At 61.0% G+C, this 57,403-nt stretch carries 50 protein-coding genes (2 of these 50 running past the window's edge); 17 read left to right on the top strand and 33 right to left on the bottom strand.

From position 1 onward, the window contains the following. The 3 genes from speD to rsgA all read left to right on the top strand — a co-directional run. A protein-coding gene (speD, locus tag O3300_RS17690) for an adenosylmethionine decarboxylase (protein ID WP_305053679.1) crosses the window boundary here: on the top strand, window positions 1–29 show its end. 343 nt of this gene lie to the left of the window's left edge; 29 of the gene's 372 nt are visible here — the last part of the coding sequence; the start codon falls outside the window, past its left edge; it ends in the stop codon at window positions 27–29. Between the two features lie 63 nt (window positions 30–92). Next, window positions 93–647: a hypothetical protein gene (locus O3300_RS17685; protein WP_305053678.1), complete on the top strand. Its 555-nt coding sequence runs from the start codon at window positions 93–95 to the stop codon at window positions 645–647. 275 nt (window positions 648–922) lie between these two features. Beyond that, window positions 923–1,990 carry a ribosome small subunit-dependent GTPase A gene (gene rsgA, locus O3300_RS17680; protein ID WP_305053677.1) on the top strand — a complete coding sequence of 356 codons (1,068 nt, stop codon included), beginning with the start codon at window positions 923–925 and terminating at the stop codon, window positions 1,988–1,990. Between the two features lie 59 nt (window positions 1,991–2,049). Here the strand turns inward: rsgA and O3300_RS17675 are convergent, their stop codons facing one another. The 13 genes from O3300_RS17675 to mnmG form a co-directional block, all read right to left on the bottom strand. Beyond that, the gene (locus O3300_RS17675) at window positions 2,050–2,469 is read right to left on the bottom strand and encodes a F0F1 ATP synthase subunit epsilon (RefSeq protein WP_077398374.1); all 420 of its coding nucleotides are present in this window, start codon (window positions 2,467–2,469) and stop codon (window positions 2,050–2,052) included. Between the two features lie 62 nt (window positions 2,470–2,531). Then, window positions 2,532–3,932: a F0F1 ATP synthase subunit beta gene (atpD, locus tag O3300_RS17670; RefSeq protein ID WP_034752705.1), complete on the bottom strand. Its 1,401-nt coding sequence runs from the start codon at window positions 3,930–3,932 to the stop codon at window positions 2,532–2,534. A gap of 29 nt (window positions 3,933–3,961) precedes the next feature. After that, window positions 3,962–4,837 carry a F0F1 ATP synthase subunit gamma gene (gene atpG, locus O3300_RS17665; protein WP_034783836.1) on the bottom strand — a complete coding sequence of 292 codons (876 nt, stop codon included), beginning with the start codon at window positions 4,835–4,837 and terminating at the stop codon, window positions 3,962–3,964. A gap of 63 nt (window positions 4,838–4,900) precedes the next feature. Continuing rightward, window positions 4,901–6,442 (bottom strand): F0F1 ATP synthase subunit alpha, encoded by a 1,542-nt coding sequence (gene atpA, locus O3300_RS17660; RefSeq protein ID WP_034752701.1) that lies wholly within the window; start codon window positions 6,440–6,442, stop codon window positions 4,901–4,903. 78 nt (window positions 6,443–6,520) lie between these two features. Next, window positions 6,521–7,066 (bottom strand): F0F1 ATP synthase subunit delta, encoded by a 546-nt coding sequence (locus O3300_RS17655; protein ID WP_034752699.1) that lies wholly within the window; start codon window positions 7,064–7,066, stop codon window positions 6,521–6,523. A 2-nt stretch (window positions 7,067–7,068) separates the two neighbouring features. Beyond that, complete coding sequence (locus O3300_RS17650) at window positions 7,069–7,539, bottom strand: F0F1 ATP synthase subunit B (RefSeq protein WP_034752697.1); 471 nt, start codon at window positions 7,537–7,539, stop codon at window positions 7,069–7,071. 43 nt (window positions 7,540–7,582) lie between these two features. Beyond that, window positions 7,583–7,861 (bottom strand): F0F1 ATP synthase subunit C, encoded by a 279-nt coding sequence (gene atpE, locus O3300_RS17645; RefSeq protein WP_034752695.1) that lies wholly within the window; start codon window positions 7,859–7,861, stop codon window positions 7,583–7,585. A 59-nt stretch (window positions 7,862–7,920) separates the two neighbouring features. Next, window positions 7,921–8,730: a F0F1 ATP synthase subunit A gene (gene atpB / locus O3300_RS17640; protein ID WP_046681851.1), complete on the bottom strand. Its 810-nt coding sequence runs from the start codon at window positions 8,728–8,730 to the stop codon at window positions 7,921–7,923. Window positions 8,731–8,781: 51 nt separating this feature from the next. Further along, the gene (locus O3300_RS17635) at window positions 8,782–9,150 is read right to left on the bottom strand and encodes an ATP synthase subunit I (RefSeq protein WP_035823464.1); all 369 of its coding nucleotides are present in this window, start codon (window positions 9,148–9,150) and stop codon (window positions 8,782–8,784) included. 270 nt (window positions 9,151–9,420) lie between these two features. Beyond that, window positions 9,421–10,305, bottom strand: a complete 885-nt coding sequence (locus tag O3300_RS17630; protein WP_305053676.1) for a ParB/RepB/Spo0J family partition protein — start codon at window positions 10,303–10,305, stop codon at window positions 9,421–9,423. A gap of 64 nt (window positions 10,306–10,369) precedes the next feature. Further along, window positions 10,370–11,140 (bottom strand): ParA family protein, encoded by a 771-nt coding sequence (locus O3300_RS17625; protein ID WP_034752687.1) that lies wholly within the window; start codon window positions 11,138–11,140, stop codon window positions 10,370–10,372. A gap of 167 nt (window positions 11,141–11,307) precedes the next feature. After that, window positions 11,308–11,952 (bottom strand): 16S rRNA (guanine(527)-N(7))-methyltransferase RsmG, encoded by a 645-nt coding sequence (gene rsmG / locus O3300_RS17620; protein WP_305053675.1) that lies wholly within the window; start codon window positions 11,950–11,952, stop codon window positions 11,308–11,310. Continuing rightward, window positions 11,949–13,886, bottom strand: a complete 1,938-nt coding sequence (gene mnmG, locus O3300_RS17615) for a tRNA uridine-5-carboxymethylaminomethyl(34) synthesis enzyme MnmG (RefSeq protein WP_251349586.1) — start codon at window positions 13,884–13,886, stop codon at window positions 11,949–11,951. Before mnmG ends, rsmG begins: the two co-directional genes overlap by 4 nt. 317 nt (window positions 13,887–14,203) lie before the next feature. On the opposite strand from mnmG, the gene sugE reads away from it, so the two are divergent. The 4 genes from sugE (at window position 14,204) to O3300_RS17595 (ending at window position 16,287) form a co-directional block, all read left to right on the top strand. After that, window positions 14,204–14,524 carry a quaternary ammonium compound efflux SMR transporter SugE gene (sugE, locus tag O3300_RS17610; protein WP_305053674.1) on the top strand — a complete coding sequence of 107 codons (321 nt, stop codon included), beginning with the start codon at window positions 14,204–14,206 and terminating at the stop codon, window positions 14,522–14,524. Window positions 14,525–14,535: 11 nt separating this feature from the next. After that, on the top strand, window positions 14,536–14,895 hold the full coding sequence (locus O3300_RS17605; protein WP_099665948.1) for an NADH-quinone oxidoreductase subunit A: 360 nt from the start codon (window positions 14,536–14,538) through the stop codon (window positions 14,893–14,895). Continuing rightward, entirely contained in the window at window positions 14,892–15,053 is a 162-nt protein-coding gene (locus tag O3300_RS17600; protein ID WP_305053673.1) for a hypothetical protein, read from the top strand. Before O3300_RS17605 ends, O3300_RS17600 begins: the two co-directional genes overlap by 4 nt. Before the next feature lie 76 nt (window positions 15,054–15,129). Next, entirely contained in the window at window positions 15,130–16,287 is a 1,158-nt protein-coding gene (locus O3300_RS17595) for an iron-containing alcohol dehydrogenase (RefSeq protein ID WP_251349592.1), read from the top strand. Window positions 16,288–16,358: 71 nt separating this feature from the next. Here O3300_RS17595 and O3300_RS17590 read toward each other — a convergent pair whose 3' ends face one another. The 7 genes from O3300_RS17590 to O3300_RS17560 all read right to left on the bottom strand — a co-directional run bounded on the left by O3300_RS17590 (window position 16,359) and on the right by O3300_RS17560 (window position 25,094). Next, window positions 16,359–18,419, bottom strand: coding sequence for a 3-hydroxybutyrate oligomer hydrolase family protein (locus O3300_RS17590; RefSeq protein WP_305053672.1), 2,061 nt, complete (start codon window positions 18,417–18,419; stop codon window positions 16,359–16,361). A gap of 76 nt (window positions 18,420–18,495) precedes the next feature. Further along, window positions 18,496–19,476 (bottom strand): branched-chain amino acid ABC transporter permease, encoded by a 981-nt coding sequence (locus O3300_RS17585; RefSeq protein ID WP_035823444.1) that lies wholly within the window; start codon window positions 19,474–19,476, stop codon window positions 18,496–18,498. A gap of 31 nt (window positions 19,477–19,507) precedes the next feature. After that, entirely contained in the window at window positions 19,508–20,392 is an 885-nt protein-coding gene (locus tag O3300_RS17580) for a branched-chain amino acid ABC transporter permease (protein ID WP_034752662.1), read from the bottom strand. A 159-nt stretch (window positions 20,393–20,551) separates the two neighbouring features. Further along, entirely contained in the window at window positions 20,552–21,760 is a 1,209-nt protein-coding gene (locus tag O3300_RS17575; RefSeq protein WP_099665952.1) for an ABC transporter substrate-binding protein, read from the bottom strand. A gap of 76 nt (window positions 21,761–21,836) precedes the next feature. Beyond that, the gene (locus O3300_RS17570; protein WP_077398364.1) at window positions 21,837–22,565 is read right to left on the bottom strand and encodes an ABC transporter ATP-binding protein; all 729 of its coding nucleotides are present in this window, start codon (window positions 22,563–22,565) and stop codon (window positions 21,837–21,839) included. Continuing rightward, window positions 22,565–23,335: an ABC transporter ATP-binding protein gene (locus O3300_RS17565; RefSeq protein ID WP_034752653.1), complete on the bottom strand. Its 771-nt coding sequence runs from the start codon at window positions 23,333–23,335 to the stop codon at window positions 22,565–22,567. Before O3300_RS17565 ends, O3300_RS17570 begins: the two co-directional genes overlap by 1 nt. Window positions 23,336–23,468: 133 nt before the next feature. Continuing rightward, window positions 23,469–25,094 carry a GMC family oxidoreductase gene (locus O3300_RS17560; RefSeq protein ID WP_305053671.1) on the bottom strand — a complete coding sequence of 542 codons (1,626 nt, stop codon included), beginning with the start codon at window positions 25,092–25,094 and terminating at the stop codon, window positions 23,469–23,471. Window positions 25,095–26,567: 1,473 nt separating this feature from the next. On the opposite strand from O3300_RS17560, the gene O3300_RS17555 reads away from it, so the two are divergent. After that, window positions 26,568–27,326 (top strand): 5'-methylthioadenosine/adenosylhomocysteine nucleosidase, encoded by a 759-nt coding sequence (locus tag O3300_RS17555; protein WP_305053670.1) that lies wholly within the window; start codon window positions 26,568–26,570, stop codon window positions 27,324–27,326. Window positions 27,327–27,490: 164 nt separating this feature from the next. Here the strand turns inward: O3300_RS17555 and putA are convergent, their stop codons facing one another. Continuing rightward, window positions 27,491–31,144, bottom strand: coding sequence for a trifunctional transcriptional regulator/proline dehydrogenase/L-glutamate gamma-semialdehyde dehydrogenase (gene putA, locus O3300_RS17550; protein ID WP_305053669.1), 3,654 nt, complete (start codon window positions 31,142–31,144; stop codon window positions 27,491–27,493). A gap of 206 nt (window positions 31,145–31,350) precedes the next feature. Here putA and O3300_RS17545 point away from each other — a divergent pair, with 206 nt between their 5' ends. Together O3300_RS17545 and O3300_RS17540 are read left to right on the top strand one after the other, a co-directional pair. Beyond that, the gene (locus tag O3300_RS17545) at window positions 31,351–31,806 is read left to right on the top strand and encodes an Lrp/AsnC ligand binding domain-containing protein (RefSeq protein ID WP_010393827.1); all 456 of its coding nucleotides are present in this window, start codon (window positions 31,351–31,353) and stop codon (window positions 31,804–31,806) included. Window positions 31,807–32,010: 204 nt separating this feature from the next. Continuing rightward, window positions 32,011–33,570 (top strand): methyl-accepting chemotaxis protein, encoded by a 1,560-nt coding sequence (locus O3300_RS17540; protein ID WP_305053668.1) that lies wholly within the window; start codon window positions 32,011–32,013, stop codon window positions 33,568–33,570. A 139-nt stretch (window positions 33,571–33,709) separates the two neighbouring features. Here O3300_RS17540 and O3300_RS17535 read toward each other — a convergent pair whose 3' ends face one another. Next, window positions 33,710–34,690: a LysR family transcriptional regulator gene (locus O3300_RS17535; RefSeq protein ID WP_034783859.1), complete on the bottom strand. Its 981-nt coding sequence runs from the start codon at window positions 34,688–34,690 to the stop codon at window positions 33,710–33,712. Between the two features lie 192 nt (window positions 34,691–34,882). On the opposite strand from O3300_RS17535, the gene O3300_RS17530 reads away from it, so the two are divergent. Next, window positions 34,883–35,188, top strand: coding sequence for a hypothetical protein (locus O3300_RS17530; RefSeq protein WP_034752641.1), 306 nt, complete (start codon window positions 34,883–34,885; stop codon window positions 35,186–35,188). Window positions 35,189–35,254: 66 nt separating this feature from the next. Here the strand turns inward: O3300_RS17530 and O3300_RS17525 are convergent, their stop codons facing one another. From O3300_RS17525 to O3300_RS17505, 5 genes are all read right to left on the bottom strand, one after another. After that, window positions 35,255–35,863: a chalcone isomerase family protein gene (locus O3300_RS17525; protein WP_305053667.1), complete on the bottom strand. Its 609-nt coding sequence runs from the start codon at window positions 35,861–35,863 to the stop codon at window positions 35,255–35,257. 112 nt (window positions 35,864–35,975) lie between these two features. After that, window positions 35,976–36,242 (bottom strand): YfhL family 4Fe-4S dicluster ferredoxin, encoded by a 267-nt coding sequence (locus O3300_RS17520; protein ID WP_305053666.1) that lies wholly within the window; start codon window positions 36,240–36,242, stop codon window positions 35,976–35,978. A gap of 14 nt (window positions 36,243–36,256) precedes the next feature. After that, window positions 36,257–36,754, bottom strand: coding sequence for a pantetheine-phosphate adenylyltransferase (coaD, locus tag O3300_RS17515; RefSeq protein WP_034752633.1), 498 nt, complete (start codon window positions 36,752–36,754; stop codon window positions 36,257–36,259). Between the two features lie 112 nt (window positions 36,755–36,866). After that, a complete protein-coding gene (rsmD, locus tag O3300_RS17510; protein WP_289899693.1) occupies window positions 36,867–37,526 on the bottom strand; it encodes a 16S rRNA (guanine(966)-N(2))-methyltransferase RsmD in 660 nt (219 codons plus the stop codon). A gap of 197 nt (window positions 37,527–37,723) precedes the next feature. Next, window positions 37,724–38,629 carry a DUF6279 family lipoprotein gene (locus tag O3300_RS17505; RefSeq protein ID WP_305053665.1) on the bottom strand — a complete coding sequence of 302 codons (906 nt, stop codon included), beginning with the start codon at window positions 38,627–38,629 and terminating at the stop codon, window positions 37,724–37,726. Between the two features lie 25 nt (window positions 38,630–38,654). On the opposite strand from O3300_RS17505, the gene glmU reads away from it, so the two are divergent. Next, on the top strand, window positions 38,655–40,031 hold the full coding sequence (gene glmU / locus O3300_RS17500) for a bifunctional UDP-N-acetylglucosamine diphosphorylase/glucosamine-1-phosphate N-acetyltransferase GlmU (protein ID WP_305053664.1): 1,377 nt from the start codon (window positions 38,655–38,657) through the stop codon (window positions 40,029–40,031). Window positions 40,032–40,464: 433 nt separating this feature from the next. Here glmU and O3300_RS17495 read toward each other — a convergent pair whose 3' ends face one another. The 3 genes from O3300_RS17495 to O3300_RS17485 form a co-directional block, all read right to left on the bottom strand. Further along, window positions 40,465–42,135: a ShlB/FhaC/HecB family hemolysin secretion/activation protein gene (locus O3300_RS17495; protein WP_305053663.1), complete on the bottom strand. Its 1,671-nt coding sequence runs from the start codon at window positions 42,133–42,135 to the stop codon at window positions 40,465–40,467. 34 nt (window positions 42,136–42,169) lie between these two features. Further along, window positions 42,170–47,413, bottom strand: coding sequence for a YDG domain-containing protein (locus O3300_RS17490; RefSeq protein ID WP_305053662.1), 5,244 nt, complete (start codon window positions 47,411–47,413; stop codon window positions 42,170–42,172). A gap of 329 nt (window positions 47,414–47,742) precedes the next feature. Continuing rightward, window positions 47,743–49,749 carry a sensor histidine kinase gene (locus tag O3300_RS17485; RefSeq protein WP_305053661.1) on the bottom strand — a complete coding sequence of 669 codons (2,007 nt, stop codon included), beginning with the start codon at window positions 49,747–49,749 and terminating at the stop codon, window positions 47,743–47,745. 80 nt (window positions 49,750–49,829) lie between these two features. Between O3300_RS17485 and O3300_RS17480 the strand changes: the two genes are divergently transcribed. After that, window positions 49,830–50,528, top strand: a complete 699-nt coding sequence (locus O3300_RS17480; RefSeq protein ID WP_305053660.1) for a response regulator transcription factor — start codon at window positions 49,830–49,832, stop codon at window positions 50,526–50,528. Between the two features lie 314 nt (window positions 50,529–50,842). Here O3300_RS17480 and O3300_RS17475 read toward each other — a convergent pair whose 3' ends face one another. Further along, window positions 50,843–51,316 (bottom strand): Lrp/AsnC family transcriptional regulator, encoded by a 474-nt coding sequence (locus O3300_RS17475; RefSeq protein ID WP_077408907.1) that lies wholly within the window; start codon window positions 51,314–51,316, stop codon window positions 50,843–50,845. A 161-nt stretch (window positions 51,317–51,477) separates the two neighbouring features. Here O3300_RS17475 and glmS point away from each other — a divergent pair, with 161 nt between their 5' ends. Continuing rightward, window positions 51,478–53,307, top strand: a complete 1,830-nt coding sequence (gene glmS / locus O3300_RS17470; RefSeq protein ID WP_099665965.1) for a glutamine--fructose-6-phosphate transaminase (isomerizing) — start codon at window positions 51,478–51,480, stop codon at window positions 53,305–53,307. A 54-nt stretch (window positions 53,308–53,361) separates the two neighbouring features. Here the strand turns inward: glmS and O3300_RS17465 are convergent, their stop codons facing one another. Beyond that, window positions 53,362–54,246 carry a methylenetetrahydrofolate reductase gene (locus O3300_RS17465; protein WP_305053659.1) on the bottom strand — a complete coding sequence of 295 codons (885 nt, stop codon included), beginning with the start codon at window positions 54,244–54,246 and terminating at the stop codon, window positions 53,362–53,364. Window positions 54,247–54,262: 16 nt separating this feature from the next. Continuing rightward, complete coding sequence (locus O3300_RS17460) at window positions 54,263–55,153, bottom strand: LysR family transcriptional regulator (RefSeq protein WP_305053658.1); 891 nt, start codon at window positions 55,151–55,153, stop codon at window positions 54,263–54,265. A gap of 129 nt (window positions 55,154–55,282) precedes the next feature. Here O3300_RS17460 and msuE point away from each other — a divergent pair, with 129 nt between their 5' ends. The 3 genes from msuE to O3300_RS17445 form a co-directional block, all read left to right on the top strand. Then, entirely contained in the window at window positions 55,283–55,864 is a 582-nt protein-coding gene (gene msuE, locus O3300_RS17455; protein WP_305053657.1) for an FMN reductase, read from the top strand. Between the two features lie 70 nt (window positions 55,865–55,934). Next, entirely contained in the window at window positions 55,935–56,912 is a 978-nt protein-coding gene (locus O3300_RS17450) for a DUF1852 domain-containing protein (protein WP_289906017.1), read from the top strand. Window positions 56,913–56,939: 27 nt separating this feature from the next. Beyond that, window positions 56,940–57,403, top strand: partial view of a methionine synthase gene (locus tag O3300_RS17445; protein ID WP_305053656.1) — the beginning only. 565 nt of this gene lie beyond the right edge of the window; 464 of the gene's 1,029 nt are visible here — the first part of the coding sequence; it begins with the start codon at window positions 56,940–56,942; its stop codon lies beyond the right edge, outside the window.

Raw genomic sequence — 57,403 nt, 5'->3', positions numbered from 1 at the left:
TGCGGCGCGCGCCGCCTGGGCATTCCTAGCGCCGCTGGTGGATCGCGGGGGGATCGCTTACACTGTCGGCTCATATCCCAACCGTGACTCCCATGCGCCGTTCCGCCCTCCTTGCCCTGCCCCTGCTGCTGCTGGTTTCAGCCTGCAACGACTACACGGCGCCCAGCCTGTACCAGGCCACCACGCCCGAGTGCAAGACGTGGACGGAGGGTTCACGCTTCGAGCTGCCGCGCGGTATCAGCGTGTATGCCACACCGCCTGTCACCCTGAAGGATGGCGGCACGGAGCTGGCGCTGATTTTTACTCTTCCCATCGGCACACAAGCCAGTTTTACGCGCCTGTCTTTCCTGCTGGAAGAACCGAAACAGCAGCCCTTCGCCGAAGCCAAGGTGCTGACCATCTACCAGCGCGGCATGAACCGCAAGGCGGAAATCGTCGATGTCATCGAGCAGCTGCCCATCATGTTTTCCGCCGTCGGTTCCAGCGCCGAAACCCAGTGGCGATTGCGGCTGCAACTGCCGCACCAGCTGCCGCAGCGCTTTGATCTGTCCATGCCCGACATGCTCGTCGGCGGCAAGCGCTACCCCGTGCGCACCTTTACCTACCGCTATTTCCCCGAGCGCAGCGCCTACGGCATGTGCAGCTGAACCACGCCATCCATTGACGGCGGCGCGTGCCGCTGGCACACTGGCGTTTTCCCTCACACAACAGGAGTAGACAACATGCGCCATTCGGATACTGCCGTGCTGTCGGCTGCCTGATCACGGTCTTTCCCCGCTAAGACCCTTAGCCCGCCATTGCCCCTACGCGTGATCGCGTAGCCGACTTCCCTTTCTTTCGTGCCAGTCATCGCGACTGGCGGTGCCTGCACGCGCAGGCTTCACGTCCGTACGCGGACGACAGAATTTGGAATCACGCTACCATGATCGCATTCGATTTTGCGCAACTACGCCTTATCGGGCTGCAGCAGGCCATCGCCGGCGCAGCCACCCAACTCGACTTATCTTCCCCTGCCGCACAACTGCTGCGCGTCAGCGCTGTCCACCGCGACAGCCTTCTCGTGCACGACGGCACCCGGGAACACCCGGCACAGGTCCTGCCGCGCCTGTTGCACGAGCTGCTGGCGCAAGACACCGTCCTCACGGTCGGCGACTGGGTCACCGCCGAACACGATGCTCACGGCGCGCTGTGGATAACAGCGCACTTATCCCCAGTCACGCAAATCGCCCGGCGCGGCAACGACGGCCGGCGCCAGGTACTGGCCAGCAATGTCGATACGGCCCTGCTGGTGATGGGACTGGACGGGGATTTTAATCCGCGCCGCCTGGAACGCTATCTGGCCATCGTGCTGGCGGCCCAGGTCAGCCCCGTGGTGGTGCTGAGCAAGGCCGACGTGGCCGACGACGTGCCGGGCAAGCTGGCGCAGCTCAAACAGCGCCTGCCGCCCCACGTGCCCCTGTTTGCCATCGACACGCGCCATGCGTATGACGTGGCCATCCTGGAACCCTGGCTGGGTACTGGCCAGACCCTGGTGCTGCTCGGTTCATCGGGCGCCGGCAAGTCCAGCCTGACCAATACCCTGTCTGCGGCGCAACAGGCCACCAACGGCGTGCGCCATGGCGATGGGCGCGGACGGCATACGACGACGGCGCGCTCGCTGCACCTGTGCGCCAACGGCGCCTGCATCATCGATACGCCGGGCTTGCGCAGCTGGCAGGCCGACGCCGATGCGCAGACCCTGGCGGCCACCTTCGACGACATCGCGGCGCTGGCGGCGACGTGCCAGTTCCGCGACTGCCAGCACGCCAGCGAACCAGGCTGCCAGGTGCGCGGCGCCGTCGATGCAGATCGCCTGCGCAATTATCACAAGCTGCTGCGCGACGCCCGGCGCGGCGAGGAAACGCCGCTCGAGCGCATCGCCGCGCGCGCCAAGTGGAAGACGATATTGAAGGCGGGGCAGGAAAGGAGCAGGCAGAAGCGCCAGGAATAACCGTCAAAGCATAAAAAAAGGCAGCCCGAAGGCTGCCTTTCTTGTTGCTGGCTCGCTGATTACAGCTTGCGCAGCTTCTGGATCGCTGCCAGCTGCGCAATCGCGCTGGCCAGCTCGGCTTGCGCTTGCGCGTAGTCGATGCCCGAATCCTTGTTGTGGATATTTTCTTCCGCCAACTTCTTCGCTTCCAGCGCTTTCGCTTCGTCGAGGTCGTGACCGCGGATGGCGGTATCGGCCAGGACGGTCACGGTATCCGGTTGCACTTCCAGCAGGCCGCCGGCAACGAAGACGAACTCTTCTTCAGCCTGGCCGACTACCTTGATGCGGACCGCGCCCGGACGGATGCGGGTAATCAAAGGCGTGTGGCGTGGGTAGATACCCAGCTCGCCCTGTTCACCCGGCAACGCGACGAATTCTGCTTCGCCTGAAAAAATCAGTTCTTCAGCGGAAACCACGTCAACGTGAATTGTGTGTGCCATGTGTGTCCTATCGGGTTGAAGAACCCCGCCGTGTAACGGGCGGGGTTAGGCCCAGACTTAACTTAGTTAAGTTTCTTGGCTTTTTCGATTGCTTCTTCGATCGTGCCGACCATGTAGAACGCTTGTTCCGGCAGGTGATCGAGTTCGCCCGAAGCGATCATTTTGAAGCCCTTGATCGTGTCTTTGAGCGAAACGTATTTACCCGGCGCGCCGGTAAAGACTTCAGCGACGTGGAAAGGCTGCGACAGGAAACGCTGCATCTTACGTGCGCGGGCGACCAGCAGTTTGTCTTCCGGTGCCAGCTCGTCCATACCCAGAATCGCGATAATGTCGCGCAATTCCTTGTAGCGTTGCAGGGTCGTTTGCACGGCACGCGCGGTGTCATAGTGCTCTTGACCAACGATCAACGGATCCAGCTGACGCGAGGTCGAATCCAGTGGGTCCACGGCTGGGTAGATACCCAGGGAAGCGATGTCACGCGACAGCGCAACGGTCGAATCCAAGTGAGCAAACGTGGTAGCAGGCGACGGATCGGTGTAATCATCGGCTGGAACGTAGACGGCCTGGATCGAGGTGATCGAACCGGTCTTGGTCGACGTGATACGCTCTTGCAGACGGCCCATTTCTTCCGCCAGGGTCGGTTGGTAACCCACAGCCGACGGCATACGGCCCAGCAGTGCCGATACTTCGGTACCAGCCAGCGTGAAGCGGTAGATGTTGTCGACGAAGAACAGAACGTCCTTACCTTCATCACGGAACGATTCAGCGATCGTCAGGCCGGTCAGCGCGACGCGCAGACGGTTACCTGGCGGTTCATTCATCTGACCGTAGACCATCGCCACTTTGGAGTTCTCCGGGTTTTCCAGATCGACCACTTTCGCGTCAGCCATCTCGTGGTAGAAGTCGTTACCTTCACGGGTACGCTCACCCACGCCGGCAAACACGGACACGCCGCTGTGCGCCTTGGCGATGTTGTTAATCAGTTCCATCATGTTCACGGTCTTGCCTACGCCAGCGCCGCCGAACAAACCAACTTTACCGCCTTTTGCAAACGGGCACACCAGGTCGATCACCTTGATGCCGGTTTCCAGCAGTTCTTGCGATGGCGACAGTTCGTCGTATGCAGGAGCGGTGCGGTGGATCGACGCGATCTGCTCGTGCGACACAGGGCCGCATTCGTCGATCGGGTTGCCCAGCACGTCCATGATGCGACCCAGGGTTGCTTTACCGACTGGCACCATGATAGGTTTGCCGGTGTTCTGGATCATCATGCCGCGACGCAGGCCATCGGACGAGCCGAGTGCAATGGTACGGACAATGCCGTCGCCCAACTGCTGTTGTACTTCCAGGGTCAGTTCCGAGCCTGCCATCTTCAAGGCATCAAATACCTTAGGCATCGCGTTGCGGGGAAACTCAACGTCCACCACAGCGCCGATACACTGAACGATTTTGCCATCAGCCATGTTCGTTCCTTCAATATAGTTAAATTCGTTTAAACCGCAGCCGCACCGGCGACGATTTCGGAGAGTTCTTTGGTAATCGCAGCTTGGCGGGTCTTGTTGTAGATCAGCTTCAATTCGCCGATCACACTACCCGCGTTGTCGCTTGCAGCTTTCATCGCGACCATCCGTGCCGATTGCTCGGACGCCAGATTCTCCGCGACTGCCTGGTACACCAGCGCTTCTACATAGCGCTCCAGCAATTCGTCGATCACGCTTTGCGCATCCGGCTCGTAGATGTAATCCCACGAGTGGGCACCCTTGTCGGCGACCATCTTGTCGGCCGTCAGGGGCAGCAATTGCTCCACGACTGGTTCCTGTTTCATCGTGTTGATGAATTTGGTGTAGCACAGGTACACTGCATCGATCTTGCCTGCCTGGAACTCTTCGAGCATGACCTTGACGGGTCCGATCAATTTGTCCAGGTGGGGCGTATCACCGGTTTGAATGGCGTGCGCAATGATCTTGACGCCGATGCGATTCAAAAAACCCAAACCCTTGTTACCGATGGCAACTGCTTCAACCCGGTTGCCAGCTGCTTCCAGCTCGCGCGACTTCGACGTCACCTGGCGCAGGATGTTGGTGTTCATGCCGCCGCACAGACCCTTGTCGGTCGTGACAACGATGAAACCCACTGCCTTCGCTTGCGTACCCTGGGCAGCTGCCAGGAACGGGTGCGTGTATTCCGGATTGGCGGTCGCCAGATTGGCGGCGATATTCCGAATCTTGTCACTGTAGGGACGGGCGGCCCGCATCCGGTCTTGCGCCTTGCGCATTTTGGACGCGGCGACCATTTCCATCGCCTTGGTGATCTTCTTCGTATTCTCTACGCTCTTGATCTTGCCTCGTATCTCTTTGCTTGATGCCATGAGTCCTTACTCCTTCTGCGCGTAGGGCGGCGCCTCACTCAAAGGTGGGCGCCGCCTGGCCGCTTAATATGCGCCGGATTTCTTGAAATCAGCAATGGCCGCCGACAGAGTTGCTTCGCTGTCTTTGTCGAGTTGCTTGGTTTCTTCGATCTTGGCCAGCAGAGCAGCTTGCTTGGTCTTCATGTAAGCGTGGACACCAGCTTCAAACGACAGCACTTGCTTGACTGGCACGTCGTCCATGAAGCCTTTGTTCACCGAGAACAGCGATACGGCCATCAGCGAGATCGACAGTGGCGAGTATTGGGCTTGCTTGAGCAATTCCGTTACGCGCGCACCGCGGTCCAGCTGCTTGCGGGTCGATTCATCCAGGTCCGAAGCGAACTGCGCAAACGCGGCCAGTTCACGGTACTGCGCCAAGTCGGTACGGATACCGCCGGACAGGTTTTTGATGACCTTGGTCTGGGCGGCGCCACCGACGCGCGATACGGAAATACCGGCGTTAATTGCAGGACGGATACCGGCGTTGAACAGCGAGGTTTCCAGGAAGATCTGACCGTCGGTAATCGAAATCACGTTGGTTGGAACGAATGCGGACACGTCGCCAGCTTGCGTTTCAATGATCGGCAGTGCCGTCAGGGAACCGGTCTTGCCTTTGACGGCGCCGTCGGTGAACTTCTCGACATAGTCGGCGTTCACGCGTGCTGCGCGTTCCAGCAGGCGGCTGTGCAGGTAGAACACGTCGCCTGGGTACGCTTCGCGACCTGGTGGACGGCGCAGCAGCAGCGAGATTTGACGGTATGCAACAGCTTGTTTGGACAGATCATCGTAGACGATCAGTGCATCTTCACCGCGGTCACGGAAGTATTCGCCCATGGCGCAACCGGAGTACGGCGAGATGTATTGCATGGCGGCCGATTCCGAAGCGGAAGCGGCGACAACGATGGTGTATTCCATCGCGCCGTGCTGTTCCAGCGAGCGCACGATGTTCTTGATCGACGAGGCTTTTTGGCCAATCGCGACGTAGATACACTTCATGCCCTGGCCTTTTTGATTGATGATCGCATCAATCGCCACAGCCGACTTGCCGGTTTGACGGTCGCCGATGATCAGTTCGCGCTGGCCGCGGCCAACTGGAACCATCGCATCGATCGATTTCAGGCCGGTTTGCATTGGTTGCGAAACGGATTCACGGGCGATCACGCCCGGGGCGATTTTTTCAATCGCGGCCGTCAGTTTGGTCTCGATGGCGCCTTTGCCGTCGATCGGCTGACCCAGCGCGTTGACAACGCGGCCGAGCAGCTCAGGACCGACTGGCACTTCCAGAATGCGGCCGGTGCATTTCACCGTGTCGCCTTCGGAGATGTGCTCGTAGGCACCCAGAATCACGGAACCGACGGAGTCGCGTTCCAGATTCATGGCCAGGCCAAACGTGTTGCCTGGGAATTCCAGCATCTCGCCTTGCATCACGTCCGACAAACCGTGGATGCGGCAGATACCGTCGGCGACGGAAATAACCGTGCCTTGATTACGCACTTCAGCGCCGCCGTCAAGACCTTGGATCCGGCTCTTGATCAACTCGCTGATTTCAGATGGGTTGAGTTGCATACTAACTCCTAAAAGTGTTTCTCTCAGCTTGCGCGAGGGGTAAGGGTCTGTCTAAGCTGGCCTGCCGAAGCGCGTGTCTTACGACACCAGTGCAGCGTGCAGTTGCTGCAGCTTGGCGCGCACCGAGGTGTCGAGCACTTGGTCGCCAACAACCACGCGCACGCCGCCGAGCAGCGATGGATCCACTGTGACGGCAGGGTTGAGCTTACGACTGAATTTCTTTTCCAGCGTTGCGACCAGCTCGGCCGTTTGGCCTTCGCTCAGATCGAAAGCGCTCGTGATCTCGGCGTCAGCCGCACCTTCCAGGCCATTTTTCAAGGCATGGAATTGCGCGCCGATTTCCGGCAGCAGGCTGATGCGGCCATTTTCGATCAACATCGTGACGAAGTTTTTCACTTCCTCATTGAGCGGCGATTTCAACAACGACAGGATGGTGGCGGCGACGTCGCTTTCCGAAACTTTCGGATTGCGCGCGTACGCCTGTACCTCGGGGTGGCTACCGATCTGTGCCAGTTCGGACACCAGTTCGGACCACGCCGCGAGGTTGCTTGACTCCTTACCAGCTTGGGCTACGCGGAACAAAGCTTCCGCGTAGGGACGGGCGACGGTTGCGAGTTCTGCCATGATTACAGCTCGACAGCAAGACGCTGCAACATTTCGGCGTGAGCCGTAGCGTTTACTTCACGCTTCAAGATCTGCTCGGCACCCTTGACAGCCAGGTCAGCCACCTGAGCGCGCAATTGTTCGCGTGCTTTCGACAGTTGCTGTTCGGCGTCCGACTGGGCTTGCGCAATGATACGCGCAGCTTCAGCTTGTGCATTTTGCTTGATCTCTTCAGCAACCAGCTGCGCGCGCTTTTCAGCGTCCGCAACGCGTTGCGACGCTTCTTCACGTGCACTGTTCAATGCCTCTTGCGCACGCTTTTCAGCGACTGCCATCGAAGCCTGACCTTGATCGGCCGCAGCCAATCCATCCGCGATTCGTTTGGCACGCTCATCCAGCGCGTTGTTCAGCGCTGGAAATACGAACTTCATCGAGAACCAGACCAACACCGCGAAGGTGATCATCTGGCCGATGAGCGACATATTGATGTCCATACCTTTGCTCCTAACTAAAAGTTTCTCCTAGGGTTGGAGCGAATTACTGAGCAACAGCCGTCAGAGCGGACAGGAACGGGTTAGCGAACGTGTACAGCAGAGCAACACCAACGCCGATCATCGAGATAGCATCCAGCAGACCAGCGATAACGAACAGTTTGGTTTGCAGTTGTGGCATCAGTTCTGGTTGACGTGCCGAAGCTTCCAGGAATTTGCCACCCAAGATAGCGAAGCCCAGAGCGGTGCCGATTGCGGCCAGGCCGATGATGATTGCTGCTGCCAGAACGGTCATGCTTTGTACTTGTGCGATCAGAGCTTGCATAAAATTCTCCTAAATTTAAAAACGAAAGATACTAAAAAAACAAAATATAAAGTTAATGATTAATGTTTCTCAACCGCAAGGCTCAGATACACAACCGTCAACGCCATAAACACAAAAGCTTGCAAAGTTACAATCAAGATATGGAAAATTGCCCATGGACCACCCAACGCCCACTGTGCCCACCAAGGCAACAACGCGATCAAGATGAAAATCAGTTCGCCGGCATACATATTGCCGAACAGTCGCAGCGACAGGGAGATCAGTTTTGCAACCAGCTCAACCATTTGCAGCAGGAAATTGACAGGTGCCAGGGCGATCGTGCCGATCAGGCCGCTCGCATGGAACGGTGCCGTGAACAGTTCCTTGATCCAGCCGCCCAGGCCCTTGGCCTTGATCGAGAAAGCGATCACGCACAGCACGACCGACAGCGACATGGCGAAGGTGTGGTTGACGTCGGCGGTCGGCACGGCGCGCAGTTTATGCACGCCAAACCAGCTCAGGATCTTCGGCAACAGGTCAACCGGCAGGAAGTCCATCGCGTTGAGCAACCAGACCCACACAAAAATAGTGATGGCCAGCGGCGCGATGACCTTGCTTTTCGCGTGGAAGGCCCCATTAATAGTGTCATTGACGATTTCCATGACCATTTCGACGAAGTTTTGCAACTTGCCAGGGACACCAGCCGTCGCGCGGCGCGACGCCATATAGAAAACAGCCAGGAAAACAAAGCCCAGAATGGCCGAAATCCAGAACGTATCCAGATTGATCATGCCGTCGGCACTTCTCAGGTGGGCCAGATGGTGACTGATGTATTCTGTGGCGTTGGCCGGGGCAGCATGGCCCGCTTCAATAGCGTGTTCTGTGGTCATAATGAATTTAGATTTGTCGTTTCAGAGCTCAACAGGCCCCAAAACCAATGATTAAACAGCGAGCAATGAAAACCAGTATGCTAAGGTTGCCACCGCGAAACCCAAGATCAGCCATAACCAGGCGGCCGACTGAAACAACACCAGTGCCAATATAAACAGCACCGCTGTGATAAATATTTTCACCACTTCTGCGCGCAAATGCGCCCGGAATGCCTTGTTGGCGTCGCTAGAACCGCGAACCACCAACAGGGCATACACCAGGCTACCGATGACTGCGATAGCGCCGCCGTATGCGGCGGACCAGCCTCTGACATTGCCACCGAAAAACAGGGTGACCGTGGCAAAGCTGATAGCGATTGCTAGCTGCAATGCAACTACTTTGTAGACTGGCTTGGCAATACTTTGTTGTGAATCACTCAATTGCCAAGTTCCCAGAAAAATCTACACACGCAAAGACACGGGATTATAGTTGGCTTTGATCTATAGAGTCAAACGTTGCTGCACCGCAGCAGGGCAATTGCTGCGTGAAACTGACGCTTTACCGACTATTCGCCGCCTTTTGCACCACTATATGGCAAAGTCGCTTGTCTGGCCGCTTCCAGCCGTGTTATCAAGGAATCACGTGGTGCATCTGGAAAGCATGGCCGGATCGTCCACACCCGCATGGCCCCTGTCTTTGCAGCTTGCTATTTAACCACGCAAGCGGGTCAACAAACCATCAAGCACGTCAAGATCGGCAAAATCAATCACCAATTGGCCGCGGCCCTTGTTGCCCATCTTGAACACCACGGGCGTGGCCAGCGCATCGGACAACTCTTCTTCCAGGCGCGCGATGTCGCCGGACTTTTCCTTGTGGCGCGGCTCGACCGGGTTGGCCGCTTCCTCGACCGTGCGCGTGACGAGCTTTTCCGTTTCACGCACCGACAGGCGCTTGGCCACGACCTGGTTCGCCAGGGTGATCTGGCTGGCCGCATCGACGGCCAGCAGCGCGCGCGCATGGCCCATGTCGATATCGCCGGCCATCAGCATGGTTTGCACGGGAGCAGCCAGGTTCATCAAACGCAACAGGTTCGACACGGCGCTGCGCGAGCGTCCCAGCGCAGTGGCCGCTTGCTCATGCGTAAAACTGAAGTCGGCGATCAGGCGGTGGATGCCCTGCGCCTCTTCCAGCGGATTCAAGTCTTCGCGCTGGATGTTCTCGATCAGCGCCATGGCGGCGGCCGCCAAATCGTCCACGTCGCGCACCAGCACCGGCACCTCCGTCAGGCCAGCCAGTTGCGAGGCGCGGAAACGGCGTTCGCCGGCGATGATTTCATATTTGATAATTCCGCTCAGGGTGTCTTGCCCGATCGGCCGCACCAGGATCGGCTGCATCAGCCCCTGCGCCTTGATCGAGGCGGCCAGTTCATTCAGGGCCCCCTCGTCCATGCGCGTGCGCGGCTGGTATTTGCCGGCTTGCATTTGCGACACGGGCAAGTTCGACGGTTGATTCGTGTCCGGACCGGCAAAATCGCCGCCGCCGCCCAACAGGGCGTCGAGTCCGCGACCCAGTCCTTTTAATTTTTTCGTAGCCATGCTGTCCTAATCGTGTTTTCAGAGTAAGCGCTTACATCACAATGTGCAGGCGCTCACCCCTTGTTTACATATGTTTGATGCGTTCGACCATCTCGGCGCCGAAGGCGATATACGCCTGGGCACCTTTCGAGCTGGGGTCGAAGGTCACGCCGGGCAAGCCGTACGATGGCGCTTCGGCCAGACGGACGTTGCGCGGGATGATGGTATTGAATACCTTGTCGCCGAAGTGCTGCTCCAGCTGCGCCGACACTTGTTGCGATAATGTCATGCGCGGATCGAACATCACGCGCAGCAAGCCGATGATCTTCAAATCCGGGTTCAGGTTCGCGTGCACCTTCTTGATGGTGTTGACCAGGTCGGACAAACCTTCCAGCGCGTAGTACTCGCATTGCATCGGGATGATCACGCCATGCGCGGCGCACAGGCCGTTCAGGGTCAGCATCGATAATGCCGGTGGGCAATCTACTAATATGAAGTCGTATTCGCCGTCCACTTCGGCCAGCGCATCCTTCAGGCGGCGTTCGCGGTTGTCCAGTTCGACCATCTCCACTTCCGCGCCGGCCAGCTCGCGGTTCGACGGCAAGACATCGAAGCGCCCCGCTTCCGAACGCTGGCGTGCCGTCTTGACATCGGATTCGCCCAGCATCACTTCATAGGTCGACGCCTTCAAGCCGGCCTTGTTGATGCCGGCGCCCATGGTCGCGTTGCCCTGCGGGTCGAGGTCGACCAGCAGCACGCGCTGGTTCAACTTGGCCAGACCGGCGGAGAGGTTGACGCTTGTTGTGGTTTTACCAACACCACCCTTTTGATTTGCTACACAAAAAATTTTGGCCATGTATCTTCTAATTGTAAAGAGATGCAAACTTCATCGTGCGCCCCGGCATCCGGCCGAAACGATTTATATTATTTATTTCATTTATACGATATAAATCATTTATATCGTTTATATCGTTTATATCGTATAAACTGTTTATATGATTTATACCGTTTAATTTCCGTCTTTTAAATTCTTGCTATAAAGACCAGATGACGCTCTGCATTTAGCCCTGGCACCTGGATAGGCCGCAATTCCGTCACTTGCCAGTCTGCCGGCAGTCTCTCGCGCTCGTCTGGTGGTGCCACCCCTTTCAAGGCGATGAATTGCCCACCCTCGGTCAGCACGTGGTTCGACCAGTTGACGAAGTCGGACAGGTCGGCAAAGGCGCGCGAGGTGATCACATCGAATTTCTGCTGCACTTCCAGCTGTTCCACGCGTTTCGTATACACGGTCACGTTGGCGAGGCCCAGTTCGGCCTTCACTTGCGTCAGGAATGCCGTCTTTTTATGCACCGTGTCGATCATCGACACCTTCACATCGGGCCGCGCGATGGCCAGCACCATACCCGGCAAGCCGCCGCCGGCGCCCACGTCGAGCACGTTTTTCGCCTGCGCGAACGCCGGCACGGCGGCCAGCGAATCGAGCACGTGCAGGGTCAGCATCTGCAGCGGATCGCGCACCGACGTCAGGTTGTACACGCTGTTCCATTTGGCCAGCAAGGCCAGGTAATCGAGCAGTTTTTCCGTCTGATCCGCGCTCAGGTCCAGCCCCAGCGCGGCGATGCCTTCATTCAAAATCTGGGCCAATGCGGCCCGGTCAAACTGCTTCATTCAACAACCTCGTCCTTTAAAGTGGTGGTCTGCGCGGCACCGAAGCCGCGCTTTTTCAGGTGGACCAGCAGCAGCGAAATCGCCGCCGGCGTCACGCCGGAAATGCGCGAAGCCTGGCCCAGGGTTTCCGGGCGCTGCTTGTCGAGTTTTTGCCGCACTTCGACGGACAGCGCGCCGATGTCCAGGTAATTGAAACCCTCTGGCAAGGCCAGGTTTTCATAGTGTTCGTGGCGCTCGATTTCCTTGCTCTGGCGCTCGATGTAGCCTGCGTATTTGAGCTGGATTTCCACCTGCTCGCGCACGGCCGCGTCTTCCACGCCGGGGCCGGCCAGGGCCTGGCCTTCGATGCCCGTCATGCTCATCAAGGTGTCGTAGGCGACGTTCGGACGGCGCAGCAAGTCCGCCAGCGAATACTCGCGCTCGATGGCCTGGCCGACGATGCGTTCCGATTCGGCGGCCGCCAGGATGCGCGGGTTGACCCACGTGGAACGCAGGCGCTCGAGCTCGCGCGCCACCGCTTCGCGCTTCGTTTCAAACGCCTGCCACTGGGCGTCGCCCACGCAGCCCAGAGCGCGGCCGATTTCCGTCAGGCGCATGTCGGCATTGTCTTCGCGCAGGCTCAAACGGTACTCGGCGCGGCTGGTAAACATGCGGTACGGTTCCTGCACGCCCTGCGTGATCAGATCGTCGACCAGCACGCCCAGATAGGCCTCGGAGCGGCCCGGTACCCAGGCTTCCTTATCCTGCGTCAGCAAGGCCGCATTCAGGCCCGCCAGCATGCCTTGCGCGGCCGCTTCCTCGTAGCCTGTGGTGCCGTTGATCTGGCCGGCAAAGAACAGGCCGGCGACGGCCTTCGTTTCCAGCGAGGCCTTCAAGCCGCGCGGGTCGAAATAATCGTATTCGATGGCATAACCGGGACGCAGGATGTGCGCGTTTTCCATGCCTTTCATCGATTGCACCAGAGCGATCTGCACGTCGAACGGCAAGCTCGTGGAGATGCCGTTCGGATAGAACTCATGCGTCGTCAAGCCTTCCGGCTCGAGGAAAATCTGGTGCGATTCCTTGCCCGAGAAACGGTGGATCTTGTCTTCGATCGAGGGGCAATAGCGGGGCCCCACGCCTTCGATCACGCCCGTATACATGGGGCTGCGGTCCAGGCCGGCGCGGATGATGTCGTGCGTCTGGCTATTCGTATGCGTGACCCAGCACGGCACTTGGCGCGGGTGCATGGCCGTATTGCCCATCACGGAAAACACGGGCACGGGATCGAGGTCGCCCGGTTGCTCTTGCATCACGGAAAAGTCGATCGTGCGGCCATCGATGCGCGGCGGCGTGCCCGTTTTCAGGCGGCCCTGCGGCAGTTTCAGCTCTTTCAGGCGGGCCGACAAGGAGATGGCGGGCGGGTCGCCGGCACGGCCGGCCGAATAGTTATTCAAGCCCACGTGGATCTTGCCGTCGAGGAAGGTTCCGGCCGTCAACACGACGGCGCGCGCGAGAAACTTCAAGCCGATCTGCGTCACGGCGCCGACGACCCGGTCGCCTTCGACGATCAGATCATCGACGGCTTGCTGGAACAGCCACAGGTTAGTCTGGTTTTCCAGGCGCGTACGGATGGCGGCCTTGTACAAAATACGGTCGGCCTGGGCGCGCGTGGCGCGGACTGCCGGGCCTTTCGAGGAATTCAGGATGCGGAACTGGATGCCGGACTCGTCGGTGGCGATCGCCATCGCGCCGCCCATGGCATCGACTTCCTTGACCAGGTGGCCCTTGCCGATGCCGCCGATGGAAGGGTTGCACGACATCTGGCCCAGTGTCTCAATATTATGCGTGAGCAATAGCGTCTTCTGCCCCATGCGGGCGGAAGCGAGGGCCGCCTCGGTACCGGCGTGACCACCACCGACAACGATGACGTCGAATTCTGTAGGAAATAACATGATAAATAGGTAACAGTGCAAGTAAAAATGCGGGATGAGAGCTCCGATTATAGAGTCTTTTTGCAAGCGCAACCTTGCGCAGCGCATTTTTTGCTTAATTTTTACTCAGCAGGGGCAAGCCAACGACGATTTCTGTTTCACGTGGAACACGCAGCGTGGTCAGGCAGAGGGCTGCGGTGGCGTGAAATGTTTGCTACAATTGCCGCATCGTCCGCCAACGTGACCACGCCAGTGGCCAGCGGGACGAGCATCCAGGAGGACGGCCTCCCCCATCATGGGAACACACCGGGACGGCCCGCTCTGTATAAGGAGCCGCCATGGCCTGGATACTGTTACTCATTGCCGGCATGTTTGAAGTCGTGTGGGCATACTCGATGAAACTCTCCGAGGGTTTCACCAAACTCACTCCCTCCATAATTACCATCGTCATGATGATCGCCAGCTTCGGCTTGCTGTCGCTGGCCATGCGCACCCTGCCCTTGGGCACGGCCTACACCATCTGGACGGGCATCGGCGCCGTCGGCGCCTTCATCGTCGGCATCGTCTTTCTGGGCGAGCAAGTCAACACCATGCGCGTATGCGCCGCCCTCCTCATCGTGTGCGGCATCGTGCTGATGAAGCTGTCGTCCAGCCACTGAGAGGAATCCCCATGCTCCTCGAAAACTATTTTCCCGTCCTCCTGTTCATTCTGATCGGCATCCTCGTCGGCATCGTGCCCATGCTGCTGGGCCGCACGCTGGGTCCGCACAAGCCGGACCCGCAAAAACTGTCGCCGTACGAATGCGGCTTCGAAGCGTTCGGCGATGCGCGCATGAAGTTCGACATCCGCTTCTACCTGGTGGCCATCCTGTTCATCCTGTTCGACATCGAGGTGATCTTCCTGATGCCGTGGGCGGCCAACGTCAATGAACTGGGCTTGCATGGCTTCTGGGCCGTCATGGGTTTCCTGGGCGTACTGACCATCGGCCTGGCCTATGAATGGAAACGCGGCGCGCTGGAGTGGGAATGAGCAAGCTGCTGTTGCTCAACCTGCTGATGGGCGCCGGCCTGGCCTATGCGGCCGTGCGCGAGTATCAGCAAGATGCGCGCACGTTCCGCGTGCTGGCGACCGTCTCCAGCCTGTCGCTGCTCGTGAGCCTGGGGCTGGCCAGTCAGCTGCAAGACTAAACGGTTCCACGTGAAACATGCGCGGCGCGGGAAAGCGGAGTAAGCTTGGCGTCTGTCCTTGCCGCCAGGAGTCTGCATGCCCGCCTTCCAGTTCCGCACCGTGCCGCACCTGATCGTTGAACCGGGCGCCGCCGCCCAGCTGGGCGCGCATATCGCCCATCACTTCCCCACCGTCCGCCGCGCCCTGCTCGTCACCGATGCAGGGTTTCTGCGCACGGGACTGGCCGATGCACCTCTGCACAGCTTGCGGACGGCGGGCATCGACACCCATGTTTTTTCCGACGTGCAAGCCGATCCGCCCGAAGCCATCGTGCTGGCAGGCGTAGCCCAGGCCCGGATGTTTCACGTGGAACTGATTATCGGCCTCGGTGGCGGCAGCTCGCTGGACGTGGCCAAGCTGATCGCCGTGCTGGTCCCTGGCCACCAGGAACTGGCCCAACTGTACGGCATCGGCAATGTCCACGGCCAGCGCCTGCCCCTGGTGCAATTGCCGACCACAGCGGGAACGGGCTCGGAAGTGACGCACATCGCCATCGTCACCACGGGCGCCACCAGCAAGATGGGCGTGGTGGCGCCGCAACTGTATGCGGACTTGGCCATCCTCGACGCCAGCCTGACTCTGGGCTTGCCGCCCGCAGTGACAGCCGCCACCGGCATCGACGCCATGGTGCATGCGATCGAAGCGTACACCAGCCGTCTGTTGAAAAATCCCTTGTCCGACATGCTGGCCAGCCAGGCGCTGTCGCTGCTGTCCGCCAATCTGCTCACGGCCTGCCGCGATGGCAGCCACTTGCCGGCGCGCCAAGCCATGCTGCTGGGCGCCATGCTGGCCGGCCAGGCGTTTGCCAACGCCCCCGTGGCCGCCGTGCATGCGCTCGCCTATCCCATCGGAGGACTGTTCCACGTGCCACATGGCTTGTCGAATGCGCTGGTGCTGCCGCACGTGCTGCGCTTTAATCTGTCCCACGCGGCGCCCCTGTACGCGCAACTGGCAGCCATCGTGCAGCCCGGCATTACGGGCAGCGACGAGGCGCGGGCGAACGCCCTGATCGACGCCATGCAGGCAATTGCCTCGGCCACGGGCATCGCGCGCACCCTGCGCGAGGTGGGCATCGCGGCCAGCGACCTGGACCGGCTGGCCGATGAAGCCATGCTGCAGACGCGCTTGCTGGGCAACAATCCCCGTCCCGTCACGCGCAGCGATGCGCGCGCCATCTATGCGGCCGCGCTGTAAAGCCATACGCTGTCAAGACATAAAAAAAGCCACGCATGGCGCGTGGCTAGCCTTGCGCCCACAAGCAGCCGCTAGTTGGGAATATCCACCACCGTGCCCGTCACGCTGATGACATTGCCGGCCGCCGGCGTTGCCGCAATGGCCGGCACGTTGACATTCGTGATCAGGGTCGACGCATCGGCGCGCGTCACCGTGCGCACCACCTGCGATGGCGGCAAGGCTTGCTTGGCGTTCAAGTGCGCATACATGGCGTCCAGCGCGCGGTTCAGGTACACGTGCAGCGGTACGATCAGGGTCGGCAAGGCGCTGCTGAAGGAATCGAAGTGGTTGGCGTTGGTCACCTCGATATAACGCAGGCGGCTATTCGTCCCTTCCACCGCTGCGTTCAGCCCCAGATAAGCGCGCGAGGCGTGATTGACGGGAATCAAGGTGTCGCTGCGGCCATGCACGATGAGGGCCGGCTTGCCATTGAGTTTGCCCGTCGCCTGCACCTCGGTCATGCCTGCCCGCACGCGCACGCTTTGCGCGGCCAGCGTACCCTGCAAGTTGGCGTTGCTGACGGCATCGCGTCCCGTCGCCAGGCTGCGCAGGCACAGGAAGCCGTCGAGCGACTGGTCCGCCAGGCTGCTCGATGGCGATACCCCCGCCGTGTACACCCTGGCGCCGCCCACGCTGTTCTCGTACACGACATTGCCCACGATGCCGCTCTGCGCGGCAAAGCTGACAGCCTTTTGCGCCGTGGTAAACGCGATCGGATTACCGCTGAGATCCGTCTGCGCAAACGTGAAACCGCACACCTTATCGGTCACGGAGAATTTGCCGTAGGCATACGCATACGTGACGGCCACGAGGATATTCGTGCCCGCGTGCGCCGCCTGCAGCGGATCGGAGTCAAGCAGCCAGCCATACGCGCGCAAGCGCTGTTTCGCGTCCGCCTGCTGCGCCGCCAGGTCGGCGCCGTTCAGCAAGCCCTTGGTCACCAGCGCCGTACAGCGTCCCGCATTGCCTGCCACGGAAGCGATGCACGGCTGATACAGGGCGGCATAGGTGGCGTAGTCGAACAGCGCGCGGCCGGGATTGGCCACCACCGCCCCGCCCTGGCGCACGCTGTAGGCAGTCGATGGCGCCGGCTGGACTTGCGGCTCGCTGGCCGCCACGCCGCCGATCAAGCCCTTGCTATCCTGTTCCGCCGCCAGCAAGGCCGAGCCGGCGCCGTTGGAAATGCTGGACGCAATCGTGATGGTGTTCTTCGGCGTCAGCCGCACGACGCGCGAACTGCCGTCGCGGGCCAGCACGCCATAGCGTTCGTTCAACACGTAATACGCCATCTCGATGGCCTGCAGGGTGACCTTGCCCCAATCCTTCTCGGGATTCTGCTGCGAATGCGCGTGCTTGAAGGCGATGCGGTTCGGGTTGGCAGCAGCCCAGGCCAGCCGGTCGGCATCGCTCAAGTCCGGCGCGAAGAGCGCGTTCTTGCCGGCGGCCACCCTGCCCGCGCGCACGCCGTTCTGCAGGTTGACGCTGTCATCTTCAAACACATACAGGCCCGTGCCGGAGCCCTTGTCGGCATACGCCACGGCGCAGCCCTTTTTCAGCCCCCATTCGCCCGAGCTGCCGATGGCGCCGTAAATGCCGCGCGAGCCGCTGGACGTGCCCGTGACGATGCAGGCATGGTCCGGATCGAAGCTGGCCGGCACCTGCACCATCAAGGTGACATTCTTCTTGCCCGTGCCATCGTCGGCATACGCGATGTATTCGCTGCCGGCGATCAGGCCTTCGCCCGTACCCACGGTCCCGGACGCATCCACGTTCGGTCCGTACAAGGTGCCGTAGCCGCTGTTGGCGGCAATGTCGAGCACGGCACGGTAATTGGCGTAGATCGCATTGCGGCGCAATTCGACCGGTGTCGGCTGTTCCATATTCGCGTATGCGGGAGTCGCTCCCGCCAGCCCCGTCTTGCCCAGGCCGGCCGTCAGCAAATCATTCGTCTTGCCGTCGTAGTCCGTCCGCGTGATGGTGCCCAGGTAGCCCGGTATCTGGTTCCGTTCTTCCGGTGCATGATTGCTGCCGCAGGCTGCCAACGCCAGCAGGGTGCACAGGCTGCTCCCCGCGCGCGTGATCGTCGTTTGCATGGTGGTTCTCTCCGTTAAGGTAACAGTGGACGCACAATGAAAAACGCCGGACGATCCGTCCGGCGTTGCTTGAAAATCAGACAGCGGCTTTGGCTGGCCTGCCGCCGAAGCGCGCGATGGCTTCGCCGACGATGCCGCGCCGGAACATCAGCACGCAGATGACGAAGATCACGCCGGTCACCATACCCACCGATTCGCCCAGGGTGCCGAACCACTCGATGCCCGTGTGCGTGGCCAGGTAGGTGCCGACATCGCCCAGCTTGTTCTCCAGCGCGATGATCAGCACGGCGCCGAGGATGGGGCCGGACAAGGTGCCCATGCCGCCCACCAGTGTCATCAGCACAACGAGGCCCGACATGCCCCAGTACACGTCGGTGAGGGTTTCAAAGCCCAGCACCAGCGTCTTGGTGGCGCCGGCCAGCGCGGCCAGCGAAGCGGACAGCACGATGGCCATCAGCTTGTACTTGTTGACGTCGTAGCCCAGCGAGATGGCGCGCGGTTCGTTTTCCTTGATCGCCTTGAGCACTTGTCCGAACGGCGAGTGGATGGTGCGCACGATCAGGGCGAAGCCGGCGACAAAAATGGCCAGCACGACGTAGTACAAGACGGTGTCATTGCCCAGGTCTATCGTGCCCAGCAAGGTTCCACGTGGAACACCCTGCAAGCCATCCTCGCCCCCCGTGAACGGCAGGCGCAAGGCCAGGAAGTACACCATCTGCGCCAGCGCCAGGGTGATCATCGTAAAGTAGATGCCCTGGCGGCGGATCGCCAGGCCGCCGATCACCAAGCCCAGCAAGGCGCCCGTGGCGACGCCGGCCAGCAATCCCAGTTCCGTTGGCCAACCCCAGGTGCGCAGCGCGTAGCCGGTGACATAGCCGGCGCCGCCGAAGAAGGCCGCGTGGCCGAACGACAGCAAGCCCGTGTAGCCGATCAGCAAGTTGAAAGCGCAGGCAAACAGGGCAAAGCACAGCAACTTCATCAGGAAGACGGGATAGCCGTAAAACGGGGCCGCCAACGCCAGCAGCAAGGCAATGGCGTAGCCTACATTCTTATTCATCGTGGTAGCTCCAATACATGACTGATGAGGATTACTTTTCTTTGCCGAACAGGCCGGCGGGACGCAGCAGCAGCACGATGACCATCACCACGAACACCACGGTGGCCGAGCCTTCCGGGTAGAACACGCGGGTCAGGCCCTCGATCACGCCCAGGCCCAGGCCCGTCAGGATGGAACCCATGATGGAACCCATGCCGCCGATCACCACCACGGCAAACACGACGATGATCAGGTTCGAGCCCATCAGCGGCGAGACCTGGATGATGGGCGCCGCCAGCACGCCGGCGAAACCGGCCAGGGCCACACCGAAGCCGAACGTCAACGTCACCATCAGCGGCACGTTGATGCCGAATGCTTCCACCAGTTTCGGGTTTTCCGTGCCGGCCCGCAGGTAAGCGCCCAGCTTGGTTTTTTCGATGACGAACCAGGTCGCCAGGCAGACGGAGAGCGAGGCGATGACCACCCAGGCGCGGTAGTTCGGCAGGATCATGAAACCCAGGTCCGTCGCGCCGGCCAGCGCTTCGGGCACGGCATACGGCTGGCCCGAGACGCCGTAGAAGGAGCGGAACACGCCTTCCATGATCAGGGTGATGCCGAAGGTCAGCAGCAAGCCATACAGGTGGTCGAGTTTATACAGCCAGCGCAGCATGGTCTTTTCGATCAGGATGCCGACCAGGCCGACGAGGATAGGGGCGATGACCAGCATGGCCCAGTAATTGATGTCGAAATAGCTGAGGCCCATCCAGGCCAGGAAGGCGCCCATCATGTACATGGCGCCGTGCGAGAAATTAATCACATTAAGCAAGCCGAAGATGACGGCCAGACCGAGGGACAACATGGCATAGAACGAGCCGTTGACGAGACCCAGCAGCAGCTGGCTCATCATCGCTTGTATTGGAACGCCGAAAATTTCCATGGCATCACAGTATAAAAAGCACCGCCGGGTAGCGGTGTGGTATCAAGGGAAACGCGCCACCGCAAACGGGAGCGGCGGCGCAAGGCGAACCCTGCGGGCGAAGCGTGCAGGACAGAGCACCCGCGCAGCGGCGGGCACTCTGTAGAGATTGCTACAGTATTACTTCCACAGCGAACACTTCGACTCGGCCTTGGTCACATACGCTTGCGCGCCGGGCACGGTGGCGACCACCTTGTAGTAATCCCATGGATACTTCGACTCGGACGGTTTCTTGACTTCCATCAAATACATATCGTGCACCATGCGGCCATCGGGACGCACTTCGCCATTCTGGGTAAACATGTCGTTGATCTTGGTCTTTTTCAGATAGGCCATGACCTTCTCGGTGTCGTCCGTACCCAGCGCCTTGACGGCTTTCAGGTAGTTCGCCGCGGCCGAGTAATCGGCCGCCTGCAGCATCGACGGTTCCTTCTTCATCTTGGCGAAATAGCGTTTCGACCAGGCGCGCGTCTCCGCATTCAAGTCCCAGTACCAGCCGTCCGTCAGGTACATGCCCTGCGTCAGGTTCAAGCCCAGCGAATGGATGTCATTGATGAAGATCAGCAAGCCGGCCAGCTTCATCGATTTCGTCAGGCCAAACTCGTTGGCCGCCTTGATGCTGTTGATGGCGTCGCCACCGGCATTGGCCAGACCGAGGATTTGCGGTTTTGCCGCTTGCGCCTGCAGCAGGAAGGAAGAGAAATCCGAGGCGCCCAGCGGATGCTTGACGCTGCCCAGCACCTTGCCGCCGGCCGCCTTGACGACCTCGGCCGTGTCTTTTTCCAGCGAATGGCCAAACGCATAATCGGCCGTCATGAAATACCAGTTCTTGCCGCCCTGCTTGACGATGGTGCCGCCCGTGCCGCGCGCCAGCGCCACCGTGTCATACGCGTAATGCACGGTGTACGGCGTGCATTCCTCATTCGTCAGGCGCGACGAACCGGCGCCGATGGCGATAAAAATTTTCTTCTTTTCCGCCGCCACCTTGGCCATGGCCAGGCTGGCGCCGGAATTGGTGCCGCCGATCAGCATGTCGACGCCCTGCTGGTCGAACCATTCGCGCGCCTTCGAGGCGGCGATGTCGGCCTTGTTTTGATGGTCGGCGGAAATGAATTCCACCTTTTTACCGGCCAGCACCACGCCGGCATCGGCGATCGCCATCTTGATGGCTTCCGCGCCACCGAGGCCGTCGACGTCGGAATACACGCCCGACATGTCGGAAATAAAACCGATCTTGATGGTGTCGCCCGATACCTGGGCGTGCGCGGCGCTGGACAAGCCCAGGGCGCAAAGAGTGGCGGTGGCAATGGCGATAGCGTTACGTTTCATAGTGTCTCCGTTGGGATTATTGTTTGCTATTCAGTCGATTGCTGGACGATGACGAGTACAACAGACTACATGGGGACTACACGCCAAGCAGCTCGGTCAATACCGGCATCTTGGCCTCCAGTTCGGATGCAGCAAAAGTCTCGACGATCTGACCGTGCTCCATCACATAAAACCGGTCCGCCAGCGGCGCGGCAAACCGGAAATTCTGTTCCACCATGACGATGGTGTAACCCTTTGCTTTCAGGGTGGTGATCATGCGCGCCAAGCCTTGCACGATGACGGGCGCCAGGCCTTCGGAAATTTCATCGAGCAGCAGCAAACGCGCGCCCGTGCGCAGGATGCGCGCCACGGCCAGCATCTGCTGTTCCCCGCCCGACAGGCGCGTGCCCTGGCTGTGGCGGCGTTCCTGCAAGTTCGGGAACATCGCGTAGATTTCCTCCACCGACATGCCCTTCTCGCCGCTGGCCAGGGTCGGCGGCAGCAACAGGTTTTCCTCCGTCGACAGCGAGGAAAAAATGCCGCGCTCTTCAGGACAATACCCGATGCCCAGGTGGGCGATTTTGTGCGTGGCCAAACCTATCGCTTCGACGCCGTTGACTTTGATGGAGCCCGTGCGCGCGCCCGTCAGCCCCATGATGGCGCGCAAGGTGGTGGTGCGGCCGGCGCCGTTGCGGCCCAGCAAGGTCACCACCTCGCCCTGCTCCACTTTCAGGTTCACGTCGTGCAGGATGTGCGATTCGCCATACCAGGTGTGCAGTTGTGCAATTTCCAGCGCGGGTGCGCTGCCATTCGCTCGTGTCGCCATCAATGCGCCCCTTCCAGTTCCGCGTGGGTGGTGCCCATGTACGCTTCCATCACTTGCGGATTGCGCGACACTTCCGCGTAACTGCCTTCGGCCAGCATGGCGCCGCGCTGCAGGACGGAAATCTTGTCGCAGATGCCGGAAACCACGCTCATATTGTGTTCCACCATCAAAATCGTGCGGCCAGCCGACACTTTTTTGATCAGTTCCGTCACGCGGTGCACGTCTTCATGGCCCATACCTTGCGTCGGTTCGTCGAGCAGCATCATTTCCGGCTCCATCGCCAGGGTGGTGGCAATTTCCAGCGCCCGCTTGCGGCCGTACGGCATGTCGACCGTGATGGTGTCGGCGAATTCCGTCAGGTCGACTTCGGCCAGCAAGGCCATGGCGCGGTCGTTGAGCTGGTTCAATGCGCGTTCGCTTTGCCAGAAGTGAAACGAGGTGCCGAGCTGGCGCTGCAAGCCGATGCGCACATTTTGCAGCACGGATAAATGCGGGAAGACGGCGGAAATCTGGAAGGAACGGATCACGCCCATGCGCGCGATCTGGGCCGGTTTGGCGGCCGTGATATCTTTCCCATTGAACAGGATCTGTCCGGAAGTGGGGACCAGGAATTTGGTGAGCAAGTTGAAACACGTGGTCTTGCCGGCGCCGTTCGGACCGATCAAGGCGTGGATATGGCCCCGCTCTACCTTCAGGTTCACGTCGCTCACAGCGGTGAATCCCTTGAATTCCTTGGTCAAATTTCTTGTTTCCAAGATTACGTTTGACATCGTGTCTCCTAGTTGTACTTTTTGTACTACTTAGTCATTTTTATAATACACAACTTAAATTTAACGCACAATACAGTATAACTACGGGGATTTTTCGCCGGCCCGAATGGCGCAAACTCGCACGCTTGCCCAGCTATTTCCAGGCCGCGTGTATCATTTGCGCCGCTTTTTCCGCGATCATCACGGTGGGCGAGTTCGTATTACCAGAAGTAATGTACGGCATGATCGATGCATCGACGACGCGCAAGCCGGCTACGCCGAGCACGCGCAGCTGGCTGTCGACCACGCTCAAGGGATCGCTGGCCAGGCCCATGCGGCAGGTACCCACCGGGTGAAAGATGGTGGTGCCGATCTGGCTGGCCGCCTGCGCCAGTTCTTCCTGGCTCTGGAATTGCACGCCGGGCTTGTATTCCTGTGGCGCAAACTTACTTAACGCCGGCGCGGCGGCGATGGCCCGCGTCAGGCGCAAGGCGTCGGCCGCCACCTTGCGGTCCTGCTCGGTACTCAGGTAATTGGGCACGATCTTCGGCGCCGCATAACTGTCGCCCGACGCGATATGCACGTGGCCGCGCGAGGTGGGGCGCAGATTGCACACGCTGGCCGTAAACGCGGGAAAAGAGTGCAACGGTTCGCCGAATTTATCCAGCGACAAGGGTTGCACATGGTATTGCAGGTTCGGCGTGGCTTGCTGCGGGTCGGACTTGGCAAACGCTCCCAGCTGCGACGGCGCCATCGACATGGGCCCGCTCTGGAACAGCGCATATTGCAAGCCGATCTGCATTTTTCCCACGATATTGCTGGCCATCACATTCAAGGTTTTCACGCCCTGCACCTTGTAAACCATGCGCAGCTGCAAATGATCCTGCAAATTGCCGCCCACGCCAGCCGCATCGAGCACCGGCACAATCCCATGCTGCTGCAGCAAGGCGGCCGGGCCGATGCCGGACAATTGCAGCAATTGCGGCGAACCGATGGCGCCCGCCGTCAGCAGGGTTTCCCGCCGGGCCGTCGCCTGCCACTGCGTGCCGCCGCCCGTAAACACGATGCCCGCGCAGCGCGGTCCCGCGTCCGTCGTTTCCAGCAGCAGACGTTCCACGTGGCAACCCGTCATGATGGTCAGGTTCGGGCGGCGCGATGCCGGTTTCAAGAACGCTTTCGAGGTATTCCAGCGGATGCCGCGGCGCTGGTTGACGTCGAAATATGCGCTGCCGCTATTGTCGCCGCCATTGAAATCGCTGGTTTTCGGGATGCCGACCTGCTGCGCCGCATCGCGGAATGCATTCAGGATATTCCAGGACAGCCGCTGTTTTTCCACGCGCCACTCGCCGCCCACGCCGTGGTTTTCCGAGGCGCCACCGTAATAATCCTCGCTCTGTTTGAAAAGCGGCAAGACTTTGTCCCAGCGCCAGGAAGCGTCGTCCGTCAGGTCGGCCCAGTGGTCGTAATCGCCGGCCTGGCCGCGCATGTAGATCATGCCGTTGATGGAAGAGCTGCCGCCCAGCACTTTTCCGCGTGGATAGATCAGGCTGCGCCCGCCCAGGCCCGCGTCCGCCTGCGTGGAATACAGCCAGTCCGTGCGGGGATTGCCGATGCAATGCAGATAGCCGACGGGGATGTGGATCCACACGTAATCATCCTTGCCGCCCGCTTCCACGAGTAAAACGTTGGCATCCTTGTCGCGCGTGAGCCGGTTGGCCAGCACGCAACCTGCCGTGCCGCCGCCCACGATGATGTAGTCGTATTCGCCTGCCGATTCCAATGAAGCTCCTTTCGGTATGCCATCAAGCTGTCGCGCGGCGTGTCTCCCCGCCGCGTCCCTGTACCAGAGTCTGTCTTTCTTCATGCATGCATGGCTGCTGAGCCGCCTTGAGATTACCACCAGTGCCGGGCCAGGGCGACATTAATCGTGGCCCGCGATACGGCCGAGCGTCACGGCAAGCTCAAAAACAGGGTCGCCAAGCTGTGGATAACCGTATGGATATCCACAGGTACGATATGTGCGTAAACGAAAATTTTTTTGGACGCCTTTTTTTTATCCCAAAACCATCCCCGGCAGATACAACCCTTACTCAGCGTTTATCCGTACGCCAAGCGATTGTTTACAAGGATAAATCCGGACTTATCCACAGAAGATGCCGCCGTTAACTACTATTACTATTCTTGTATACGAACTTGTTAAGGTAAACCCGACAACGCACGCTTTGCCTGTCCTTCGCCTTCGAGAACGTTGACAAGCCTCTCTTCAAAAAAACAGACGCGCCTCTTTGACTGACAAAAAAAAATCCAGCCAACAACTGAGCAACGAAAACCGGCACGGCCGGCATCACGCGCACAGCACTGCCAAACCGTTTTGCAAAATGGAAACGTCAACAGGCTTGAGCAGGCACAGCGCCGGCAAGCGGTTCGATGTGAAAAAGAGGGGAAATTTGAGACGATTGTGGATAAGTCACTTGATATCCACAGGATGACTTGTGAGTAAACACGAACTTTTGCGCAGGCCCGCATTTTATACAATTTTGCTCCTCGCGTGATACAGCGATTATGCACGCTTTATTTTGCGCGTAAACGATTGATCCTGTTGAAAAAAAGCGACTTATCCACAGAAAAAAACGCGTTTACTATTACTACTATTTTTATATATAGATCTATTGTAAACCGACAAAAAAAGCGGAAGTCCGGGGATATTTCCAAAAAACATGCAAAAACCGCCAAAAAAAAAGCCAACGGCGACATCGCGAGCCACTGCCAAACCGTCTTCCAGGAATCACCTGGATGCCAAGGTTCATGAAAGAACAACGCTCGTGGTTGCTCAACCAGGATTGCCAGGCAAGGATCAAGGCAAACGAAACACGTCAAACATGCCACTACAGCAAGAAAATCCGTGACTTTTGCTTGCTGCTGTGGATAAGTGCCTGCATATCCACAGGATGAGATGTGGGAAAAGTCGATCTTTGTCCACAGCCCGATTTTTATCCCAAACAAGTCCTCCGTAGATACAATGCTTGTGCGCCTACTTTTTTGTGCGCCAAGTCGATGATTTTTATACGGTATACCGACTTATCCACAAAAAAATGGCCGTTTACTATCACTACTATTTTTATGTATACATTTTTATTTAAAACACAGAGACAAACGCGAACGGTGGAAAAGTCACCGAAATAGCTGTTTTCACCCTGTAAACCGTTTGGCAATCCCAAAAACCTGTAAAAACAGCATGAATTCACACAAAAAAATGCGTTTAGGCATCATCAGTGCCTTGCACGAAGAACAGCAGGGGCTGGTAGAAGCCATGCAAGGCCCCCAGAGGCGTTCGCACGGCATGCGCGACTACACCCTGGGAACCCTGTGGAATATCGACGCTGTGTGCGTCCTGTCGCGTCTGGGCAAGGTTGCCGCCGCCATGACAGCTTCTATCCTTGTGGAAAAGTACGGAGTTACCCACATCGTCTTCACCGGCGTGGCCGGCAGTGGGGATAAACACGTGAAAGTCGGCGATATCGTCGTGGCCGAAGCGCTGTTGCAGCACGATATGGACGCCCGTCCCCTGTTTCCCCGCTTCGAAGTGCCGCTGACGGGACTGCAGCGCTTTGCCACAGACCTTGAACTGAGCACGCAACTGGCTGCCGCGGCGGAAGATTTCCTGCGTGACGATGTGTCCAGCGTGCTCAAGGCGGCGGATATTGCGCAATTCCGTCTGCAACACGCGCAAGTGCACCGCGGCCTGATCGCCAGCGGCGACCAGTTCATCAGCAGCGCCGCGCATATGAACCAGCTCAAAGTTGATATCCCCGACCTGCTGGCCGTCGAAATGGAAGGCGCCGCCGTGGCGCAAGTGTGTTTTGAACTGGGCGTGCCGTTTACGGTCATGCGCACCATTTCCGACAACGCCAACGAAGAGGCGGCCGTCGACTTCATGCGTTTCGTGCAAACCGTCGCTTCGCCGTACGCGTTGACGGTGATCCAGCAGCTGTGCCAGCGCCTGGCTGGCTGATTTTTCAGCTAGCGTGCATAAAAAAAGGGCAGAACCACTGGTTCCGCCCTTCTTATTTCAATAAAGGAGCCTGAAAAATGTTCAGGGCCAGGCGCCTTGCCGCAGGCAGTACGAATGTACGGCCAGGCAAGGCAACAACGCCATGGACTTTTTCCCGGGTTCCTTTAGACGCTGAGCATCATCAGACTGGCGTTACCGCCGGCCGCCGTCGTATTCACGCACAGCGCCCGCTCAGCGACCAGGCGCCACAGGGGGATGACACCCTCTTGCGAGGTGGCGATGGTGCCCACCAGGGCCCCTTCCCGTGCCGCCAGCAGCGGCTTGAGCTGGCCATCGAGGCAAGGCTCGATCATGGCGATCTGGAAATCATGCTTGACGGACTCCAGGCTGCTGACGACCTGGATGCGGTCCTTCAGTGCGGCCGGCAAGTCGCTGGGGATCAGATCCGGCGCTTGCGCCAGCACGAGGGCCTGGTTACCGGTGGCCAGCACGGCTGCCAGCTGGTTCATCAGCGTGCCGGACGTTGCTGCCGCGCACAGAATCGTGCCGCGCGCGGCAAAGCTCAGGGTATTGCGCTCGCCCGTCGGGCCTGGCAAGACGGTGGTGCTGCCCAGCAAGGTGGTGCGTGCATAGTCCTGCGCCAGTTGCTGCACCTGGTCGTGGCCATGCATCTTCGCCCACACGGTGAGCGCATCGAGGGCCGGCGGCGCCTGGCGCTGGTGTTGCGCGCCGGCCGGCGCATTGCGCTGCAAGCGTTTCAGGTACAAAGGGCCGCCCGCCTTGGGGCCGGTGCCGGACTTGCCTTCGCCGCCGAACGGTTGCACGCCGACGACGGCGCCGACGATGTTGCGGTTCACATAAATATTGCCCACGTGCGCGCGCTTCGTGATGAAATCGATGGTTTCATCGATGCGCGTATGGATGCCCAGGGTCAAGCCGTAACCGCTGTCATTGATCGATTGCACCAGTTGCGGCAGTTCGGCCCGCTTGTAGCGGATCACGTGCAGCACGGGGCCGAAGACTTCCTGCGTCAATTGCGCCAGCGATTTGATTTCCAGCACGGTCGGGGCGACAAACGTGCCTTTGACGGTCGGCAAATCGAGCGAATAATGGTCGATGGCCATGGTTTTCATCTTGTTGATGTGCGCCAGCAAGTTACCTTGCGCTTCCGCATCGATGACGGGACCGATATCCGTGGCCAGGCGGTCAGGATTGCCAACGCGCAATTCCTGCATGGCGCCTTTCAGCATGTGGATGGTCTTGTCGGCGATTTCCGTTTGCAGGAACAGCACGCGCAAGGCCGAGCAGCGCTGGCCGGCGCTGTCGAAAGCGGACGACATCACGTCCTGCACCACTTGCTCCGGCAAGGCGGACGAATCGACGATCAGGGCATTCTGGCCACCCGTTTCGGCGATCAGGGGAATGTCGATGCCTTCGGCCACGGCACGCGCGGTCAGGTTGCGGTTGATCAATTGCGCCACTTCCGTCGAGCCCGTGAAAATCACGCCTTTCACGCGCGTGTCATTGCACAGGCCGGCGCCGACGATCTCGCCGCTGCCGGGCAAGAATTGCAGCGCGCCGCGCGGCACGCCCGCCGCATGCAGCAATTGCACGGCGCGGTGGGCGATCAGTGGCGTTTGCTCGGCCGGCTTGGCCAGCACCACGTTGCCCGCCGCCAGGGCGGCGGCCAGCTGGCCCGTAAAGATGGCCAATGGGAAATTCCACGGGCTGATGCAGGTGACGGGTCCCAGCGCCAGGGTATTCGGCGCGTGTTCCACCTGCGCCGCGTAGTAGCGCAGGAAGTCGACGGCTTCGCGGATTTCCGCGATCGCGTTCGGCAGGGACTTGCCCGCTTCGCGCACGGCCAGTGCCATCAGCTCGATATGGTGTTCCTCGAACAGGTCGGCCGCGCGCAGTAACGCTTGCGCGCGGAGCGACGGTTCCGTGGTTTGCCAATCCATGGCGAAGGCGCTGGCGCTGGCCAGGGCCGTTTCCACGTCGGCTTGACCGGCTTCCATGACCTTGCCCACGACGTCGTCGTGCTGGGCCGGGTTGTGCAACATGTGCGTGGGGCCGTTCAGGCTGACGGCGCCATCGATCTGCGGCGCCGCTTGCCACGTCTGCTGCTGCGCCAGGCCCGTGGCCAGGGTGCGCAAAGTGTCTTCATTCGACAGGTCCAGGCCGGCCGAGTTCCTGCGTTCGCTGCCAAACATGTCCAGCGGCAATGGAATCGACGGGTGCGGCAAGCCGCCCTGCGGGCGCGCCTGTTCCAGCGGATCGCGGATCAGGCTATCGATGGCGACGCTTTCGTCGACGATCTGGTTGACGAAGGACGAGTTGGCGCCGTTTTCCAGCAGGCGGCGCACCAGGTAGGCCAGCAGGGTTTCATGCGAGCCGACGGGGGCGTAGATGCGGCACGGCTTGTCGAGGTTGTCGGGGCCGACGACCTGGTCGTACAGGGTCTCGCCCATGCCGTGCAGGCACTGGAATTCGTAGTCGGTGATGCCGTCGCGTTTCGCCCACGTGTAGATGGTCGACAGGGTTTGCGCGTTGTGCGTGGCAAACTGTGGGTAGATCAGGCTGCTGGCTGCCAGCAGTTTTTGCGCACACACGAGGTAAGAGACGTCCGTGTAGACCTTGCGCGTGTAGACGGGATAGCCTTCCTGGCCGTCGACTTGCGCGCGTTTGACTTCCGCATCCCAATACGCGCCCTTCACCAGGCGCACCATGAACTTGCGGCCGCTGCGGTGCGCCAGGTCGATCAGGAAATCGATGGCAAACGGGCAACGCTTCTGGTACGCCTGCACCACGTAGCCGATGCCGTCGAAGCCGGCCAAATCGGCATCAAAGGCCAGTGCTTCCATCAGGTCGAGCGACAGTTCCAGGCGGTCCGTCTCTTCCGCATCGATGTTGAAGCCGATGTTGTACTGTTTGGCCAGCAACAGCAGCGCTTTGACTTTCGGCAACAATTCTTCCAGGACTCTGGCGCGCTGGGCGCGGCTGTAGCGCGCGTGCAGGGCCGACAGTTTCACGGAAATGCCGGGGCCATTGCGGATGCCGCGGCCGTTCGAGGCTTTGCCGATGGCATGGATCGCCGTTTCGTACGAGGCGTAGTAGTTGGCCGCGTCCTGCTGCGTCAGGGCCGCCTCGCCCAGCATGTCGTACGAGTAGCGGTAGCCGCGCGTTTCGTTGTCGCGGCTGTTCTTCAACGCTTCCTCGATGGTCTGGCCCGTCACGAACTGGTTGCCCAGCATGCGCATGGCCAGGTCGACGCCCTTGCGGATCAGCGGTTCGCCGCCTTTGGCGATGAGCTTGGTCATGGCCGAACCGAGGCCCGATTCGCTGCTGGTACTGACCAGTTTGCCCGTGATCAGCAAGCCCCAGGTGGCCGCGTTGACGAACAGCGACGGTGATTCGCCCAGATGTTTCTTCCAGTCGCCCTTGCTGATTTTGTCGGCGATCAGACGGTCGGCCGTTTGACTGTCGGGTATACGCAACAGCGCTTCAGCCAGACACATCAATGCAACACCCTCTTCCGACGATAGCGAGAACTCGTGCATCAGTGCATCGACGCCGGAGGCGCGTGTGCGTTTTTGGCGCACGTTCGAGACCAGGCGGTGCGCCAGGGCTTGCCCTTCGGCCGTCGTTTCGGTGCTGCTGGGGCGGACTTGTTGCAACAGCCACTGTACGGCGGAAACCTCATCGCGCCTATAGGCGGCGGTGACGGCGGCGCGTTGTGGTGTCGCTTCGGGCAGGATTTCTGCCTGGAACGCAGCAAAAGGAATCGGGGTAAAAGCCGAGGGGCCTGCAGGGTGCATAAGTGCTCTTTACAAGGAAAAGGGGACGAAAACTGACGTAATTCTTGCTCTTTTTTGGTGCAAAAAAATACAGAAAGTCGGACGTTAAGATGATTCGATTGTAAAGGGGATTCTTATGGATTAATTCTGGTAATACAGGGGACTAGCAATAGATAGTTTTTGATGCGACAATTTAACCAAATAATATTAATTTGGGGGTGATGGTAATGCTGGACAAGATCAGTAAGAAAATCTTGATGGAATTGCAGAGCGATGGACGCATCAGCAATGTGGAGTTGGCCGCGCGCGTGAACCTGTCGCCGGCCGCCTGCCTGGAGCGCGTGCGCAAGTTGCACGAATCCGGTTACATCATGGGCTATACGGCCCAGTTGAACCCGCAGCTGCTCGACGTGTCGCTGCTGGTGTTCATCGAAGTGGTGCTCGATCGCACGACACCGGAAGTGTTCGACGCCTTCAAGCATAGCGTACAAATCATTCCAGAGGTACTGGAATGTCACATGGTGGCCGGCGGTTTCGATTACCTGGTCAAGGCGCGCGTCAAGGACATGGCCGCCTACCGCGAATTCCTGGGCAAGACGCTGTTGCAGAAAGGTGTGCGGGAAACCCACACTTATGCCGTCATGGAAGAGGTCAAAAACACGACCAAATTGCCAATTAAGTGACCCTGGTGTAGCCGCCCCACTTTTCTGATTGAGCTATCGGAACAAATGTTGTAGGGTAGAACTACAATTCTGCTATCCGGTAGCCGCCTGAAACGCCGCGCAGACGGTCACTTCAGGGTGCAAAGTGGGCAATCGTGCCCACCCGCATACGGTTACGGCACGTCCCTTTCGCGGGACGTGACGGGTTCGCGCAGCGGGGGACAAATGAAGCAGTTGCAGCATCAGCTGGTGCGTTTCTTTGTATTCACGATCCTGGCCATGGCCGTCGCCTGTTGCCTGGCCTATCTGTTGTTGCTCTCGGGCGGCGACCATCCCTATCTGATTGCCTGCGTGGCCGCCGCCATCGGCGCCGCGCTGCTGGCGTTTGCCGGCCGTCCGCGCGGCGAGCCGGGCTTGCACCAGTTCGCCGACACGGTGGGCAACGCCATCGATGCCATCATGATCGGCGCGGCGGAAACCTCGTATTTTGTCGATTCCGTCAAACAGAAGGTGGAGCTCGATGTCCGCACGGCCAGCGACATCGCCGACAGTTCCGTACAAAATGCCGCGATGACGGAAAAGATCGCCGCCAATGCGGAACGGGCCGCCAAGGTGGCCGCCGGCGTGCGCGTGGAAAGCGTGGCGGCGCGCGCCGAAGTGGACCAGGGCTTGCAGCGCATCAATAACGCACGCGAGGAAGCGCAAGGCGCTTCCAGCAACATGCTGAGCTTGCAGGAAAAATCCAAACGCATCACGGGCTTTACGGAAGCCATTTCCGATATTTCCGCGCGCACCAACTTGCTGGCGCTGAACGCCGCCATCGAAGCGGCGCGCGCCGGCGAACACGGGCGCGGTTTTGCCGTGGTGGCCGGGGAAGTGCGGCAATTGGCGCAGCGCACCAAGGAAGCTTCCGATGAAATCAGCGTGATGGTGCGCGAAATCAATGAACAGTCGGAAAAAGCCGCACGCGGCATGAGTTCGCTGGCGGCCGGCGTGACGGAAGCGGCGCGCAATGTGCAAAGCGTGCACGCCTCGCTCAGCCATATAGAGCAGTCATCGGGCGAGTCCGAGGACGAGATCGGGCAAATCGCCCGCGCCTCGCGCGAACACGTCGAGACGACGCAAGTGATCGCCGACGCCATCGGGCAAATCCGCGACAGCATGCTGTCGACGAATGCCGAATTGCCGCGCGCCACGCAATCGGCCATGGCCCTGGCCGAGCGGGCCGAAGTGATCGCCGGCGCCCTGGGCGAATCGAGCGTGGCCACGCCGCACGACGAGATCCGCGAGGCGGCCCAGCGCGCCGCGCGCGATGTGGGCAAACTCTTCGAGCAAGCGATCGCCTCGGGGCGCATCACGCGCGACGCCCTGTTCGACCGCCATTACCGCCCCATCCCGAATACCAATCCGCCCAAGCACAACACGAAATTCGACGCGTTCACGGACAAGGTGCTGCCCGACTTGCAGGAAGGCGTGCTGGCGGCATTGCCCCACCTGGCGTATGCGGGTGCCGTCGACAACAATGGATATTTTCCAACGCACAACAAGAAGTTTTCCCAGCCGCTGACGGGCGATTACGCCACCGATATCGTAAATAACCGCACCAAGCGCATCTTCAGCGACCGCACGGGCAAGCGCTGCGGCAGCAACACCAAGGCGTTCCTGTTGCAGACCTATAAACGCGACACGGGCGAGGTCATGCACGATTTGTCCGTGCCCATCCACGTCGAGGGCAAGCACTGGGGCGGTTTCCGGATCGGTTACCGCTCCAGCAGCCACGCATGATGAACATCTGATTAAATCTACTGCGCGTCGTAATTTGCGGCTTGCGATGCTCACTGTGCTTGAGCACAGTTCCGCTTCTCGGCCACAACTTACTTCCGCTCGCTACGATTTTCTCAGACGTTCGTGCCGCTAATGTTTTTCACTCGACATGCGGTTTCGGCGCCACGCCGCCGCCGGCTGCCGTGGCCGTGCGCAGGGTGGGTGTGTTCATGCTTTCCAGGTGGTTGCGCAGCCATTTGTGGGCGGGGCTGCGGGCGTCGCGCTCGTGCCACAGCATGTCCAGGTGGACGGCTGGCAGGGTCAACGGCAAATCCTTGTACAGCAGCGATTCCGTCATGCCCGTCGAGGCGATCAAATGGCGCGGCAAGACCGTGATCAGGTCGGAATTGGCGACGACTCTTCCGGCCGTGAAGAACTGGTTGACCGTCAACAAGATGCGCCGTTCGCGGTGGATCTGCGACAGCGCCTCGTCGATCAAGCCATGCGCGCGGCCGGAAAAGCTCACCAATAAATGGTTGGCCGCACAGTAGTTATCCAGGGTCAATTCCTTGTCGGCCAGCGGATGGCCGCGCCGCATCACGCACACATACTTGCCGGAATACAGGCGCTCGTGGCGGATGGGCGAACCCGTTTCACTCGACAATTGTGCCGCCACGCCGGGAAAAAAGCCCACGGCCAGGTCGATGTCGCCGCGCAGCAGCATCGGACGCGGTTCGCGCGTGGTCAGCGGCATCATGCGTACGTTGACGCCGGGCGCTTCCCGTTCGATCGAGCGCATCAGCGAAGGCAGCCAGAACGCGGCCGTCGCATCGGCCATGGCCATGCGGAACGTGGCATGTGTTTTCGACACGTCGAAGGTTTCCGGCGTGACAGCCGCTTCCAGGCTGGCCAGGGCCGAGCGCACGGACGGCCACAGCGCTTCGGCGCGGGGCGTGGGTTTCACGCCATAGGCCGTGCGGATCAGCAATTCGTCACCGAGGCTCTCGCGCAGGCGTTTGATGGCGTTCGATACCGCCGGCTGCGTCATCGCCAGGTGGCCGGCTGCGCGCGTCAGGTTTTGTTCCGTCATGACGGCGTCGAAAACACGCAGCAAGTTCAGATCCAGCGTCAGAAAACTCATGGAAAGCCCAAGATAAAAGTTGAATTGATTACTTAAGAGTGTAAACCGCGCCGGGCACGAATATTTTCACTCGTAAAAAAATATTACAGTTTTCCATTCACGATTCATATAATTGGTATCAAGAAATGGAATTAGATTTATATGTTGCACTGCACTATAGTACTGTCAAATTCTATAATGCACTGGAACACTATGTCTACCTTCGCCTCCGCCCTGTACGCAGTATCCGCACCCGTGCTGGAGATTTCCCTGCTGAACGCCCTGCAACTCGTGCTGGTGATCGTCGCCGTGGGCGCCTTCGCCCTGCTGTTCAAGCCTTTGCTGGTGGGCATCGCCCGCGCCATGATGCTGGTGGTGCGTCCCAAGCTGAGCCGCGAAGAGCGCCTGGCGCGCCAGCAGATGCGCGAAGCGCAAGCCTTGAAACGCACGCTTGGCAAGATGGATGGCGTATCGCCAAGCAATGCCGCCGAATTGCGCGCCCTGTCGACGCGTGCGTGAGCGAGCAACTGTTGCAGAATGACAAGCCGGCCTGCGCCGGCTTTTTTTACGCCTGCCGCCAGCCGATTACGCCATGTCGCCCAGCAAATGCGCGCGCAACATGGTGTCGGCCGGATGGGCACCTATCCAGATTTTCAGCAGCGCATTATAGAAAGCCAGGTCCGGCACCGTGTCGCCCACCTGTTTGCCGTTCAGCTTGCACAACGTTCCCTCTTCCGGCAGCCAGTCCACGGTGAGAATGTCGCCCTTTTTCAGGCCGGGCACCATTTCGAACATGGCGCCGAACTGCATCGTCTGGCTTAGCAGGCGCGTGCGGTCGGCCTGGTCGGAACTGCGCTTCAAGCCTTGCATGAAGGCTTGCCCCAGCTCGTCGGAAGTGATGTCGCGCAGCATGACGATTTCCAGGCGGCGCGGTCCGGGCAGCGCCAGGATGTCGGCCAGCTGGGTTTTCTTTTCCGGCAGGTACAGCGCGATCGTGTACACCTTGAAGATGACCTTGTAGCGCACGCCGGCGCCGTTGAGTTTTAATTCGCGGCTGGCCAGCTGCACCGTCTCGTCCAGCTTGACGCCGCCCACCTCGACGGCGAGCGCTGGTCGTGCCACGGTGGCGCACAGGCTGGCGCACAGGCAGGCGGTGGCCAGGGAGCGGCCCAAACGGGATGTGCTTATTTGCATCTTCTACCTCCGTGGAAACCATGGGCTGTGGATAAGTCAGCACACAGTGTAGAACAGTTGGCAGAAGCTGGCGCCACGCAGACGTGGCCCGGAAGTGGCGCGGGAGAAAAGCTCAGGCTTTGGCGGCGGGCAGTTCCGTTTGCAGGCGTTCGTACTTGGCCATCAATTGCTCCGGGCTTTCGCGCCAGGCTGGATTGAAGGGGATGCAGCTGACGGGGCACACTTGCTGGCATTGCGGCTCGTCAAAGTGGCCCACGCATTCGGTGCACTTGTTGGGATCGATTTCGTAGATTTCCGCGCCCATGTAGATCGCGTCATTCGGGCACTCGGGCTCGCAAATGTCGCAATTGATGCATTCGTCGGTGATCAGTAATGCCATGATTTCACTCTTACTTATTGCGATGAGGCAGCGTTGGCGGCAATCTTGTTTTGCAGCCAGCGGTTCACCGAGGGGAAGACAAACTTGGAGACGTCGCCGCCCAGCGCCGCGATTTCGCGCACGATGGTGCCCGAAATAAACTGGTACTGGTCGGATGGCGTCAGGAACATGGTTTCGACATCGGGCAGCAGGTAGCGGTTCATGCCCGCCATCTGGAATTCGTATTCGAAGTCGGAGACGGCGCGCAAGCCGCGCACGATGACCCGCGCTTCATGCTTGCGCACGAAATCCTTGAGCAGGCCGGAAAAGCTTTCCACTTGCACATTCGGATAGTGGCCGAGCACTTCGTTGGCGATTTCCAGGCGTTCGTCGAGCGAGAAAAACGGTTGCTTGTTCTTGCTGTCGGCCACACCGACGATCAGCTTGTCAAACAGACCCGATGCGCGGCGCACCAAATCTTCATGACCGCGCGTGAGCGGATCGAATGTTCCTGGATAAACGGCTACAACCATTGCGGCTCCCTGACGATGCACCAATATAGACGCGCATTATGCCTGAAATTGGTGACCACCTTGGTGCTGCGCCTCGGGGCAGGGAGCTTTTTTGCCTCATTTATAGGCAGATTCAGGCAGTAGCCGGCACTTTGTTGTAAGTTAGTAAATGATAATAAACGGTGCCCGCCTTGTCGGCGCGGATGACTTCCCACGGCGCCATCCACTCCGGTTTTTCCAGGGCGCTGGTTGCATCGAAGACGAGCGGCAAGCCCGATTCCGCATACACCATGCCGCCTTCCTTGAGCAGGTTGGCGCACAGCGGCAACACTTTCGCGAGGAAATCCTGCTGGTAGGGCGGATCGAGGAAGATCAGGTCGAAACGCTGGCCGCGCGATGCCAGGCCTTGCGCCGTCAGCAAGGCGTCGCCGCGCAGCAGCTGGACATTGTCGGCGCGCAATTTCGTCTTGTTTTCTTCCAGCTGGCGGATCACGGGCGTATGGGTGTCGACCATGGTGACGGCGGCGGCGCCGCGGCTGGCCGCCTCGAAGCCCAGTGCGCCGCTGCCGGCGAACAGGTCCAGCACCTGGGCATTGGCCCAGTCGCCGTCGCGCAAGTGGTTGATCCAGTTAAACACGGTTTCGCGCACGCGGTCCGGTGTCGGGCGCAAGCCCAGTGCCTGCAAAACAGGCAGCACGGAGCGCTTCCACTGGCCGCCGATGATGCGCACCTGGTTCGGTGGCGGCGCGTGGTGGACGGGGACTTTGGCGGGTTTCTTAATTTTCTTTTGCATGGGCATTTAAAACACCTAACAAAACCTACTGCGCGTCGCGATTTGCGGCCTGCGATGCTCACTGTGCATTCGCACAGCTGCGCTTCTTAGCCACAACTCACTGCCGCTCGCTACGGTTTTGTTAGGCGTTTCATTTCTTCAATTTGATGGCGGCCACTATAGCATATGGCCCCCTCGCCCCTGCTGGCGCTGCCGCTCTATTTGGGTTGCGTGGCCAGGGAATTGAAATCGTCGATCCAGCCCTGCATGCGCTTGACGGCATGGGCCTTTTGCGCCGGCGTGGCGATCTTGATCACCGTCATGACCATCTGCGCCGTGCTGCTTTCGTAGGCATCGAAGAAGGCCTTGCGCTCAGAATGCTCGAGGCGCTCGAAACTGTCCTTGATCAGGGTCGTGATCAAGCCCACGGTGGCTTCCTTGCCGAGTTTCTCCTGGTGAACTTTCTTGACCAGGCTCAACACATTCTGCTGGCGCCGCATGCGTTCGTCGAGCCAGACCTCGTTGTTCAGCGGACGCGCGTCGGACGCCTTGCGGATGACGGCTTCCTGCTCGCTGCTGAAGCTGCCGAACCACAGTTCGAATTGCTCCATGGCTTTCTTGTAGCGCAGTTTCTGGCGCTTCTCCTGGTCGCCGCTCAGGTATTTCTTGCGGTAATCCTCATTGTTTGACTTGAACTTCTTTTCCATCTGCGCGATCTGCTCGGGCTTGAGCGAGCGCGCCAGGTCGGCCAGCTCGGGCGCCGCCTTCAGCAACAGCGCCTGGGTGCGCTGCTTGATCTCGCTGTAATCCGCCAGCAGGTCCGCCTGCGTGGCATTGCCTTGCAACTGCTTCTGGCCCGTGCGCAGGATTTCCACGTAATCCTTCAATTGCGTCCTGCGGTGCCAGTCGAACAGCTTGTCGATATCGTCGCGCACCCAGCCCTTCTGGTCGCGGTCCAGGTCGACATACGCGTTCAGCCACCAGTACAGCACGGTATCGCCATTGTTGTAGGCCAGGCGCAAGCCGCTGCAACCGGCCATGACGACGAGCAGCATGGCCAGTAAGGCATACGTCAAGCGGCTGGAAGACGTGGAAGACGGGGCCTGCGTGTTAAACTTTTTCATATTCTTAACTTATAAAAGACGGTCTATGAACGTTGTCATTCTCGCTGCCGGTATGGGCAAACGCATGCAGTCGGCACTGCCCAAGGTATTGCACCCGTTGGCGGGCAAGCCGCTGTTGTCGCACGTCATCGACACGGCGCGCGGCCTGGCGCCGTCCCGATTATGCGTGATTTACGGGCATGGGGGCGCAGCGGTGCTGAAGTTGCTCGACGGCTACAAGGTGAACCATGGCGTGCAGATCGACGCCGCCGAGCAGGCGCAGCAGCTGGGCACGGGCCATGCCGTGCAGCAAGCGCTGCCTTTGCTGGATGACAGCGTGCCGACCCTGATCCTGTACGGCGACGTGCCGCTGACCAGCGCCGCTTCCCTGCAGCAACTGGTGCAGGCGGCCGGCAAGGACAAGCTGGCCATCCTGACCGTGGAACAGGACGATCCGTTTGGTCTGGGCCGCATCGTGCGCGACAACGGCGCCATCGTGCGCATCGTCGAGGAAAAGGATGCGACGCCCGCCGAGCGCGCCATCCGCGAGATCAACAGCGGCATCATGGTCGCGCCCACCGTGCAGCTCAAGCAATGGCTGTCGGCCTTGTCGAATGACAATGCCCAAGGGGAATACTATCTGACCGATATCGTCGCCCAGGCCGTCGCCGATGGCGTGGCCGTCACCTCGGCGCACCCGGCCGCCGTGTGGGAAGTGGCGGGCGTCAACAGCAAGGTGCAGCTGGCGCAATTGGAACGCATCCACCAGAACAATATCGCGCAAGCGCTGCTGGAACGGGGCGTGACTCTGCTCGATCCGGCCCGCATCGACGTGCGCGGCGAACTCATTTGCGGCCGCGATGTCACCATCGACGTCGGCTGCGTGTTCGAAGGCAGAGTCGAACTGGGCGACGGCGTGCGCGTGGGCGCCAACAACGTCTTCATCAACGCCACGGTGGCCGCTGGCGCACACATCAAGCCCTTCTGCCATATCGAGGACGCCGTCGTCGGCGCAGCTTCCATCATCGGCCCCTATGCGCGCCTGCGCCCGGGAACGGTCCTGGCGGAAGACGTGCACATCGGCAACTTTGTCGAAGTGAAAAACAGCCAGATCGCCGCGCACAGCAAGGCCAATCACCTGGCCTACATCGGCGACGCCACCATCGGTTCGAAGGTCAACATCGGCGCCGGCACGATTACCTGCAACTACGATGGCGTGAACAAGTTCCGCACGGTCATCGAAGACGACGCCTTCATCGGCAGCGACAGCCAGCTGATCGCGCCCGTCACCGTCGGCAAGGGCGCCACCCTGGGCGCGGGCACGACCTTGTCGAAAGATGCACCGGCCGGCAAGCTGACCGTGTCGCGCGCGCGCCAGGTGACCATCGATGGCTGGACGCGCCCCGTGAAAATCAAGAAGTAAGCGGCGCAGTCAGCCCTTGCACACAGGCAGGCCGCATGGCCTGCCTTTTTTGTATGTGGATAACTCTGTGGGCAAGCCACTGCACAAGTGGGGCATAAGCCTGTGTGCAAGCCTGCGCATAAGCTGTTGGCAAGTTTTGTAATCTGGCCCGCCATGCGCTTGTCGCTGCCTTTTCCGCTGATTCCAGCAGCTTGCCAGCGATGTAATCGCCTTTTCCTGCGGATTGTGGATAACTCTGTGCGTAAGCCTGCGGATAAGCGTTGGATAGCGTGGGTACAAGTGGGGATAACTGCAGTTTTGCCGCCTGCTTCCCACATGTTGCTGTGGGTAAGCCTGTGGAAAAACCGTGCGCAGACGGTGGATAGCTGGTGGGTAAGTCTTGCGTTGGATCAAGCAACAGCCGAAAGTCGGGCTTCCGGCTGTTGCCGCCGCATCAGAAGCGGCGATTGAGTTCGACCCACAGGCGGGCCGAACTGCGCGCCGCCAGCAGGACTGGCGTGCCGCCGATGGGCTTGGCGACGTACGCGCGGGCATTCCACTGCTGCCCGTCCGCCCAGTTCACGCCCAGTCCGGCGCCGTGCAGGCGTGCGCTGTTCGGTCCCGGCGTCCAGCGCTGCTGGTTCACCGTCACGCGCGCGCTGTCGACGAAGGCCACGGCTTGCCATTGTCCCGCGTCGCTGGCGCTCAGTTCATGCCGCCATTCGGCGCTGCCGAAATAGCCGAGGTCGCCAGCTGCCGCGCCCACGTCATACGCGCGCACCGTGTACGGGCCTCCCACGCTCATCTTTTCGGAGGAATCGAGGTTGCTGTCCGCCCACTGTCCCGCGAAGGCCAGGTACACGGCGTTGCGCTGGTCCAGGTTTTGCAGGCGCGACAGGTTGACGTTCCATTTCGCAAAATTGCCATGGCTGCGGGCGCTGAAGGCATCGTTCAGGCGCGTCAGCGGGTCGCTGATGTCGAGCTTGCCAGCCGTCGCGGCCACGCTCCAGCTGGTGATGGCGCCAGCCAGGGCCGCATCGCGCACGTCGCCGCCCAGGGTGGCGCTCAGGTTATCCAGGCGGCGGTCGCTGCGCATGGCGCTGGCGTCGATGCGGTCGCGCAAGTGCACCTGGTCATACTGCAGCTGGATCGACATGTTCGCATCGCGGCTGCGTAGCAGCGGATGGCGCAGCCAGGCACTGGCGACCTGGGCCGTGCCATGTGCGTGCAGCGGGCGCATGGCGCCTTCCAGGCGGTAACGCAGGGCGGACATGGCCACCCCGGCGCGCGTGCCGGCGCCGTTCAGCAGCAGGTCATAGCCGAGCCGCGCATACGACATGCCCGTGCCCGAGCTGAGCACGCTGGCGCTGGCCACGTCGCCCTGATGCAGCGGGTTGTACAGGTACACGGTGGCGCCAAGGCGGGCGCGGCCCGTGTAGCGGTTGCCATTGTTGTCGAGGAAGGCAGCGCCAGCCATGCGCGGACCGGACCAGGCATCGACCAGCAGATCGGAGCCGCCCACTTCGGCGCCGGGCGTGAGCGTGGCCGTGATGGCGACATTCGGTATGTCGGACAGCAACAGCAAGCTGCGGTCGAGTTCCGCCTGGCCGATGGTCTGGCCCGTTTGCAGCGGCGCCAGCGTGGCGTTCAGCAAGGCGTCGCTGACGTCGCTGCGGTTGTCGATGCCCACCTTGCCGTAGCGCGCCTCGAGCACGTCGATGCGCACGATGCCCTGGCGGATGGTTTGGGCAGGCACGATGGCGCGCGCCAGCGGATAGCCATGGGTGCGGTAGTAACTGGTGATGCGGGCCGCCAGTTCTCCCAGTTGCTCCAGGGACAAGGTCGTGCCATGGGCGCTGGCGACGAGCGCCTGCAAGGTGGCCGTATCGAACGCGCTGTTGCCGGCGATGTCGATTTGCGTGACGAGAAATGGCGCGCTGGCGGGCAGCGGCGTGCCCTCCTTCTGTTCGATGCGCAGCGCCGGCGCGCCGGGAGCAACATTGGCGGGCGTGGCCGGCTGCAACTGGCGCAGGATGGCGCCCGCATCGGGCACGACCGGCGTGGTTTGTGCTACGGCGCATGGCGCAAAGGCCAGCAGCAGCAGGGACAGCAACGGTTGTTGCATCAGGTGTCGCGGAGTCAAGGAATGAGTCATGGTGTTATTGATTTACGTTAAGCATGTTGGCGGGCAGCTTGACGCCGCCCAGGACGACTTGCAGGGCCGGGCCGCGGCTGCCGATCTGCATGCTGGTGTTTGGCAAGGCATTGCTGGCGGCGGCAGTGCCGGCCGGGGCATCCGTCTGCGTGACGGTGATGGTGGGTGCGGCGGCCAGCGTGCCGGGACGCGTGTCGGCAAAGCTGCCCAGCACTTGTGCCTGCAGTTGCACCACGGCTGCCTGGGCTGGTGGTGGCAGGCTGGCCGGCGGCGGCAGGGTTGCCGACGTCAAGGTCAGCGCGCCGGCATTGCTCTCGGCTTGCACGAAGGCATAGTCGTTTGAAGCCAGGCCGCTGCCCGTGATGGCGTAGTTGCCAGCCGGACTGCCGGCCGAGGCCGGGCTGGTCCAGGCCACGGTGCCGCTGGTGGCGTCCGCCAGGGTGTCGCCGCCCAGCAGGCCGCTGACCTTGCCGCTCAAGCCTTCCGGCGCGCGGCCGCCCGTCAGGCTGGTGGTCGTGGCCGTGTACAGCAAGCTGGCCTTGGCGATATCGGCGGTGATGTTGCCCGGTTGCACGAGTGCATAGTTGGCCGCATCCGCACCCTGCAAGGTGTAGCCGTCGACGATGACGGTTTTGCCTGTTCCTGCGTGCTTGTCGGCAAAGCGGGCAGTGCCGCCCGCCACGCTCAATTGGTCGTCGCCCAGCGCCAGCACCTTGGCCTTGCCCGCCAGGGTGGCGCCCGTGGTGGCGTCATACACTTTATTTGCCGCACCCACGCCGCTCACGCTGACAGTAGCTTTACTGATGTCGGCCGTGACCTTGCCCGGTTGCACGAGGTCATAGTTGGCCGCATCCGCGCCTTGCAAGGCAAAGTCGCTCAGGGTGACGGTCTTGCCCATACCAGCATTCTTGTCGGCAAAAGATGCGCTGCCGCCGGCGACGCGCAGTTCGTCGTCGCCCAGCGCCAGCACCTTGGCCTTGCCCGTCAAAGTGGCGCCCGTGGTGGCGTCATAGACTTTATTGGCCGCACCCACGCCGCTCACGCTGACAGTAGCTTTACTGATGTCGGCCGTGACGTTGTTCGGCTGCACCAGCACATAGTTGCCCGCATCCGCGCCTTGCAGGCTGTAGCCATCAACGATGACGGCCTTGCCTTTGCCTGCGTTCTTGTCGGCAAAGCGGGCCACGCCGCCGGCTACGCTCAGCTGGTCGCCGCCCAGCGCCTGCACCTTGGCCTTGCCCGTCAGGATGACGCCGGTGGTGGCGTCATACACCTTGTTCGCCGCGCCCACGCCGGCGACGACCACGCTGGCCTTGCCGATGTCGGCCGTGACGTTGTTCGGCTGCACCAGCACATAGTTGGCCGCATCCACGCCCTGCAAGGTAAAACCGCTCAGGGTGACGGCTTTGCCCATGCCGGCGTTCTTGTCGGCAAAACGGGCGGTGCCTCCGCTTACGTTCAGCTGGTCGTCGCCCAGCGCCTGGACGCTGGCCTTGCCCGTCAAGGTGGCGTCCGTGCTGGCGTCATAGACTTTATTGGCCGCCCCCACGCCCTGCACATTCAGCGTGGCGCGGTTGACGGTGGCGCTGTGCCTGCCGCCTTCCAAGGTGTAGTTGCTGGCCTGGCCCGTGCTGCCGTCAGCCAGCGTCAGCGTGCCGTTGGCCAGGGTCTTTTTTCCACCCGCGTTTTTGTTGTCGAGGATACCGTTACCCGACAGCAACAGGCTCTCGCCTTGCACCAGGCCGTTCAGTGTCAGCAGACCGGCCGCCATGCTGGCGCTGCCGTCATAGGTGCGCGTGCCGTTCAGACTGATGACGGCCCGGTTGATCGTCAGGGCGCCCGCCTGCAGGTCGATGTCATACCCTTGTTGGCCGGAATACAGGTAGGTGCCGGCGGCGTTGTAGAGACCGGCATCGCGGATGGCGCCGTACAGGCTGTTGCTTGAGGAAAAGACTTGCCCGGAGTCGGCAGCGCCAGCGACCGAGTAACGGGCATTGGACAGGCCCCCCGCATAGCTTTGGCCATCGTAAGTCTTGCTGACCGCATCCGAGGTGACGGTCAGGGCGGTCAGGAAGCTGCGCAGCAACGGCGCCGTCTGGCCTTCATAGATGCGCCAGATGGCGCCGCTGCCGGCGTTCGTGGCCATGTCCCAGCCATCGAAACTCGATTTCGAGTGCAGTTGCGCATCGCTCAAGGCATGCACGTTCGTCTGCGCGCCGCCACCGCTGCCGATGCCAGAGACGCCGCCAGTACTGGTCCAGAAGCTGTTGTTTACCTGGCTGAAGTTGGTGCCGATCAACGCGCCCTTGCTGGTTTCGCCCTTGACCATGCCCGTCGCGTACGTGTTTTCGACGGTACCGCTCATGTTGAGGCCGATCAAGCCGCCCACGGAGGTGCTGCCGCTGACGGCGCCGCTGGTGTAGCTGTTGTTGATATTGCCGTCGTTCGTGCCGAGCAAGCCGCCAACGGACTCGCGGCCATTGACCGTTGCGTTACTGTAGCTGTTGGAAATGAGGCCCCTGCCGTAGCCTGCCAGGGCGCCGACGTGGATGACGCCGCTGATGCTGCCGCCCAGTAAGCCGATATTGCTGATGACCGAAGTGCTGTCCGCATAGCCGAACAAGCCGACGATATCGAAGTCGGACGCGATGGTCAGTCCGCTGATGGTATGGCTCTGGCCGTTCAAGCTGCCGGTGAAGATATTTTCTATGCCGCCGCCCAGGCCGTTTGCCATGCCGACAGGAATGAATCCATTCTTGCCCCAGACGCCCTTGCCGCCCGCCGTGGCGCTGGCATCGATGTTGGCGCCCAGCACGTAGCTGCCATTGAGTGCCATGGACATCAATTGCAGCTGGTGCGCATTGTAGATCGTTGTGGAATACTCGGATGCCAGCATGGGATAGGTCCCGCCTTCGCCATGGCCGGCATTATTCAAGTTGCCGTCCACGTTGACCAGCACCCAGTTATTGCCCTGCGCGCCAGGCGTGGTGGTGAAATTGAATCCCGTAAAACTGCTGGCCGTGCGCATCTGCGTGTCCGTCAGGCCGGTGCCGCCCTTGGAGGTCGCCTGGCCCGTACCGTCGATGGACCAGAAGCTGTTGCTGATTTGCTGGGGTGCGCTGTTGCTGCCGATCAAACCGCCGAAGTTGGTGCCGCCGTCGGCGATGAGCAGGCGCCCCGCCGCGTAGCTGGTATTGACGGATCCCGCTCCCCAGTTGGTGCCCACCAGGCCGCCGATCTCGGTCTTGCCCGCCACGCTGCCCGTGGCATAGCTGTTGCTGATCGTTCCCTGGTTGATGCCGACCAGGCCGCCGCTCTGGGTATTGCTGCTGACGGCGCCCGAGGCGTAGCTGTTGACGATGGTGCCGCTGTTGCGCGCCACCAGGCCGCCGCTGATGAAGCCGTCGGCGATGACGTCGAGCGCCGCATAGCTATTCTTGATCGTGCCCTTGTTGTCGCCCACCAGCCCACCGGCGTAATAGTGGGTCTTGATGCGGCCGCCATTCAAACCCACATTCTGGATCAGAGCATCCTTGGTGGTAATGGAAAACAAGCCGCTGCCGCCGCCGGACCCGGACATCATGCTGAGCTGATTGATGGAATGGCCGAGGCCGTCGAAGATGCCGCCAAAGGCCGCATCCCTGCCCAGCGGCACGAAGCCCGCGTCCCACCAATTGGGGTTCCAGGCGGCCGAGGCGGTGGCCGAGGCGTCGATGTCGGCGCCGAGCACAAAATTGCCGTTCAGTTTGCCATTGATCCCTTGCAAGTCGGTGCCCGTGACACTGCGGTAAGCGCCCAGCTGGGTAATCACCGTGTAGCCGGTACGTGCGCCATCGGCGCCCAGTTTGGTGCTGAAGTTTTGCCCGGCGGGCAAACTCACCTGCGCGCCGTTACCCAGCTGATATACGGCCGTGTTGCCGGCAGCGGCGGCGCCCTGGCCGTATTCCAGCGCCAGGCTGGCCGTGCCGGAACCGTTCAGGTTGGCGTTGATATTGATGTTGCGCTGCGCATGCAAGGTCAGTTCATTGGCCGACCAGCTGACCTGGTCGTTGACGTGCACGTCGCCGGCCGTGCCGTGGCTGCCTTGCGTGCTCTGGATCACGACATTGCCGTTGCGCAAATTGGCCGTCAGGGCGGCGCCGCTGATGTCGCCGCCGCTGGCGGCGATGGTGAAGTCGACGGGGTCGATCAGCCAGGTGCCGGCGCGGCCCTGGGCAGCGGCCGTGCTGATGCGCACGTCGTTGCCGATCTTCACGTGGGCGGCGCTCGTTTCGATGAAGCCGCCATTGCCGCCCGTGGGGGCGCTGGCGTCCAGGGTGCCGCTCACATGGGTGGTGCCGGCGGCCATGCCGCCGAGCAAGACGATGCTGCCATCGCGCTGCTCCACGCTGCGCGCCTCGATGACGCCCGTGTGGTTGACGACGCTGGCCAGCAGCGAATCGCGGGCGCCTGCGCTCATCAGCACCTGGCCGCCATCGGCGCGGATCAGGCCGCCGTTCTCGGCCAGGTTGTTCAGGGTGCTTTGTTCGATGCGCAGTTGCAGCAGGCGCGCGCCGTCAAAGCTCAGGGTGGCGGCGCTGCCGGCGCCCAGGGCGACCGTGCCCAGGCGGGCCGAGATGGCGCCCTGGTTGCTCACTTGCCGGCCCAGCAGGGCGACATAGCCGCCATCGGCCGCGCGCAGCGTGCCTTCATTGACGACCTTGCCAGTACCTTGGCCGCCGAACGCGTGTTTCGAACCGCCCAGGCTGGCGCTGTCGACGTCGAGCGTCGAGGCCACCAGGCCGCCCACGTTGACTTGCGCGCCGCGGCCGAAGAGCACGCCGTTCGGATTGATCAGGTACACCTGGCCATTCGCGTTGACTCTGCCGAGGATCTGCGTGCCGTTGCTGTCGAAGATGCGGTTGACGGCCAGTGCGCTGGCCGAGGGCTGGACGAAGTTGACGGTTTCCTTGGCGCCCACGTTAAAACTGTTCCAGTTCAGCGCGGCCTGCGCGCTGCCCTGATGGATGGTGGTGGTGCCGCCCTGCTGGCTGATGCTGGCCGTGCCGCTCACCACCTGCCCGCCCGTGGGCGCGGCCTGCGCCAGTCCTCCCAGCGCCAGCGCCGTCATGGCGGCCGCTGCCGCGGCCAGTTTGCGGCGGCTGCCCTTGCCGCGCCCGCGCGACGTTTCCGCGACGGCGACCCAGGCGTTCAAGACGTGGCTCCAGACGAGGCGGTAGATGTGGTTCAACGATCCGTGACGATGCATGCGATGTCCTTGTTGAGATGAATAGGGAGACGCCCGCGCGCCTGCGGACCTGGCCGGGCTGGCGCGAGCGGGAAATGGGGAAAGAACGGGTCAGGAAAGCGGCGCGAACAAGGAGGGGCCGGTGAGGTGGCTGGCGAGTTGGTTGCGGTGCATGTTTTCCCTGTGCTGTGCGTGGACGGCGTCCGTTGCGGCTTTTGTTGCTTTTTTAAATATAAACGTTATAAAAAGCTACAAAGATTTCTGAACGGAAAGATATCAGAACGGGGAAATTTAAAATTGAGCAAACCTGAGCGATTCCCGACTGATTTAGTCGGGAATGCGCGCGGGCGTCAGACGGGCAGGCGCAGGGCGAAGCTGATGGTGCCGTTGTTGCCGGCGCTGGCCAGTATCACTTGGCCGCCGTGCAATTCGGCGATGCGCTGCACCAGGTACAAGCCCAGGCCGGCGCCGGGCTTGTGCTGGGCGATGCGGCCACGGAAGTATTTCTGGAACAGGCGCGGGATTTCATCGGCGGGCAGCGGCTCGCCTTCGTTGCTGACGGCGATCTGCACGCGGCCGTCCTCGAGCGTGCCGGCTTGCACGCGGATCGCCAGGGCTTGCGGCGCGTGCCGGTCGGCATTGCTGAGCAGGTTGCGCAGGGCCACGCGCAGCAGGCTGGCGTCCACCACGGCGCTGGCGGGCAGCGCCTGTACGCTGGCTTCGATGCGGCCCGGCGGCCATTCGGCCAGCACGGCCGTCAGCAGCGCGGGCAAGTCGCATGGCAGGGGCCGGAAGGTTGCCGCGCTCGTTTCCATGCGGTCGGCGCTCAGGTATTCATCCACCAGCGCCGTCATGCGGCCGCTCGCTTCGCGCAGGTTCTGGCAGCGTTGCAGGGTTTTTTCCCGCGGCGCGTCCGTGTTGCGGGCAATTTGCTGGGCCGTGGTATTGATGATGGCCAAGGGCGTGTGGAATTCATGCGACACCATGGCAACGAAATCCTGCTGCTCTTCGCGGGTGCGGGTTTCCACTTCCAGCGCGGCGCGCAATTCGCCTTCCAGCACGGCGCGCCGGCCGATTTCCTGCCGCAGCGCCACGGTGCGCAGCGCCACCTGCTCTTCCAGCCGTTCATTCAGGGCGCGCACGGCGCTGACGGCCTCCGCCTGTGCCCGGTCCTTGGCGCGGCGCAATTCGGCGTAGCGGCGGTTGAGGCGCAGGCTCATCAGCATCATGTGCACGAAGGCGCCCAGGGTGGCCGCATGGTTGGTCCAGAAGTTCGGCGGCACGATGGCCATATTGCGCAGGAAACTGATCACCACGCCCGCGTAAAAGATGCCGAAGATAAACAGGAAAGCGTGCGCCGGACGATGCCCGCGCAGCGCCAGCCAGCTGGCCAGGGCGATGAACAGCACGATCAATGGCAAGGCCGTCATTTGCACGACGAGCACGCCGGCGGCATAGTCGCCGTGCAGCACCAGCAGCGCCCCGCACAGCGCGGCAGCGGCCGTCAAGCCCACCACGACGCGGCTGAAACGGGGATACAGGGCGGGCAGTTCCAGTTGCAATGTGGAAAAACGCGCGCCGACGGCGATGGACATCGCCATCGACACGCCCAGCATGGGATCGGACAGCCAGTTCGGCATGGTGAAGATTTGCTGGGGAATGGCGATCGTCAGCGCTTCCGTCGTGGCATTCGTCAGCACGTACAGCAGATACCAGCCGCTGTGGGCTTCGCGCGTCATGCGCCAGAAAAAGATATGGAACAGGATCAAGAGCAAATAACTGCCGAACTGCAAGCCGTAGTACAGGTATTCGCGACGCGAAGCGTTGTCGAAGGCATCGCTGGGCAGCAAGGTCAGCTCCGTCGACATGGCTTTTTTGCTGTGCAGGCGCACCAGCCAGCGCTGCGGCGTATCGGCTTGCAGGCGCAGCGGAAACACCACTTGGCGCGCATCGATGGGCCAGTTGCCGCGCGCCACGTCGGCGCCCGCTTCCTGCAAGACCCAGTGGCCTGCCGCGTCCCAGCGGTACAGCCGCACGTCGTCAAGCACGGCGTTGCTGAAACGCACGACCCATTCATCGGGGGAGGCTGCCGCGCGCGTCACGTCCAGGCGCAGCCAGACGGCGTCCTGCGTGTAACCGGCGCTGACGGCGCCGGGCAAGGTGCGCCAGCCTGGCGCCGCCAATGCCGCATCGGGCCCCAGCCGGCCCGTGGCATCGCGCAGCATCTGCAGGTGGCCGCTGGCGGACACGGGCTGCCCGCTGGCCGGCAGCAGCAGCGGCGCAGGTACGGGCGCCGCTGCTGCAGCGTGGGGGAACAGGGCGGTGAACAACAGGCAAAGGGCGAGCAGGATTTTCATGGCGAGGCAGCTTACCACGGCCAGCATGGGAGTCAGAAAGACAACTTCCCGGCCCCACGGCGATCGGTTATCCTTGCGCCATGTTGAACCTCATCCTGCTTGAAGACGAAGCCGTGCTGCGCCACGAGTTGACCGAATTTCTCGGCGATTGCGGCTACCGCGTCAGCGCCGTGGCCGACCTGGCCGCCTTCCACGCCTGCTACGCGCCGGCCGTGCACCGCATTGCCATCATCGACCTGGGCTTGCCCGATGGCGAAGGCATGGTGCTGGTGCGTGCCTTGCGCGCGCAGGGGCAGCCCATCGGCATCGTCGTGTTTACGGCGCGCGGGGCCACGCAGGACAAGGTCAACGGACTGGGCGGTGGTGCCGACTATTACCTGCCGAAGAGCGCCGACCTCGATGAGCTGGCCGCCACCCTGGGCGCGCTGGCGCGGCGTTTGGGCGCGCCGCCCGCCGACGCGCCGCCGCCCGCCGCGGCCTGGGTGCTGGAACTGGGACCGCGCCGCCTCTTGCCGCCCGGCTGCGGCGCCATTGCGCTATCGCAACAGGACGTCACCGTGCTGCACGTGCTGATGGCCGAGCCGGAACGCATCGTCAGCCGCCAGCAGATCGTGCAATCGCTGGGCGAGGATTTTCTTACCTACGACCAGCGCCGCCTGGACACCCAGATCAGCCGCTTGCGCCGCAAGGCGGAACAGGCGGCGGGCCTGGCCTTGCCCATCAATACCGCCCGCAACGCCGGCTACCGCTTCTATGCCGAAGCGGAAGTGCGCCCCTGAGTTTACCGTCTGCCGCCACGGACAGGCTGTGGATAAGCCTGTCGATAACTGGACTCGTAACTTGTTGGCAAGCTGTGTGCAGCCGGTGCACAAGTCAAGCTGGCAGTAGCTTGTGTCCTCTTTCCATTCCGGTGCGGCGCCATCGCGGGCCGCCTGACGCTGCTTCCCCGCGCATCCCTTGCTCTGCTGCTATGGCTTGCCCGCATCGTGCTTGTGCATAAGCCTGTGGGCAAGTGCGGCATAAGCGGTGGAAAAGCGCCGTATAAGTGTGTGGGCAAGCGGTGGGCAAACGGTGGATAAATGAAAGTCAAAAATCACACGGCGATGCGCGTCTCGAATTTGCTGCGGAACGTGGAAAAATAGCTTTTCACGTTGCGCACATTCGCGTGCGCGGCAAACAGGCGGTGCGCCAGCGCGTGATATGCGGGCATGTCGGCCACCTGCACCATCAGCACGAAGTCGGGGCCGGGCGAGACGCGGTAGCATTGCAGCACGGCCGCTTCCTGCGCCACGAGCTGCTCGAATTCCGCCATGCGCTCCGCCGCCTGCACGTCGAGCGTGATTTCCACGATGGCCGTCAGGCGCGCGCCCACCAGTTGCGGCGCGACGATGGCCACTTGCCGTTCGATGACGCCGCTTTCCCGCAAATGCTTGACCCGCCGCAAACAGGTGGGCGCCGAAACGTGCACCGCTTGCGCCAGCTCACTGTTGGTTTGCGATGCATCAATTTGCAAGGCGTTCAGGATGCGACGATCGATCTCGTCGAGGGTAATGTTGCTATCGTTCATGGTTCTGATGAATTGGAAAATAAATCGATTTTAAATGAAATAATATTTCATCACAAAATGAGTATGAAATATTCAGTCAAAAATGCACAGATTTAGAAAGCATATTTCATTCACTCTGCATTAGCATGCTTGCATTGATTAAATTTTAGACAGAGGTTTCCATGTGCGGCATCGTCGGCGCGGTAGCGCAACGTAATATCACTCCCATCTTGCTCGAAGGCTTGAAGCGCCTGGAATACCGCGGCTACGATTCCTGCGGCATCGCCCTGCATGCGGATGGCCGCTTGCAGCGTTCGCGCTCCACCTCGCGCGTGGCGGAATTGGAAAAGCAGATCGCGGAAGAAGGCTTGAGCGGTTTCACGGGCATCGCCCACACGCGCTGGGCCACGCATGGCGCCCCTGTCTCCTTCAATGCCCACCCGCACTTCTCCCCGACGGAAGAGAACGCCCGCGTGGCGCTGGTGCATAACGGCATCATCGAAAACCACGATGAATTGCGCGCCGAACTGACGGCCTTGGGTTACGTCTTCCAGAGCCAGACGGACACGGAAGTGATCGCCCACTTGGTCGAGCACATGTACAACGGCGATTTGTTTGAAACCGTGCAGCAGGCAGTGAAACGCCTGGATGGCGCGTATGCGATCGCCGTCTTTTGCCGCGACGAACCGCACCGCGTGGTCGCCGCGCGCCAGGGCTCGCCCCTGATCGTCGGCCTGGGCAATGGTGAAAACTTTGTCGCGTCCGACGCCATGGCGCTGGCCGGCACGACGGACCAGATCATTTACCTGGAAGAAGGCGACGTGGTCGACCTGCAACTGTCGCGCTGCTGGATCGTCGACGTGGATGGCAAGCCCGTCGAGCGCGAAGTGAAGACCGTGCACGCCCACACGGGCGCGGCCGAGCTGGGCCCGTACCGCCACTACATGCAAAAGGAAATCTTTGAGCAGCCGCGCGCCATCGGCGACACGCTCGAAGGCGTGACGGGCATCATGCCGGAATTGTTCGGCGACAACGCTTATGCCATCTTCAAGCAGATCGACCGCGTGCTGATCCTCGCCTGCGGCACCAGCTCGTATGCTGGCATGACGGCCAAGTACTGGATCGAAGCCATCGCCAAGGTGCCCGTCAGCGTGGAAGTGGCCAGCGAATACCGCTACCGCGACAGCGTGCCGCACCCGAACACGCTGGTGGTGACGATTTCGCAAAGCGGCGAAACGGCCGACACCCTGGCCGCCCTGAAACATGCGCGCAGCCTGGGCATGCAGCACACCTTGACCATCTGCAACGTGGCCACCAGCGCCATGGTGCGCGAATGCGCCTTGGCCTACATCACGCGCGCCGGCGTGGAAGTGGGCGTGGCCTCGACCAAGGCGTTTACGACGCAGCTGGCCGGCCTGTTCCTGCTGACCCTGTGCCTGGCGCAAGTCAATGGCCGTTTGAGCGAAGAACAGGAAGCGGCGCACCTGAAAGCCATGCGTCACTTGCCCGTCGCCATCGCGTCCGTGCTGGCGCTGGAGCCGCAAATCATCGCCTGGTCCGAAGAATTCGCCCGCAAGGAAAACGCCCTCTTCCTGGGCCGCGGCATGCACTACCCGATCGCTCTGGAAGGCGCCTTGAAACTGAAGGAAATTTCGTATATTCACGCCGAAGCGTATCCGGCCGGCGAACTGAAGCACGGCCCGCTGGCCCTGGTAACGAATGAAATGCCGGTCGTCACCATCGCGCCGAACGACGCCCTGATCGAAAAGCTGAAGTCGAACATGCAGGAAGTGCGCGCCCGCGGCGGCCAGCTGTACGTCTTCGCCGATGTCGATTCCCGCATCAGCTCCGGCGAAGGCTTGCACGTGATCCGCCTGCCCGAGCACTACGGCGACTTGTCGCCGATCCTGCACGTGGTCGCGTTGCAATTGCTGGCGTATCACACGGCGCTGGCGCGCGGCACGGATGTGGACAAGCCACGCAATCTGGCCAAGTCGGTGACGGTGGAGTAAGCCGGCTGGATGGCGCCTGGCGCTGGCGGCGCGCTGCCGCCGGCGAGGCGCTCGTCAGCCAGGGGCCGGGTCGGCGCGGGAACGGTACTGCTCTATCCACTTGACGGATTGTGCGATGCCGCCGAAGGGAAAGAAATGCAGGCTGACCTCGCCGTGTGCCGCTGTCAGACCGGCGGTGAGGCGCTCGACAAACAGATCCGGCCCCGCCGTGCCGAACAGCTTGCCGATGGACACGCCGTACTTGGACCACATCGATGCGCAGGCGCTCACGCCGCACAATGCGGCATAGCGCGCCAGCACCGCGATGCTGGCGGGACCCGGCACGCCCACGCGCACGGGATGCTCTATGCCCCGCTCGCGCAGCGCTTTGAGCCACGTCAACACGATATCGGCATCAAACGCAAACTGCGTGACGATCAAGGGCGCCATGCCGCGCTTGCCGATGCTGTCGCACTTGCGTTCAAGCACCTCCCACTGTTCGGCCGTGCTCATCACCGGATGGCCTTCCGGATGACCACCCACGCCGATCACCTTCATGCCTGCGCGCTCAAACACGCCTGTGTCGATCAGCGCGGCACTGTCGGAAAACGGCCCCATCGCGGTGGATGGATCGCCGGCGATCACGAAGCAGCGCTCGACGCCTGCTTCGGCGACGGCGCGCTGGATGAATGACTCAAATTCGGCGAACGAGGCAATACGGCGGGCGGACAAGTGCGGCATGGGTTCGAAGCCGAGCGTGCGCACGGTGCGGGCCGCGGCCAGCCGCGCGGCGTTGTCCTCGCGCGGCAGGTAGGGAATGGCAATGGTGGATGCGGGCGCTATCCGCGGCGCCGCCGCGCTCAACGCCGGCATGTCCCTGGCACTGACTTCCAGGGAATAGGCGTGCGCGATGTGGCCAGCGGACCCGAGCTGAGCGGGAGGCATCAAGAGATGACCCATGGCGTCGCTGCGGTCACTACGCACTGGCAGGCTGGCGCGCCAGTGCGATGAAGGCGCGCACGTAGTCGATGGCGGTGTCCGTCTCGCGTGCCCCCAGGAAAATCTGCTTGGCGATGCCGCGCGCGCCCAGCCGCACAGGCACCACGTCCATCTTGGCTGCGTACTCCTCGACCAGCCAGCGCGGCAAGGCGGCCACGCCGCGGCCGCTGGCTACCATCTGCAGCATGATGTCGGTGGTTTCGATGGCTTTGTGGCGCTTGGGCGTGACACCGGCCGGCAAGAGGAACTGGTTATAGATATCCAGGCGTTCGATGTCCACGGGGTAGCTGATCAGCACTTCCTGCGTCAGTTGCTGAGGCTGCACATAGGCCGCCGCCGCCAGCGCATGGCCCTTGGCCACGACGAGCACCTGCTCGTAGTCGAACACGGGTTCGAACGTCAGTCCCGGCTTGTACAGCGGGTCGGGCGTGACGAGCAAGTCGATCTCGTAGCCGAAGAGCGCGCCGATTCCGCCGAACTGGAACTTCTGTTTGACGTCCACATCCACGTCGGGCCATGCGGCCAGATACGGCGACACCACCTTCAGCAGCCACTGGTAGCAAGGGTGGCATTCCATGCCGATGCGCAGCGCGCCGCGCTCGCCCTGCGCGAACTGGCCCAGGCGCTCTTCGGCCAGGTCCAGTTGCGGCAGCACCCGGTTCGCCACCGCCAGCAGATACTGGCCGGCTTGCGTCAGGCGCAGGTTGCGCCCTTCGCGCAGCCAGACGTCGGTGCCCAGTTGCTGCTCCAGCTTCTTCATGCTGTGGCTCAGGGCCGACTGGGTCAGGTGCAGCACGCCTGCGGCGGCCGTCAGCGACCCTTGTTTCTCGACCTGCTGGACGATGCTGAGGTGGATGCGTTCAAGCATTGAGATGAGCCATGTTCATGGATGTATGAAATAAGACCATTATACTTCATCGATTCCCGCCGCTATCATCGATCCCCTTGTTGCCTGCACTTTTACGGCCCTGGCGCATCCATTCACATGAAAGCAAACATGACACGTCCACTTCGTTTAGTCGCGGTTTCCGGCGGGCTGCAACGCCCTTCCAAGGCGGCCGCCCTGGCAGAGCACCTGATGGACCTGATCGCCGAGGAAGTGCTGTGCGAACAACGCCTGGTCGAACTGGGCCAGCTCGCCCCCCAGCTGGCCGGCGCGGTCTGGCGCTCCCACCTGCCCGAGACGGTGGAGCGGGACCTTGTTGCCGTCGAGCAAGCCGACATCCTGGTGGTGACAACACCGGTCTACCGCGGCTCCTACACGGGACTGTTCAAGCATTTCTTCGACTTCATTCATCAGGATGCCCTGATCGACAAGCCCGTCCTGCTGGCGGCCACCGGCGGCAGCGAGCGCCATGCCCTGATGATCGACCACCAGTTGCGTCCGTTGTTCAGCTTTTTCCAGGCGCGCACATTGCCGCTGGGCGTGTATGCCACCGACAAGGATTTCGCCGACTACCGCGTGCAGGACGAGGCCCTGATCCAGCGGGCCGCGCTGGCCGTGCAACGGGCATTGCCATTGATCGCATTGACGCGCCATGCGAGCCCGGTCACCGCTGAAGAGGTGGTCGCAGCCTGATACGCATCGCCACGGTCACCAAGCAATTACCCCATTCATCCTTTCGCAGAATTCAGGACACCAGATCACCATGAGCAAAGATTTTGCATTCAGCATCAAAAGCATTATTTTCGATGAAAACTATCATCCATCGGACAATACGCGCCTGACGACCAACTTTGCCAATTTGGCCAGGGGAACGAGCCGCCAGGAGAACTTGCGCAACACCCTGAAAATGATCGACAGCCGTTTCAACAGCCTGGCGCATTGGGATAACCCGAAGGCGGACCGCTACTCTGTCGAGCTTGAAATCATTTCCGTCGAATTGAATATTGATGTCAAAGGCGGCAATATCCCCTTGATCGAGATATTAAAGCCGACCATCATCGACAAAAAAACCGGCGAACGCATCGCCGGCATTGCAGGAAATAACTTCTCCTCTTACGTCCGCGATTACGACTTCAGCGTGTTGCTGCCAGAGCACAACAACAATCAATCTGCATTCAGCGCACCGGAGGATTTCGGCGATTTTCATGGCAAGCTGTTCAAGCACTTTGTCAGGTCAAATACTTACAAGGAACACTTCAACAAGGCGCCCGTTATCTGCATCAGCGCCTCGAGCAGCAAGACCTACCAGCGCACTGAAAATCAGCACCCCATCCTGGGCGTCGAGTATCAACAGAATGAATTTTCCTCGACGGATGAATATTTCGAAAAAATGGGGATGCAAGTTCGCTATTTCATGCCGCCAAACAGTGCCGCACCCCTGGCGTTCTATTTTATCGGCGACCTGCTGGGCGACTACAGCAATCTTGAGCTGATCGGCACCATCAGCACGATGGAAACGTTTCAAAAGATTTATCGGCCCGAAATCTACAATGCCAATTCAGCGGCGGGAAAAGTTTATCAGCCTAGCCTGAAGAATCAGGATTATTCGCTCACGCAAATTGTCTATGACCGGGAAGAGCGCAGCCAGCTGGCCGTCAAGCAGGGCAAATATACGGAAGAGCATTTCATCAAGCCGTACAAGCATATTCTGGAACAATGGGCTGCCAATTACGCTCTCTGATCAATCAAATACACGACATCAATCATCATGAAAAAATTATTGCCTACTTCAACTGCCGGCAGCTTGCCGAAACCTTCCTGGCTGGCGCAGCCTGAAAAGCTGTGGTCGCCCTGGAAATTACAGGACGAGGAATTAATCGAAGGCAAACAGGATGCCTTGCGTTTGTCGCTGCAGGAACAACAGCATGCCGGCATCGATATCGTCAGTGATGGCGAGCAGACGCGCCAGCACTTTGTCACCACATTTATCGAGCATCTGAGCGGCGTCGATTTTGACAAACGCGAGACCGTCAGAATCCGCGACCGCTACGATGCGAGCGTGCCGACCGTCGTTGGCGCCGTGAGCCGCCCGAAACCGGTGTTTGTCGACGACGCCAGGTTTTTACGCCAGCAAACCACGCAGCCGATCAAATGGGCGCTGCCAGGTCCGATGACGATGATCGATACGCTGTATGACAGCCACTACAAGAGCCGCGAAAAACTGGCCTGGGA

It is taken from the genome of Janthinobacterium sp. SUN206 (genome assembly GCF_030587305.1).
Classification (GTDB): Bacteria; Pseudomonadota; Gammaproteobacteria; order Burkholderiales; family Burkholderiaceae_D; genus Janthinobacterium; species Janthinobacterium kumbetense.
Note: the sequence above shows the minus strand (reverse complement) of the source record. Positions and strands in the feature narration are given on the sequence as shown.

Bases quoted from the DNA above. Each gene is read 5' to 3' on its own strand.
- O3300_RS17605 (WP_099665948.1), top strand. From the start codon at position 14,536: ATGCTCCTCGAAAACTATTTTCCCGTCCTCCTGTTCATTCTGATCGGC.
- O3300_RS17520 (WP_305053666.1), bottom strand. From the start codon at position 36,242: ATGGCATTACTGATCACCGACGAATGCATCAATTGCGACATTTGCGAG.
- glmU (WP_305053664.1), top strand. From the start codon at position 38,655: ATGAACGTTGTCATTCTCGCTGCCGGTATGGGCAAACGCATGCAGTCG.
- O3300_RS17475 (WP_077408907.1), bottom strand. From the start codon at position 51,316: ATGAACGATAGCAACATTACCCTCGACGAGATCGATCGTCGCATCCTG.
- O3300_RS17650 (WP_034752697.1), bottom strand. From the start codon at position 7,539: ATGGACATCAATATGTCGCTCATCGGCCAGATGATCACCTTCGCGGTG.
- mnmG (WP_251349586.1), bottom strand. From the start codon at position 13,886: ATGTTATTTCCTACAGAATTCGACGTCATCGTTGTCGGTGGTGGTCAC.
- O3300_RS17590 (WP_305053672.1), bottom strand. From the start codon at position 18,419: ATGCAAACGACGATCACGCGCGCGGGGAGCAGCCTGTGCACCCTGCTG.
- O3300_RS17480 (WP_305053660.1), top strand. From the start codon at position 49,830: ATGTTGAACCTCATCCTGCTTGAAGACGAAGCCGTGCTGCGCCACGAG.
- O3300_RS17540 (WP_305053668.1), top strand. From the start codon at position 32,011: ATGAAGCAGTTGCAGCATCAGCTGGTGCGTTTCTTTGTATTCACGATC.
- O3300_RS17655 (WP_034752699.1), bottom strand. From the start codon at position 7,066: ATGGCAGAACTCGCAACCGTCGCCCGTCCCTACGCGGAAGCTTTGTTC.
- O3300_RS17465 (WP_305053659.1), bottom strand. From the start codon at position 54,246: ATGGGTCATCTCTTGATGCCTCCCGCTCAGCTCGGGTCCGCTGGCCAC.
- O3300_RS17685 (WP_305053678.1), top strand. From the start codon at position 93: ATGCGCCGTTCCGCCCTCCTTGCCCTGCCCCTGCTGCTGCTGGTTTCA.
- O3300_RS17565 (WP_034752653.1), bottom strand. From the start codon at position 23,335: ATGTCAAACGTAATCTTGGAAACAAGAAATTTGACCAAGGAATTCAAG.
- O3300_RS17580 (WP_034752662.1), bottom strand. From the start codon at position 20,392: ATGGAAATTTTCGGCGTTCCAATACAAGCGATGATGAGCCAGCTGCTG.
- rsmD (WP_289899693.1), bottom strand. From the start codon at position 37,526: ATGCAAAAGAAAATTAAGAAACCCGCCAAAGTCCCCGTCCACCACGCG.
- O3300_RS17460 (WP_305053658.1), bottom strand. From the start codon at position 55,153: ATGCTTGAACGCATCCACCTCAGCATCGTCCAGCAGGTCGAGAAACAA.
- coaD (WP_034752633.1), bottom strand. From the start codon at position 36,754: ATGGTTGTAGCCGTTTATCCAGGAACATTCGATCCGCTCACGCGCGGT.
- O3300_RS17545 (WP_010393827.1), top strand. From the start codon at position 31,351: ATGCTGGACAAGATCAGTAAGAAAATCTTGATGGAATTGCAGAGCGAT.
- putA (WP_305053669.1), bottom strand. From the start codon at position 31,144: ATGCACCCTGCAGGCCCCTCGGCTTTTACCCCGATTCCTTTTGCTGCG.
- O3300_RS17490 (WP_305053662.1), bottom strand. From the start codon at position 47,413: ATGCATCGTCACGGATCGTTGAACCACATCTACCGCCTCGTCTGGAGC.
- O3300_RS17575 (WP_099665952.1), bottom strand. From the start codon at position 21,760: ATGAAACGTAACGCTATCGCCATTGCCACCGCCACTCTTTGCGCCCTG.
- sugE (WP_305053674.1), top strand. From the start codon at position 14,204: ATGGCCTGGATACTGTTACTCATTGCCGGCATGTTTGAAGTCGTGTGG.
- O3300_RS17585 (WP_035823444.1), bottom strand. From the start codon at position 19,476: ATGAATAAGAATGTAGGCTACGCCATTGCCTTGCTGCTGGCGTTGGCG.
- O3300_RS17630 (WP_305053676.1), bottom strand. From the start codon at position 10,305: ATGGCTACGAAAAAATTAAAAGGACTGGGTCGCGGACTCGACGCCCTG.
- rsgA (WP_305053677.1), top strand. From the start codon at position 923: ATGATCGCATTCGATTTTGCGCAACTACGCCTTATCGGGCTGCAGCAG.
- atpA (WP_034752701.1), bottom strand. From the start codon at position 6,442: ATGCAACTCAACCCATCTGAAATCAGCGAGTTGATCAAGAGCCGGATC.
- O3300_RS17485 (WP_305053661.1), bottom strand. From the start codon at position 49,749: ATGAAAATCCTGCTCGCCCTTTGCCTGTTGTTCACCGCCCTGTTCCCC.
- atpB (WP_046681851.1), bottom strand. From the start codon at position 8,730: ATGACCACAGAACACGCTATTGAAGCGGGCCATGCTGCCCCGGCCAAC.
- O3300_RS17450 (WP_289906017.1), top strand. From the start codon at position 55,935: ATGAGCAAAGATTTTGCATTCAGCATCAAAAGCATTATTTTCGATGAA.
- O3300_RS17675 (WP_077398374.1), bottom strand. From the start codon at position 2,469: ATGGCACACACAATTCACGTTGACGTGGTTTCCGCTGAAGAACTGATT.
- O3300_RS17530 (WP_034752641.1), top strand. From the start codon at position 34,883: ATGTCTACCTTCGCCTCCGCCCTGTACGCAGTATCCGCACCCGTGCTG.
- atpG (WP_034783836.1), bottom strand. From the start codon at position 4,837: ATGGCATCAAGCAAAGAGATACGAGGCAAGATCAAGAGCGTAGAGAAT.
- atpD (WP_034752705.1), bottom strand. From the start codon at position 3,932: ATGGCTGATGGCAAAATCGTTCAGTGTATCGGCGCTGTGGTGGACGTT.
- O3300_RS17525 (WP_305053667.1), bottom strand. From the start codon at position 35,863: ATGCAAATAAGCACATCCCGTTTGGGCCGCTCCCTGGCCACCGCCTGC.
- O3300_RS17555 (WP_305053670.1), top strand. From the start codon at position 26,568: ATGCGTTTAGGCATCATCAGTGCCTTGCACGAAGAACAGCAGGGGCTG.
- O3300_RS17505 (WP_305053665.1), bottom strand. From the start codon at position 38,629: ATGAAAAAGTTTAACACGCAGGCCCCGTCTTCCACGTCTTCCAGCCGC.
- O3300_RS17495 (WP_305053663.1), bottom strand. From the start codon at position 42,135: ATGCAACAACCGTTGCTGTCCCTGCTGCTGCTGGCCTTTGCGCCATGC.
- O3300_RS17600 (WP_305053673.1), top strand. From the start codon at position 14,892: ATGAGCAAGCTGCTGTTGCTCAACCTGCTGATGGGCGCCGGCCTGGCC.
- O3300_RS17625 (WP_034752687.1), bottom strand. From the start codon at position 11,140: ATGGCCAAAATTTTTTGTGTAGCAAATCAAAAGGGTGGTGTTGGTAAA.
- O3300_RS17535 (WP_034783859.1), bottom strand. From the start codon at position 34,690: ATGAGTTTTCTGACGCTGGATCTGAACTTGCTGCGTGTTTTCGACGCC.
- rsmG (WP_305053675.1), bottom strand. From the start codon at position 11,952: ATGAAGCAGTTTGACCGGGCCGCATTGGCCCAGATTTTGAATGAAGGC.
- O3300_RS17570 (WP_077398364.1), bottom strand. From the start codon at position 22,565: ATGGCGACACGAGCGAATGGCAGCGCACCCGCGCTGGAAATTGCACAA.
- O3300_RS17595 (WP_251349592.1), top strand. From the start codon at position 15,130: ATGCCCGCCTTCCAGTTCCGCACCGTGCCGCACCTGATCGTTGAACCG.
- atpE (WP_034752695.1), bottom strand. From the start codon at position 7,861: ATGCAAGCTCTGATCGCACAAGTACAAAGCATGACCGTTCTGGCAGCA.
- glmS (WP_099665965.1), top strand. From the start codon at position 51,478: ATGTGCGGCATCGTCGGCGCGGTAGCGCAACGTAATATCACTCCCATC.
- msuE (WP_305053657.1), top strand. From the start codon at position 55,283: ATGACACGTCCACTTCGTTTAGTCGCGGTTTCCGGCGGGCTGCAACGC.